We start from the raw sequence: 50,556 nt of genomic DNA on the forward strand, positions 1-50,556 counted from the left end.
ATTGGCCTGCGGCCAATGATGAAGCATCCCTGCTTCATGTATTAACCCGCCGGGTTAATAGCGCGACTTGCTTCGCATAGTAACAAACTCTTCGGCCGCCGTCGGGTGAATGCCGATCGTGCTGTCGAATATCGCCTTGGTGGCGCCCGCTTTTAGCGCTATAGCGACACCCTGGATAATCTCACCGGCGTCCGGCCCCACCATATGAACGCCCACCACTTTATCGCTAACCGGTTCGACCAGCAGCTTCATGAAGGTACGTTCATCACTGCCACTGAGCGTATGCTTGAGCGCCCGAAAGCTGGAGCTGTAAACATCAACTTCGCCATTGCGCTCACGGGCCCGTTCCTCGGTCAGGCCGACAGTGCCGATATTTGGCTGACAAAATACCGCCGTGGGTATCAGCTCATAATCCACAACCATAGGTTGTCCCTCGTAAAGGTGCCGCACCAGCGCCATACCTTCAGCCAGAGCCACGGGCGTCAGTTGCACACGGTCAGTGACATCACCGATGGCATAGATCGAGGGCTCGCCGGTCTGCATCTGCTCGTTGACGATAATGGCGCCGTTTTCGCGCTGTCGCACCGCAACATTTTCCAGTCCCAGCCCGGTGACATTGGGCACCCGGCCGGTGGCATAGAGAATACAATCGGCCTCCAGCGTCTCGCCGGTGTTAAGCCGGGCCAGCAAACTCCCATCAGGTTGTTTCTCGATGCATTCAATGTCCGTGCTAAAGCGCAGATCCACCCGTTTCTTGCGCATCTCGTCGGCAACGCACTGGCGCACCTCACCATCAAAGCCGCGCAGGAAGAGTTCCCCCCGATAGAGCTGATGCGTTTTGGCTCCCAGACCTGCGAATATGCCGGCAAACTCGACTGCAATATAACCCCCACCGACAACAATCATGCGCTGCGGGAAAGTATCAAGGTCAAATACCTCGTTTGACGATATCACGTGCTCGTGACCTGGAAACTGGGGCACGTAGGGCCAGCCGCCGGTTGCAATCAGGATGCGTTCAGCGCTGTAGTGCTGCTCCCCGACCGCCACCGTATGGGCATCAACAACACGCGCACGCCCATCGAGCAGCGAACAGCCCGCCTGGTTCAGCATGTTGCGGTAGATGCCATTGAGGCGCGTAATCTCATGGCTCTTGTTATCCCGCAGGGTCGGCCAATCAAAGGTCGCCGCGCCGGCCTGCCAGCCAAAGCCGCGCGCCTGCTCGAAATCATCGGCATAATGAGAGGCATAGACATAGAGCTTCTTCGGCACACAACCGACATTGACGCAGGTACCGCCCAGGTAGCGGTCTTCTGCCATCCCCACCCGTTTCCCCATACCCGCGGCCATCCGGCCAGCCCGCACACCGCCTGAACCGGCACCTATCACGAACAGATCAAAATCAAATTCTGCCACTACATCCTCCTGTGGTCTGGATAGAAATGGCTGCCAGAAACACGACCTGCGCTATACCGAACATTCGGCAAAGTCCCTGCGGGTAGTCTCGACGTCTGCGACCGCCCGCCCAAGTGAGGGCAGACCACTTTTAACGGCCTGTATCAAGGCCCCATTGGATGGCGCCGTGGTCCCATCCGGAAGATGCAGATTGTTCTCGAAGCCTACGCGCACGTGCCCACCAAACCCGGCCGCAACCACGGCACATGCGGCCTCCTGACGCCCAAACGCACACATCGACCAGGGCAGCTTTCCCTTGTTGACGACAAGGAACGGCAACAGGTCAGCCGGCTCCGATAGTCCGTCAAGGCTGTAGCGACCGAGTACAAAAAGTACCTGTGGGCGCTTGAATGGCACAATGCCGCGCTCAATCAGCTCATTGAACCAAATCAACTCCTTCGCAGAATACAGAATGAACTGCGGGAAACTGCCGGTGGTACGCAGCCAGGACAGAAACTCGGCGGCCGCGCTTTCATGCGATGCGTCGGGGATGATTTCCCGGGGGGAGATGCTGACCGCTTCAGGCTGCAGGGCGTAAATCGCGGCCATCTGCTCGTGCGCCTTATAACATCCGGCCGCTTCACTGGTTACCTGTAAAACCAGCCTGTCACCCACGGCCTTGCGTACCGCACCCAAGGCCGCGCGGTAGGCGTCTACATCAAGTGAATGCCGCCCATTCGCATCGCGTACATGCAGGTGAATCAGGCTCGCACCCTGCTCCGCGCACTCGCTCGCGGTACGCGCCAGCTCTGCCGGGGTTATGGGCAACGCGGGATGATCTTTCTGACTGCGCCTGGCACCGTTTGGCGCAACAGAGATAATCATCGGTTGATCGTGAAGCGTGGCTCTGTCATTCATTTTTCATGTCTCCGACTCATGTTAAACGGTCGTGTCTTTGGTCATTGCGAGATCCCACAAAACTTCATGTACAGCCGCGGTATCCTGCCCGCCGTGCCCTTGCGAAAGCGCGGCAAAGTACAACTGGGTACTCGTAGAAAAGAGCGGCGTCGGACACGCCAGTTCGCTCGCGAAGGCGCCAATCAGATCCATATCTTTCTTGAATACCTCGATCTTCATTGCTGGAGGGTCATATTTGCGGTCGACCATCATAGGGCCCCGCACCTCGAGCATCCGGGAAGTCCCTGCGCTGTCACACAGGACCTCATACAGCATTGCGGCATCCAGGCCGGCTTTGTGCCCAAGTACCATGGCTTCTGCAGCCGCCACGTTATGAATCTGAACCAGTAAATTGGTTATCATCTTCATGCTGGTACCTTTGCCAAAGTCCCCGAGGTAACGCTGCCGGTTCGCAAACCCCTGCAGGACACCCAGCCTGCTTTCATAGGCCTCATGGCTACCACTGGCAAGCACAAGCAGGTCTCGGTTCACCGCCTGGGCACCCGTACCACTCAAAGGACAGTCCAGCATCGTCACCTCGATGGTAGCCAGAGCCTCGCAGGCACGCTGTTTATCGCAAAGCGGGAGAGTGCTGCATTCGATAATGACCTGACCAGGCCTTGGCCTTTCTGTTAAACCACCTTTCCCGGACACAACATTTTCAAGTGCAGCACTGGTCGGTAGAAGGCAGATAATGGTATCCGCCGGTATATCTTTTGGGGCAGTAACTGCTACCCCTCCCTTAGCGCTCAACTGCTCACGTCTGCTTTGGTTTCGATCGCAGCCATAAACCTTAAAGCCCTGTTCAAGAAGGTTATGCGCCACCGCTGAACCCATGATGCCCAAACCAATAATGCCTACAGCCGTTTCTTCATTACCCATTTATAATCCCCCAACCCAATGTAGGCCGCCAGGTTAAGATCCAGCCACCGCGAAAACTTAGATGTTCATAAACCTATGTTATTTGACCGGATCTAATGAGCCACGAAAAACAGCCATTACTCCGTTGATCTGTTAATGGCTATTTTCTTTTATCTTTCACAGCCCGCCATAATACTGTGGCGTAATCGGTATTATTAAGTTAAAGGCTGCATTACATATTTTCGGAAGGCTTCCCGTTCCGCAAGGCGCTGATACCAGACATGCAAATGCGGGAAATCTTCGCTGCTAGCTCCCATGGCAAACCATCGATAAGCCAGAATACCCAGTGCCATATCCGCCAGGGTAAACTGTGCACCGCAGATGTATGGGCTAGCCACCAGGCGCTCTTCTACCATTTTCCATAGATCGGACGTTTTGCTCCATGCGGTCTGAATCGCGTCAACATCCCGCTCGGCCTCTGGTGTACGCACCAGACCAAGGAAAACTGTACGCATGGTCGGCCATACGGTGCCCAACTGCCAATCCAGCCACCGGTCGATATCAGCACGAGTCTGCAGGTCGCTGGGATAGAGCGTCTCTGCGCCCATCTTGCCGGCCAAATAGCGCACGATCGAATTCGACTCCCAGAGCAGGAAGTCACCATCTTCAATGAGCGGCACCAGACCATTTGGATTCTTTTCCAGAAACTCAGGCTGCTTGTTGACCCCAAACTGGCCACCCGCATCAATTTGCGTCCACGGGCAATCAATCTCATCGCACAGCCACAGGAGTTTCTGCACATTAAAAGAATTCTTGCGTCCCCAAATTGTGATCATGATATCTCCTTTTTTTAAAATTCGTCTGGGCGACACTGTATCAATACAAGTAAAACGACTATTTAGTCGCGACAAGTAACGATGTTATGCAGCCAAAAATACTTTCGAGCATTATTATTATCGACGGATACTCACATAAAAAAGAGTGCGTCTACCTAAGGATTATGCAGGCGCGGCCTGTTCAATAAAAACTCAGCCGTTTTCACATAACAATCAGAATATCCGCACCAAAACGCCTATTTCTCAATTAAAAACCTGATAGGGAAACCACTAACAATAGCGTAACCCTTATTTACAGAAGCAAAGACTAAGAGGCCAGACTTCCTGAAACGAACGGGGAATAGGAAAAATCTCATTCACCCGTCTGAATAACAATCAGTCAACCGTATAAGCGACTGGATAAGAATATCCTTCTAGCTCCACCGCTTCGATATAATCCTTAATCACCTTGCTCCCTGGCATCTTGCGCGTATTCGCTTCTGTTGCCATCTCGTTGGGGAAATTGCTAAGCGCATTAGCCCAATCAGTCCGTAGCTTGTCGCCAACGGGCGTGACCCTGGATCCCAATTCCTCCAAAGACGCCAAGTCACTCTTCTGACGCTGATTCAGCAGGGTGCCGGACAGGCTTTCGTATTCCCGGCCGACCTCAGCAATGATGGCTCTTACATCTTCCGGCAGCTTTTCCCAGGTTCTATTGTTTATGGTCAGTACATTGGTTGCCATGGCACCAAACCCGATCAGTGAAAAGCGGGGCGCCGCTTCATACAGCTTGAATCCCAGCCATGCAGAAGGGAACATGATCCAGCCGTCGTAAACACCCGTTTGCATCGCAAGATATGCATCCGGCAACGAGGACTGCACAGGAACGGCGCCAACAAACTCAAGCCAGGGCAGATTTGGACCCGCGCCTGCAATCTTGACGCCCTCGAGGTCGCTGACCTCATCCCAGTCCATGGTCGTACCCAGGTGGTAGTTGTCATAACCACTGAGCCCAAGCAGCTTCTGTTTATAGCTACTCTCGAGAACATCTGTCAGCTCGGGGTTCTGATCATAGACCCGCCGCGCCGCATGGATGGCCTGCTCTGCATCTCCGGTAGAAAAGGGGACAAAATACGGGAAGTTGTGCAAAAACAGCTTCGACATCTCAAAGCACGTGCAGTAGCCACCAATGTCCAGTATGCCGGACTCGATAGCTTCTAGAGTACCGTCGACACCCGCTATGGTTCCACCGTAACCCTCAATGAAACGCACCTCGTGCTCGGTCTCCTCGTTCACACGCCGGATAACTTCAGGCTGAAAAAAGTGCTGCATGGCTGCGGTATAGACTGAGGACCCGCCTTCCAGCGAGACGCCACCAGCATGTCCGGCACCTATACGCAGCGTGTACTGCTCCGCCATCGCTGACGTGGCCACACCGATTCCCAGTGCGACGACAACGGCAGAAGTAAATAGCTTTTTATAAGTGTACATATATTTATTCTCACTTTTACAGGCTTTCACTTGGTTACGCTGTTTGGTTTACTCAGCATACACCAGAACACTTTTTGTCTGGCAATCCAGAGTTCAGTCGGATTTTTCAACCAAAGCAGCATCCCTTAAGCTGACACCCCGTCGACTACTACTGACCCGCAGCCGACAGTCATGCCCGGGAGCTATTTGCCTGGCCGCTGCGCTCATATGAACAACACGACCGGCATCTTAGCTCGCGTTTGCTTAAGTGTTACAGGCAGCGAAAATAATCATGGTTTGGACCATTGCCGTACTGCTCGCCGGCAATATTCTTGCTGCGCTAATGCCAGCAGGGCAGTGGCGATCAAGAGCGTCGCCACAGGAAGTGTTCTATTGGACATTATTCTCTCCCATATTTTATTAGTCTTAGAGTGGTATGAGTTTATCCCTCAGGCCTCAGCTCTCAGCGTGATCGAAGTAAAAAACGACCCTCTGGATTGGCTGAACCGGCATCCCTTTCGTCTGACGGATGGTTCCATCTTTGCGGTCATGCGGCAGAACGGCTAAATCATGTTCTGTCCTTCTGGGTTATTATGCACAACTTGTTGCTGTATCCTCATTAGAATTAATGTTTGTCACCATCAGGAAAAATTCTGGTAGCCCTGCCTGAGTATAAAAGCCGCAGTACCCGCCTGGGCGATGCAGCATTGAGGATATTCACTGAAAAATACTGCGGGACGACACAGCGACAGGAAGCTATTGAGTTTTCAGCAGGCAGGATTTTTTCGTATTGAGCCAAAATCATGTGGAAAGCACAACGATAAAGCCCCTGCTTCAGTAATGGCGCGCGGGGCTCATAATAGAATACCGCCCTACAGCGGCAACGGATGGCAGTTGACCCCACCAGGGTGGTGTCTATCAGTAGAGCAATTCACACCGTTACGGCGTGAATGTGCTACCGAAAAGAATCGCGCAGGTTAATAAATCACTCAATTTGCGTCTGCTGCCACTGTGCTTCGAGTTCGCGGAGTTCTTCTTCCAGGATAACCAGAAAGGCTTCCGCCTCAGGCGACATTGCCTTGCTGGCGGGCTCGATAACAACCAGGTCCAGCCACATGGTGGGATTCACGATCGGGTTGAGCGTGAAATCATTGGTGCTCGTGTATGTGTTGTCAACGTCGGCCATCAGTACCGCAGGCAAGATGGCCGACCACTCAGTTTTTGTCACCAGGTCCAGAGCACCAAAGATTGAGTCGAGCTGAATCATGCGCTCGAGCTTGATGTCATTGGACGCGATGTAGGTATCCAGGGAATGTCGCCGTGTGTTCAGTTTACTCGGCATTACCAGCGAGAGCGGCTCCAGTTCTGATAGCTCAACAGGGCAGCGATGCGGCAATCCTGAGTCCGGGCCGGAAACGAGAATCTCCTGTGTACGCAGTAGCAGTCGCTGCTTCACGCCAGAAATATCCTCACAGGCCGGAACAACTGAAAAATCAAGTTCACCCGCCTGAACCTGCTGTGTCAGCAGACCACTGAAGCCCTCAACGACTCGCACAGTCGTGTTGGGGTGATCCGTCATGAAACGTGCAAGCGCCGGGGCCAGTGCACGCCGGGTCGCCATGGGCATCAGCCCAACAGTAATCTCTCCGGTGAGTCCATGGGTGTAGGCCGCGGCCGATTGCAGTGCACTTGAATGGGCCCGCAGGACTTCAATGCCGTGCTGATAGAAATCACTACCGGCTGGCGTGGGCGTCACGCGCCCCTTCTCGCGAAAGAACAGCTGAACGCCAAGGCGATCCTCAAGATTGCGAACATGTTGCGAAATACCAGACTGGGTCGCGTGCTCGCGAGCTGCCGCAGCCGTAAATGAGCGTTCTTCGTATGCGGCCACGAAAAGACTGATATCACGTAGCGTGGCTGACATTGCCATCTCCCATTTGTTTTTATGATCAAATACTAAGGAGTTTACCGTATACAGCATCAGAATCGGACTGTATCGACTCTGGATTTAGCGCAGGCAAGGTTGCGAGCAAGCCTGCAGTCACTTGATGCCAGGCTTAAGGTCCACAAAGGCGTCACGGCACCAGCTATAGAGAGCGAGTGTCGAAGATCTGCCCCAGATCGGGTGACAATCGCCAACACCCTGCTGCTGACCATTTGTCTCGATGGATTGGGCTGAGGTCTTCTGTCCTGGGCGCGGCTACCTGTCGAGTCCACCCAAACAAAAGCTCAGGGTGTCGGACGCCGTTGTTCGGCAATATTGGGCCCACCTTCAGGGTGGTGAGCCAGGACAACGAACAGAGCTGTTAGTCAAAGCTAGCTGAATGGCTATTAATTTTCATTTAAATCAATCAGTTAGAATTATTTATACAGTTACTAACCTTATTGAATAAGGTATAATCCCGGAGCTCGGAAAACCACTAATTATGATATCTGATACCGTTGTACAGTTATTTTAATGCACTATTGAGCCTCTATTTGTAGCGGAAGCAATAACTTTTTGGTTAATATTTACTTTACCGAATTTCGAGATTTTATAATAAGGATGTATCCCAAAAAACCCGATTCACACTACCCAAGATGGTAGTCTATTTTGATGAAACTGGATTTACTGGAGAAAATTCATGGCGGACATTAAAACAAGATCGATATTTGCCCCCTTCTTAAGATTTTTCCACATTATTGCTGCGCTTGGCGTATTAGGTTTGGCATTCCTTATTCTCGCCGATGTTATAGGACGATCTGTATTTGGTAGCCCGGTTCAGGGAATCCCCGAGCTCGTTAAAAATTTGATTGTAGGGATTCTGTTTATGCAGCTTCCATTTGCTATTTACTCAGGATCAATGCTGCGCACAACCTTTTTATCCGACTTGCTTCCTCTCCGTGCAGGCCTGGTTCTGAAAGGAATTTTGTATCTGTTGGGAGCATTGCTGTTTGGCTGCATAGCCTACGCATCCCTGGACCCTTTACTGACCAGCTGGGAAATTCTTGAATATGATGGTGAAGGGCTTGTGAAAATACCCGTTTATCCCATTAGGTTCATCATTTTCACCATGAGCATTTTGTCGGCAATCACATATTTGGTATTAATAAAAGATAGTTTCGCCCTCTTGTTCAACAACAATGTGGCGCAAACAAAATTGCGCAGCAAGTTGGCACCTGGCATCAGACCTTCAGTGCATTAGTGGCAGATAAACAGGAAACTGTAAACCATTTACCTTAAAGTCATATAAAAACTTAACAAAAGATCCGCGCAAAAATGACAAGTTAAAACAACTGTTATTCTGACAACAAAACAGTTTGTTTTAGAAATATAAATAAGAATAAGATACTGAGGAGTGGCAGAAATGATAGAAGCAGTATTACTAGCTCTCGGGGTAATGATCTTACTCATTGTGTTGGGCACGCATATCGCGGTTGGGCTTGGGCTCTCAGCAATGCTCGGCGTCTATTTAATGATGGAAAACTTTGACATAGTACTGGCACTCCTGGCCGACACTGCCTACGATGCCGTGCGAAACTACATCTTTGCTGTGATCCCCCTATTTATATTAATGGGAGACATCGTTAGTCGCTCCGGGCTGGCCGGAGATGTCTATCGACTGTGCAATCGGATGTTGATTTGGCTTCCTGGGCGCCTTGCCGTCTCAACGGTACTGGGCAACGCCATCTTTGCCGCCGTTAGCGGTGTTTCTGTTGCCGCGGCAGCTTCCTTTAGTCGAATTGCCTACCCTGAAATGGACAAGTATCAATACAACCGCAAGTTGGCGCTTGGATCCATCGCTGGCAGCTCTGTACTTGGAATGCTGATTCCACCCAGTATCCTGTTGATCGTTTGGGCAGTCATGACCGAAATGTCCATAGGCGCGCTTTTCGTCGCAGGCGTTGTCCCCGGCCTTGTGCTCGCCGCCATGTTCTGCGGTTACTGTGTTCTAAGGGCTTTGCGCTCTCCAGGAATGGCTCCTAACGTCCGACAGGACGAAGTAGCGAGTTCGCCTGATGAGTTACGCCGTGAACTTTCCGGTGGTGTTGGCGTTGTCGTGCTGGTGTCACTCGTCCTTGGGGGCCTATGGGGCGGTTTATTTACGCCGACTGAAGCCGCCGGCATTGGTGTGATGGGCGCCCTCGTCCTCGGTATCATCCGGGGCATGAAGATACCCGATATCTACCAGGCAGTGCTACATGCTGGCCAAACCGCGGCCCCGATCATGCTGCTGCTAGTCGCGGCGCAACTGTACTCCCGCATGCTGGCGATGGGGGGCGTGGTACCGGAACTTCAGCATTGGGTTACAGCGGCCGAACTCTCACCCTTTTTACTGATCCTGGCCATGATGGGTGTCTGGCTGGTGATGGGTATGTTTGTTGACTCAGTTTCAATCATTCTGCTAACCATACCGGTTTTCGCGCCCATGGCCCAAATTGCCGGCTTTGATGCGCTTGCCTTTGCGATCTTTGGGATTCTGGTCATTGAAGCTGGCCTTTTGACCCCGCCATTCGGCTTGGTCTGCTACACCGTTAAAGGGGCTATACCCGACCCCAGTGTAACCCTGCAGGAAATTTTCTCCGCCGTACTTCCCTATATTGCCATGGTTCTGGTCGTGGCGGCCCTGGTTTTGGTTATACCCGCACTTGCCACCTGGTTGCCCGCAGTGGCTTTCTAGTCTGATAAAGCCGCACAGAAAAATACCCATCGAAAACGTCTGCAAAGCCATGGTGCGCAATCGAGCGCACTGAGCTTAGCGGAACCCCGAAATTGACACTGTTTAACAGTCAATATCACACATCTGACGAGCCTATATAACAATACCAAGGAGGCAACATGATCCGTGCAGCAATAATAGGCCTGGGCTGGTGGGGCAAAATAATCACCAAGACCCTCGAGAAAAGCGAGAAGATTCGTGTCGTCGCCGCTGTTGAGCCGAATGAATCTGTCGGCCGCGCGTTTTGCATGGAATCCGGGCTGCTATACCTTCCAAGCTATACGGCCGCTCTGGAAGAAGACCTGGACGCAATCATTCTTACCACGCCTCACCGCTTCCATGAAGATCAAGTTATCCAGGCCGCCAACTCGAAAAAGCATGTCTTCTGTGAAAAACCACTTTCCCTGTCGCTGGAAAGTGCCACCCGTGCCGTAAAGGCCTGTGTGATGAACGACGTTGTTCTGGGCATCGGTCATGAGCGCCGCTTCGAGCCCCCAATGCAACTCGTTCGAAAACTGCTACAGGACGGTGCTCTGGGAGAGCTTCTGCAAATCGAAGGTAACTTCAGCCAGAACAAGCTGCTGAAGCTACCGCCTGACAACTGGCGGCTATCCCGCGCCGGAGCCGGCTGTGGCCCACTGACCGCAACAGGCATACACCTGCTCGACATGGCACTTAGCCTCGGTGGCGGCGCGCAGAGCATCTATGCAAGCAATAAAGCCCTGGCCACGTCCTTTGAGTCCGGAGATAGTTTCTCCTCACACATAACCCTCGCGAACGGTGCCGTAGCCAGTATCAACGCTCTCCTGGCGACGCCTTTCTACTCGAGGTTCGCGGTATTTGGATCTCGCGGCTGGATTGAAATTCGCGATAAGTCCCATGTGGAAGCTCCCACTGGATGGACTGTTCTTTCCTCCCTGGGTGAACAGGAACCGACGATGGTCGAGTACCCTGCAACCGATCCGGTACTTGCCAACCTTGAGGCCTTTGCCACAGCCGCCAGGCAGGGTTCGCAGCAGAGCTATCCGATCCCCATAGAGGAATTACTCAATACGGTTGACGCCTACGAGGCAGCCTACGAATCCACTCTCAACGGACAGATTGTCCATCTTGGATCTCGCCCGAAGCTGTTGTAAACCGACCACAACGTAAAATAAGGGGGCCATATCCTGGCCCCTACTTTGTACGCAGGGTGCAGATACTCGACTGCAACCGTTATCCACTGATGTTGCTTCGCTACTCCCCCTCCAAGCCCCGAGAGCCGGAGCTTTTTTCCTGTTAAGCAGAATATCGGCAGTGATATTTAGTCAAGCCGCTGCGGCAGGCCCCGCCTGAAATCTCCCGCCTACTGTCGCCATCGAACACCCAAACCCCGCCCCGAAACCCGTGCTCAGTCTTTGCCTATCAAGCACCTCGCCGGCTGGCCGACGGCTGTCACTGGTCCTCTGACCAGGCTTTTGCAGGTTTGATGCCAGGCGACACCAAAACACCCTTAAGGTCAATTCGGTTCAGGGTTCAAGGATGGGTTATGCAAGGTCTCAGGGAAAGGTCATTCGCCGCTGGAGTGCTGTTCGATGTCGCCCTGCAGCTAAGTGCCGGGGCCTATAAAGAGGTATGGATTGAAGCAGAAGTGAGTGACTACAAAACTAAAGGCGGGGGAACGCAAAAGCGACGACAAAGAAAACCCGGGTATGCTGCATCACTAACCTCAAGCCCGTGAAAACGCCATCAAAACCGGCAGGCCTGCGCATATGCGCCCATTCTTTTAGCTACAAAATGGTGGCGTGGCCGCAAACACGCGTCCATGCGTTTGCGGATACGATCGTCATGGATGGTGGGAATGCAGAAAATGCAGGAGTATTTCTCTGTCATACTTCCTGTACATAACAAAAAAATAATGAGGCAGGGCACCAGCTTGTCTGCCTGATTCAATTTAAATCGGCAATTTACATCTTCAGCAGAAATTTAACGCAACCGTAGGGATATATCATCCATTGGCTACGACCAATGTAGGTATTTGAGAATGAGAAGATTTTTGCCAAGCTTACAAAAGCGGCGATGAAGCAGGACCGGGAACCCTGTTTCATCGCCAGGTTTATACATGAAGCATGGGATACTTCATCATTGGCCGCAGGCCAATGCGACCATCAGGTTACTAGGAGGCTGTCCGACAATAATAGTCCGGCCCTCACAATAGAGGGCGACTCAATGCAGCGCTTGGTTATTGATCAATGAGCCCCCGCAAAACGTCTGTAAAGTTGCCTATCTGGGTGTCGCTGAAGCTATCAAAGGCTTCTTCGGCATGGGACTCTGCCAGTTGCCAGCACTGAAGGGCCTTCGCCTCTCCAAGAGGCGTAAGGGTATATCCATCGCCGTCGGTGACAATCATGCCGCGATCCGTCAGGTTAAGCAGCGCTTCGCGAACTTCAGGCAACGGGGCGCTCAGGTATGCCACGAATCCTTCGGCATTGACGCCCGTCAATTCGTTCATCATCACCAATGTACGCGATTCAATAAGGCTTAACTCCAGCGTCTCAAGTTTGGGGCGGTAGTGGTCCTGGTACGCCCGCACGGCCTGCAACATCAGGAAGAACTTGTGGTTGCCCATGCGACGTTCGGCCAGGCCTTTGACAGCGGGTTCACCTGCCCTGGGGGTAGTGCCCGGATGGCTGAAAACCATGGAATAAGATCCCTGGTGAAAACACAGAGGCGACCGGCCGAAATCGTCGAAGGCGATAACTTTGCCCACAAAGATCCAATGGTCACCGCCATCGAGCTTGTCGTAGGTCTCACACTGGAACCGGCCTGCGCAGTTGTCAAAAATCGGGGCACCACCAATCCCTTCCTCCCAGTCGATACCTGCAAACTTGTCTTCCTGTCGGCGAGCAAAGTGGTTCGACATATCCATTTGGTCTGAAGCCAGGATATTGACTGCAAAGTGGGATGCAGACTCGAAAATGGCACAACTTTTCGCGTCTTTCATACTGCTCCATAAAACGAGGGGCGGATCCATGGACAGCGAATTGAAACTGCTGGCAGTCACCCCAACCTTTTCACCTTCAGGACTGCGGGCCGTCACAATGGTAACGCCGGTCGCAAAGTTGCCCAGTGCCCTGCGAAATGCCTGCGGGCTGAATTCGGTTTCACTTGTTATTTTAGTCATCTGTGGTCCCCTGATTTGAGACATTGGAGCATTGCATTGGGTGCCGGTCGGCCAATCGGTACTCTGGTTCCTGCAACTTGCGGCAGCTCAAAGCCACATCGGAGCCTTAATGGGAGTACAACAAGAGTAAACGCCCTTTCGGCCAAAACTGGTGGTATATTTATGCCAGCGTACTCGGGAAAAAATATCTTATATCAATTTATTTTGTAAAAATGGTGCGTCTTATTATTTACAGATACGACGTCTGGCAGCTGTAAATAATTATTATATTTTGAAGTTTCCATCATGACCGAGTTCCTCAATTCATGGGCTATTTCTGGTAACAGGTCAGTATTGATACGGTATCACCCACCGAAAAAAATCTGAAATGAGATAACCTTTTAATATCGATCAGTATTCTTGATAGGTTAAGCCCTTGCCAACCAGGACTCAGCGCTAACTCAGCCCGCTGTCGGTCGGGTGGGCTCGTGGACGCGGCCCTGAGCTTTGGCGAGCAAACTGCAGCCATCTGATGCACTGTGGCGTCGAAAAGGAATATTCTGTGTGACCATGATGGGTGGAGACTGGCGAGCATGAGGCACATAGAGGCGAAGCCATCTGGGGCTCAGAAGGAGCCAACGCGCATCAGAAACGCAGGGGCATGGCGGCAATTGAGGAGACAGCGCCACATTGTGGATAGCGCTAAGCGGGTTGCTATTGTTGAGGACGGCCCGCCAGGTGGCGAACCGCCCCTCTCTTGCTTAAACCGTTTCGTTCACCGCTGCCGTCAGCTCCATGATGGCTTTCTTGCCATCGCCAAACAGCATCAGGCAGTTATCCCTGGCAAACAGCGGGTTAGGCAGGCCTGCAAAGCCCGGACTCAGGCTGCGCTTGACCACCACCACGGTGCGCGCCTTGTCGACGTTCAGGATCGGCATGCCGTAGATTGGGCTACCCTTGTCCTCCCGTGCCATGGGATTGGTAACGTCATTGGCACCGATCACTATGGCCACATCCGTCTGTTCGAACAGCGCATTAACCTCCTCCATTGGCTGCATCTTGTCGTAGGGCACCTCGGCTTCGGCCAGCAGTACATTCATGTGACCGGGCATGCGCCCCGCCACCGGATGCAAACCGTAGATCACCTCGACGCCACGACGCTCAAGCGAGTCGGCAAGGTCGCGCACCGCGTGCTGCGCCTGGGCCATGGCCAGGCCAAAGCCCGGCACTATGACCACCCGGCGGGCGCTCTCTAACAGCATGCTCACTTCCTCCGGCGAAGACGACTTAACCTTGCCGGCATAGACTTCATCGGCATCCATCACAGGTCCGCCGGCCTCCCCCATGGAGCCAAACAGCACACCACTGAGCGAACGGTTCATGGCCACGCACATGATGCGGGTCAGGATGATACCTGAAGCCCCCACCAGAGCACCGGACACCACCAGCACGCTGTTGCCCATAATGAAACCGGCTGCCGCCGCCGCCAGCCCCGAATAAGAGTTCAGCAACGCAATAACGACCGGCATATCGGCACCGCCAATGGGTATCACCAGGGTCACCCCCAGCACCAGCGCCAGTATCGTCAACAGGATCAGCGTGTTGCTGTCACCGCTGCCGCTGACCAGTGAGCCCGCCAGCGCCAGTACGGCGGCAAAAAGCGCCAGATTAAAGCCACGGATGCCCCGGAATCCCAGTGGCCGGCCCGGCAGCAGTTCCTGCAACTTGGCAAAGGCCACTGCACTGCCGGTCAGGGTCACGGCACCGATAAGCAGCGTTACGCAGATGGCCACCAGCGTTACCAGCCCCTGGGGGCTATCGGCTCCCGTCAGGCCCAGAAAACTCGCCGCCGCCACGCAGAGGGAGGCACCGCCGCCAAAGCCATTGAGCAGCGCCACCATCTGCGGCATCGCCGTCATCTGGATACGGGTCGCCAACACTGTGCCGATAAGCGAGCCCAGTACCACGCCGCCCAGTATCCACTCATAGGACAGGATCGACTTGTCCAGCAGGGTGACGACCACCGCCACCAGCATGCCGATGGCGGCCATCTGGTTGCCGCGCACGGCGGTACGCGGCCGGGTCAGCCCCTTGATGCCGCCGACGAACAGCATGGCCGCCAGTAGATAGAAACCATCAACCAGGAACAGATTCATGACTCACACCTCCCTTGGCTGCGGTGAGAGTGGCGGCTTTGCGCGGCTGGAACATGCGCAGCATACGGTTAGTCACAAGGAACCCGCCCACGACGTTAATCGTCGCCAGGGTCACGGCGATAACCCCAAGCACAGGGACCCAAAGACCGTTGCCATCGCCTGAGCCCGCTGCCAGCAGCGCACCCACCAGGGTGATACCGGAAATGGCATTGCTGCCGGACATCAAGGGCGTGTGCAAGGTCGCCGGCACTTTGGTGATGAGCTCGACGCCCAGAAACACCGCCAGCACGAAGAGTGAAATTTGCAGTATCAGGATTTCCATCAGGCCACCTCCTCCAGCACCCGTACACTCAGGCCCAGGCGCTCACGAATGCGCCCGGCACAGATCTCGCCCCGGTGAGTCACCAGGGTGTCGGCAACGATTTCATCGTCAAAATCCAGCTGCAGGCGCGCATCCTTGTCCAGCAGGTGCAGCAACAAATTTTCGATATTGCGGCCGTGCATCTGGCTGGCATGCATGGGCACGCTGGCCGCCAGGTTCAGCGGTCCCATCAGGGTGACACCATGCACTTGCTGTGTTTCACCGGCCCGGGTCAGCTCGCAATTGCCACCGCGCTCCGCCGCCAGATCCACGATCACGGCGCCTGGTTTCATGGCCGCCACCATTTCTGCACTGATCAGCACAGGTGCACGGCTGCCAGGAATTGCGGCCGTGGTAATGACGATGTCCTGCTGTGCCAGTACGGCGGTCATCTGCTCGCGCTGGCGCGCCAGGAAGTCTGCCCCCTGTTCGGCGGCATAACCGCCCTGGCCTTCGGCCGCCTCGGTGGGCAGATCCAGCTCTATGGGCCGCGCACCGACGGAAATAATCTGCTCCCGTGCCGCCGGGCGTACATCATAGGCTTCCACCACGGCGCCCAGGCGCTTGGCGGTGGCGGCGGCCTGCAGGCCGGCAACACCGGCGCCCATAATAAAGACGCGGGCCGGATTCAGGGTGCCGGCAGCGGTCATCATCATCGGGAAGATGCGCGGGGCCGCTCCGGCTGCCATCAATACGGCCTTGTAGCCCGCGATGGTGGCGATGGACGACAGTACATCCATGCTCTGGGCGCGACTAATGCGCGGCACCAGCTCCAGCGCCAGCAACGACAGTCCGCGCTCGGCCAGGGCTTCGAAACGCGCCGTATCGCTCAGCGGATCCATCAGCGCAATACACAGCTGATCGGCACTGAGGCCATCGAGATCCTCGTTGCGACTGGCATTCACGCACAGCAGTACTTCACTGCCGGCGATCGCCTCGCCCCGTGACGCCACTATAACCGCACCTGCATCCTCATAAAGGACATCGGCAAAGCCGGCCAATATGCCAGCGCCAGACTCAACCCTAAGCTCACAGCCGCGGACACAGAGCGCCGCAACATTGGCCGGCGTCAGCGCAACGCGCCGCTCACCGGGGTACAGATCCTTGAGTACAGATAATTTCATTATTTTTTTCTCCTGTACGATGTAATAAATAAACAATCAAACAGCGAACGCCATTTAATTTATTTACAGAGTTCTAAATTAGTTAATAATTAGACTATAGATTGAGTAAAATCGCGCAGCCATATATCCAACACTTATTATTATGGGCGCGCTGCGAGTTACCCACCCTACATTTACGACTATTTAATTTACATCTAACAGCATTAACTCAGCGAAACCTACCAGGCTCCCAATACAATCAGAATATTGCTGAAACTTTTTATTATAAAATCAAACCGAGATCTTATTTTGAGAAGGAACTTTTCCGTTTTTCTCTTCTAACTTCTAGCTTTCACCTCGCACCTCGCACCTCGCACCTCGCACCTCGCACCTCGCACCTTTAACCTCGCACCTTTAACCTAGCCCCTTTCACCTCGCCCCTCGTTCCTCGTCCCTTTAACCTGTATTCAAAATAGAAAACCCGACACCTTCATGCCGGGTTATGACAGGAAAGGAATCAGTCGTTGGCGCGCTCCAGTACCGCCTGCAGCAGTACGTTGCAGCCGGCGGCCAGATCTTCCGCCTTGGCATTTTCCGCCTCGTTATGGCTGATACCGTTTTCGCAGGGCACGAAAACCATCGAGGTCGGCGCCACACGGGAGATATAGCAGGCATCGTGGCCGGCACCGCTGACGATATCGCGGTGGCTGTAGCCGAACTCTTCGGCGGCCTGACGCACAGAGTTTACACAGGCGGTATCGAAGGGCACCGGCGGCGAGTACCAGATCTGCTCAAACTTCATTTCAAGTCCCAGCTCGCCGGACACCCGATCCGCGATTTCGCGCAGCTCCTGATCCATCTTGGCCAGTACCTTGGCATCCGGGTGACGGAAGTCCACGGTAAAAAATACCTGGCCCGGAATCACGTTGCGCGAGTTCGGGAACACCTGCACCAGGCCGACGGTGGCGCAGGCATTGGGCTGGTGATCCATACCGATGCGGTTCACCGTATCGATCAGGCGTGCAGCCCCCACCAGGGCGTCACGGCGCCTTGTCATTGGGGTGGGACCAGCGTGGGATTCCTGCCCGGTAAGGGTGATTTCATACCAGCGCTGCCCCTGGGCATCGGTCACTACGCCGATCTGTTTGTCTTCATCCTCCAGAATCGGACCCTGTTCAATATGGGCCTCGAAGAAGGCCTTGAAAGGACGACCACCCACTTCATCGGGGCCAGAATAACCAATGCGCTCCAGTTCCTCACCCATGGTCTTGCCATCCAGATCCGCCCGGCTAAGGCCATACTCCAGATCGAAGACACCGGCGAAAACGCCCGATGCCACCATGGCCGGCGGGAAGCGCGAACCTTCCTCGTTGGTCCAGACAGAGGCCTCGATGGGCGCGCGGGTTTCGATACCCTGATCATTCAGGCTGCGGATCACTTCCAACCCCGACAGTACACCGTAGATACCATCGAACTTGCCGCCCGTGGGCTGGGTATCCAGGTGGCTGCCCATAACTACCGGCGGCAGGGAGTCGTCCTGGCCTGGCCTGCGGGCGAAGATATTGCCCATTTTGTCGATACGGATACTGCAGCCGGCGTCCTTGCACCAGCTGACAAAAAGGTCTCGCCCCTGCTTGTCCAGATCCGTCAGCGCCAGACGGCAGACGCCGCCTTTTTCGGTGCCGCCGATCTCGCCCATCTGCATCAGGCTGTCCCAGAGGCGCTGCTGATTAACGGTAATCTTCTGCATGATTAGACTCTCTCACTCAGCTCTGTCAATTCCGAACGTTCCACACCCGCAAGGCTCAGCGAATGCAGCGAAAATGGGGACAGCGTACTGCCCCTTTAGCGATATAAAAGATCGTGTTTGTTACAAACCAAACGATTTATTAACAAGGATTTTCTGCGACCTTTTATCAGCCAGTTTTAACCCTTGAAATGCGGGATAATATGTTCGCCGTACTGGGCAATAATATTTTCCTCGTCTCCATTGTCCAGGTAGATATTGAACTGAGTCGTACCGGCTTCCTTCAAATGGTTTAGCTTGGCGATATGCTGCTCGGCCTCACCCAGCACGCAGAAACTTTCAACGATTTCCGGCGTGATGAAATCCAGGTATGGGTTATCACTCTGGCCATGCTTGGAGTAGTCGTAGCCTTTGCGTTTCTCGATATAGTCGGTCAGGCTCTTGGGCACCAGGCCACTGTCGGTACCGTACTTCTCAACGATATCGGCCACATGGTTACCCACCATGGCCGGGAACCACTTGGTGGACTCAACACAGCTGGCCCTGTCGCCAAAATAAGCCGGCGCTGCAGCTATAACCTTGAAGTTCGACATATCACGCCCTGCCTCGACACCGGCGGCGATGGCCTGATCCGCCAGCCACTTGATCAGCGCGGGTTCGCCGATCTGCAGAATCACGCCATCACCCACCTCCCCTGCGGTTTTCAGCGCCATGGGGCCGTAGGCACCTATATAGACCGGCAGCTCGTAGCCTTCAGCCCAGGGAAACTGCACCGGCTCCGGGCATTCGCCGTACATCACTTCCTCACCACGTACCATGGCTTTCACCTTGGTGGTGAACTCGGCCACGCGGGCCAGAGTCGCGGGCTTCTTGCCCATCACGCGCACCGAGCTATCGCCGCGCCCCAGGCCTACTTCAAAGCGGCCACCGCTCTGCTTGGCCAGGCTGCCGAACAGGCTGGCCGCCAGCGACCAGTCACGGGCATTGGGATTGGTTACGCAGGGGGCGAACTTGATGCGCGAGGTATGCTCCATGCACATGGCGATAGCCGGGTAGCATTCACGCCACAGGATATGGGAGTCGTAGAACCAGCAGTAGTCAAAGCCGGCGTCCTCGGCCTGTTTCACCAGTGTGCGGGCACGGTCGTGGCTGACAAAACCTTTAAAGCAGATACCAAATTCCATAGTCACTCTCCTGAGTCTTTGTTTTTATCGAGGATGAAAATTAATGCGCATCCGGGGGGCAGATGCGAATACCGGCGTGGGTAAAAGGCACTTTCTTGGAGATATTCAAACGGATAAGAATGGGTGTGATGGCCTCGATGCAACGGGCACTCTCGGCCGGGCCGCAGTTGTAGGCGGCCACATCCAGCTTGCGAATCAGCTCGATCACCTTTTCCTTGGCCGCCAGATCATTACCGCACACCAGCACATCGCAATTGATGCTGTGGTCCAGATCGTTCAGTACCGTGGCCGATACGTTATGCAGCGCGCCCACCACCGGGATGCTCTCGCCCAGCAGCGCCTGGGCCGCTTCAGTGGCGGAACCCGCCGCCGGCATGGCCACGCGCTTGGGATCGCCCTGGGCCAGAGGCACGGCGATATCGATCAGTACCTTGCCCACCAGCAGATCCTTGATGGACTCAAGCGTGGCATCATGGGCGCTGTAAGGCACCGCCAGAATCACCAGTTCATCGGCCTGCGCCACCGCTGCGCGAATATCATGACCGCTGATCGCAGCTGCCGCAGGGTTCAGCAGAGCGCCAAGCTCCGTGGCCGCATCTGCCGCACGGGCCGCCTCACGCGAGCCAATTGCGACCTCTATACCCGCACGGGCAAAGCGCAGTGCCAGACCCCGGCCCTGAGGACCCGTACCACCCAGAATTGAGATTTTCATCGATACCCTTCCTCTTGTTCTTTTTGTTCACATTGATGTCGGTTGAGTTTTTTCGTTTCAAACTGCAATCATTGCGACCCCGTGGGGTTTAGCGAAACAGGTCTTCCTGCTGCGGGCGCACCAGGTCACGCGCCGAGCTGTTGTCCGGTGTCCAGTCTATGCCGCGGAACAGAATCGCCGGGGTCTTGCCATCCTTGCTCATCAAGAGACCCGAGGCCGCCGCGAGCTCATCGGCAAGCGCCGGTACCGTGACCGAAAGCTCGCGCCCGAAGGCATCACGCTCACCCACCAGATCGATCTGGCTCGGCACCTTGGCAAGGCCCACCGCCACATTCACCAGCCCCATGCGCCAGGGCCGGCCGAAGGTATCGGTAATCACCACGCCCAGACGCACACCACTGGCACGTTCCAGCAGCGCGCAGATTTCCCGGGCGCTGCGATCCGGATCTTCCGGCAGCAGGATGACGGTTTCCTCGGCGCCGACATTGGATTCATCCACCGCGGCATTGGCGCAGATAAAGCCCAGCCGGTGCTCGGCGATCAGGGTGCCTTCGAGCTGGCCGGGGCGCTTGATGGCCCGCACCACACGGCTGGATTCCCCCAGAATTACTTCGACCTTGCGCGGATCCTTGTTCAGCTCCAGGCCAAGCTGACGTGCCTTCTCCCCCGGTACCACATCGGCCAGGCGCGTGATCCGGCCTTCGGCCTTGGAGACCACCTTGTGGGCGATCACCAGGATGTCGCCGTCCTGCAGACTGAGCGCCGCCCGTTCGATGGATTCGAGCAGCAGCGCGGCCAGATCATCCCCCGGCGCTATGTCCGGAATACCCGGCAGCACCTGCATGGCAATGCTCGTACTGGCCGCAGGGCGGACCGCTCTGGCGGCACGGTGCACCACAGCGGGATCAGTCGGGGCGCTGCTGAATGCCATGCCTTGTGCTGCGTTGTTCTGTATTAAAGATTCCATAGGGTCACCAGTTCCCGCGGCAGATCGCCGCTGTGTTGATGCATCAGGCTGTGAAGGTCATCCGGGGTATCAAGATCGAAGCGCATATGATCAAAGTGCAGCAGCTCACAGGGCACCGAACGTTTGAGCGCGGCCCTCTGGTGCGCGTCGCTGGAATTCGGGCCAAAGCAAAAGGGCACCACATCCGGCGGTGTGGTCAGCAGCGCATTAGTGCCGGCGTCGCTGGCCGGGCAGATCAGCACCGAGGGTGCAGGTCTTGGCTGGCACAGCAGAGTGCGAAACTCGTCGGCATCGAGGCGTGCTATATCCGCCGGTACCAGCAGCTGAGAATCAAAGCCATGTTTTTTACTCCAGTGCGCCGCCAGTGCCGCCGCCCCCGACAGTCCCGCCGGGCGCAGCTCGCGCAGCACAGCAGCACCATAGCCGCGGGCCAGGTCGCCGATGGCGGCAGAAGCCGTGACCACCAGCAGTGGATAATCCGGAAAATGCGTGCAAAAAAAGCTCAGGGTGCGTTCGCACAGGCGCCGGGCCAACTGGCTGCGGTCTGTATCGCCGAGCACCGGACGCAGGCGCGACTTGGCACTGGCGAAATCCTTCACCGGGATCACGATCAGGGTTTTCAGACTCATGCCGACACCCGCTCAGACTGATCCGGTTGCGACGCCAGCCCAGCTCCAGCCAATCCAGCCACGGCCAGCACTTCACGGGCCAGGCATGCCTTGTCGGCATCGCTGCTCATCAATGTCTGGGTCACCAGCGTCTTGAGCCCGCGCGCCTGCAGGGCCGCCACATCAGCGCTGTCACTGACATCAATGACCAGGCTATCGATCAGCCCCCGGTAACAGTCGGCCACGCCCAGGTTGCTGCAGCTGTAACCCGCCGCCTTGAGCATGCGGTTCGCAGGCCCCTTCACCGTCTGGCCGCCGATCAGTGGCGATACCGCGATCTTGGGGCACCTGGCCGCTTCAAAGGCACTGCGGATACCCGGCAGCGCCAGAATCGGGCCTATGCTCACCAGCGGATTGCTGGGCGCAAGAATTAGCAGGTCGGCATCACGGATGGCCGCCAGCGCCTCTTCAGTCGGGCGCGCCTCCTCCAGCCCCTGAATTCGCAGCTCCAGTACCTCGGGGCGGCACTGTTCACGCACAAAGTATTCCTGGAACGACAGCCAGCCACGGGCGGTTTTGACCTCGGTCTGCATGCGGTCGTCACTGGGCAGCAGTATATTGGCCGTTACCCCCAGCGCCCGGGCGATGGTCTGGGCGATGGCGCTCGGACGCACACCCTGGCGGCGCAGTTCGGTGCGATAGATATGGGTGGCGAAATCCTGGTCCCCCAGGTACATCCAGTCATCGGACCCCAGGCGTGCCAGGCCTTCCAGGGTACGGCTGGTTTCATTCGCCAGTCCCCAGCCCTTGTTGCGATCGATCAGCCCGGCCAGGCTGTAGGTGATGGTATCTATATCCGGCGAGACCCAGAGGCCATGGAATTCCTGATCATCCGCCACGTTGCCGATGATCGAGAGCTGGCCGGGCTGCAGTATCGCGGCAAGCCCCATGGCCAGTTTGGCACCACCGCCACCGCCGGCCAGCAGGGTGATTTTCGGCGCCTGGGCACTCATGCCATGCCTCCGGCCAGCAGCGACTGGGGCAGTGCTTCGAACGCAGCATCAGATGCAGCTGCACGGTCGAAAACTTGCAGCGGGCGATAGAGAGTATTGCGGCGCACCGGTTCACGTCCCATGGCACGCATCATGCCGATCAGCTCTTCTGGCTGCATTTCCTGGCCATGCTCGCCACCGGCGGCACGGGAGATGCTTTCGTTCATCAGGGTGCCACCCAGGTCATTGACTCCTGCGGCCAGCATCTGCTGCGCAAGGTCGGTGCCGAGCTTGACCCAGGAGGCCTGGATATTATCGATCCAGCCATTAAGCATCAGTCGTGCCACGGCGTGCATGCGGATATGCTCGTGTCGCGTAGGGCCGGGGCGCACGCCCGCCACTTCCAGATAGAGCGGCGTCTTGTAGTGGATAAAGCCCAGTGGCACGAACTCGGTAAAACCGCCGGTCTTCTGCTGGATGGTACGCAACAGCGCCAGATGTGCCGCCCAGTGCTCGGGGCCGTCTATATGGCCGTACATGATGGTGGCGGTGGTCGGCAGACCCAGGCGATGGGCGGTCTGGATAATCTCGACCCACTGTTCGGTGGTGAGTTTGTCCTTCGTCAGCCGCTTACGGATATCCGTATCCAGGATCTCGGCGGCGGTACCCGGCATCGAGCCCAAACCGTGATCCATCAGATCCTGAATAAAATCGGCGTAGGACATCTTGCTCTTGCGGGCACCAAACCAGATTTCAAACGGCGAGAACGCATGAATATGCATGCCCGGCAGCACACTCTTGATGGCCTTGAGCATGTCGCGGTAGAAATGCACCGGCAGATCCGGGTGCAACCCGCCCTGGATACACACCTCGGTGGCGCCCCTGTCCCAGGCTTCCTGCGCGCGGCGAACGATTTCATCCAGATCGAAGAACTCGGCCTCGGGGTCATCCTTGCGCTTGGCAAAGTTGCAGAACTTGCAGCCCATGTAGCAAACATTGGTGTAATTGATATTGCGGGTGACCACGAAGGTGGCGCGATCGCCAACACGCTGCTGCCGCACGGCATCGGCGGTGGCGGTGAGCGCATCCAGCTCGGCGCCTTCGGTGCCAAAGAGCACCACGCCTTGCGCTTCGCTCAACTCCTCACCGTCCAGGGCCCGCTGCAAAATGGCACGAACTTCTGTGCTCACAGCCGGGTTGAAAAGCTCCTGCGGCACCCTCGGTGCCAGCGCGATCTTGTGGGGGACAGCGGCATTCATGGCTTTTCTCCTGTTCAATGACATTGCGCCAGCGCCAGACCATCGCCACGGGCGATGCCAGCCAGGCGGGCGGCGATGGGGCCGGCGAAAAAGCGATCCGGGTATTGCTGATAGTGCGGGTACACCGCCAGACGCTCCTGCAGGCCGTAACCGCAGTCAGCGGTCGAGCTGCGCAGGGATTCAATCTGCGGCCAGGCACGTTCCGGGTTGATGTGATCAAGCGTGAGCGGTGAAATGCCGCCCCAGTCATTGATGCCCGCGGCTATATAGGCGCCAAAGCGCTGCTGCAGATTAGGCGGCGCCTGTATGCTGATGCTCGGATCCAGCAGCAGACGGGCCAGCACCAGGGTGCGCACCATATCGTTCAGATCCGGTTCCGGGTGATTCGCCATGGCGGTACCGGGCTTGGCACGGAAGTTCTGTACTATAACTTCCTGAATATGGCCGTAGCGGCGGTGCAGATTATTGATGGTGATAAGGCTGTCGACCCGCTCGGACCAGGTCTCGCCTATACCGATCAGAATGCCGGTGGTGAAAGGCACACCCTGCTCGCCGGCCCTCTCCAAAGTACGGATACGCTGTACCGGCACCTTGTCGGGACAGGCATAGTGGGCCTCGCCACGCTGAATCAGCCGGCGGCTGACGTTCTCGAGCATCATGCCCATGCTGGCGCTGACGGGCTTGAGCTTGTGGATATCCTCATCCGACAGGGTGCCGGCATTCACATGGGGCAGCAGGCTGGATTCTGCCAGCACGCGTTCACACATCTGCGCCAGGTAATCCACCATGCTGCTGTGTCCCAGCTGCGCCAGCGCTTCCCGGGCCTGTGGATAACGCAACTCGGGCTTCTCGCCGAGGCTAAAGAGCACTTCCTTGCAGCCCAGACGCTCACCTTCATGCACCACGGCCATGACTTCATCGGGCGTCATTACACGGGCATTGGGGGAACCGGGTTTCTGCACAAAGGTGCAGTAGCCGCAGTCGTCGCGGCACATATTGGTCAGCGGTACGAAGACCTTGCGTGAATAAGTCAGAGTGCGGCCCCAGTGCATATCACGCACGGCGGCGGCCTGCAGACCTAGTGTCTTGAATTCTGCGCCGCTCGCCTGTTCCAGCGCCAGCGCCTGTGTGCGGGTCAGCATCATGATCACAGCCTCCGTTATTGTTTTTGGTGGGGCCTGGAGCCTGTCGGACTTAGCACTGGTCTACTGCGGAAAAGTCGATTTTGGTCATTTTTCGCACTCTTTCTTGTTAAATAGCCCCGCTATTCGCCTCAAAAGAGTTCAAAAACTGCCTCAAAACGGCCTTTCCCTCGCTACAACCGGCTAAGCCCGAAAGGCTCCTAACATTGTTCTGGTGAAAGGTCGCCGTGCCTGCACAACAACTTTTTACCAAACGGTAAATTTAACTTACATCAAATTTTGCCAACTGGTCAAATATTTTTTTACAGGTGGCGCAAATGCGAGGTGCGAGGTGCGAGGTGCGAGGTGCGAGGTGCGAGGTGCGAGGTGCGAGGTGCGAGACAGAGTGTGGCGCTCGCAGGCCAGCGCGGTGCTATTTTTTCTGATGACCGACATGCCTTGTGACCCAACAAGCACTGTCTGCAAGAGAAAACGCAAAGGATGTGCGGCCAAGAAGCCCTGCGCCAGCTTATAAAGGGCTTGGAAAGGCAACTGAAACCCGCGGCAGTAATCAGAAATTTAATTATTTGCTCTACGCCTGTAACCCCGATAGCACTCTACAGCCACGCAACTAATTACAGGCATACACTGATAATATCGGGAGGTATATGGGCGACTCCCTAAAATTAGTTAATCAATTTTCAGTGGCGAACAGTGAAAAAGTTACCTAATATCAAAAAACAAAGGTGTCCCCGCTATTGGACACTGTGTAGAACTCTTAACCTAAACCTCCATGAAACTTTCAAAAGGGGTTAAATGTTAATCATCTGTTTTATTAACAGAAGCACAATGCTGTTAGTATCCGTGCAAGCTCAGACATAGTCGGGCTACCCTACAAATAAACCCTTTTTTCCGGCGTTAACGGTATCGCATATGAGAATCGTAAATTGGAATTGTAACGACGTATTGAGAAAAAAGCTGGACGAAGTCAACAGTTTTGACGCCGACGTACTAGTTATCCAAGAGTGTGAGAACCCAGAAAAGTCCAACCCTGAGTATAGAAACTGGGCTGGTGAATACCTTTGGATAGGAGAATCTAAAAATAGAGGAATTGGTGTATTTCCCAAAAAAGGTAACACGATTAAACGCCTCAATTGGCAAGGGGATTTTAAGCTCACTGAGTTAGAAAGCAGCAGCGCGGCACTTCAATGGAGCACAGATGAATTAAAACTATTCTTACCATTTACGATCAACGATCATCTTACAGTTTTGGCAGTCTGGACAAAAGGTAGTAATGAACAAGCTTTCGGATATATGGGACAGTTCTGGAAATACTTGCAGATCCATCGAAAAGAATTATCAGGAATGAGAACAATAATTATTGGTGACTTCAATAGCAATGTTATATGGGATAAACCTGACAGGTGGTGGAACCATTCTGATGTCTTATCGGAGCTTGATGCAATAGGTGTTCGAAGCCTTTACCACAAACAGTTTAATGAGGCACAGGGAAAGGAAAGCAGGCCAACGTTTTTTCTCCACCGAAATACTGAAAAGGCTTATCACATAGATTATGTTTTCACGTCAGAAGACACTTCCGGAATCAGCAACCTTGAGATAGGTAACCACAATGACTGGATAAAGGTTAGTGATCACGTGCCTTTGGTTTTGAATATAAGTAGTTCATCCGCTAGCTAAGGAAATTATCGGCATTGAATTTCATAATCTATAACTGCTGGCGGAAAAGGTGAAGTTGGCAGCCGCCCCCTTATGAAGCCGGCGAGCACTGAGGTCAGGCGGCGAATTGGCCCTAAGGGGCGCAACAGGGACTATTGCGCCTCCGATGAGGTACATGGATGAACCGACTCTTCACCTTGAGGGCAGGTCGCCCGCACTATTACGTCAGAGCGCTGCGAAAAGGCTTCATCGGAGGCGCATTCTTCAAGGTAAAAAGCCTTGGTTACTTTATTTGCGCGTGCAAAGAAAGTAACGCGCCAGCAAGGCGCAACACAAACCATCAAACTGCTCCGATATCCCAGCCTGCACAGGCTCCAACACAATCACCTTAATCTCATTCAACCATCTAAACCATCTAAACCAGATCAAATTAGCAGCGAGCGCCACACGATGCAATTCACAGGCTCATTAGCACCCGACAAAAGCCGCTGATTCCGTACCAGGGCATAACATAGGACGCATTCTTTAAGATAACCCAGGTTACTTCCCTTGCGCATGCAAATAAAGTAGTCCGCCAGAGATTAAATAAAACAGCTTACTCGCCTTCAAACGCCTTAATAAACGCCCTGATACGCGCCGCATTCACACCCCTGTCACCGCGCCCTATGCGCGACACACTGCGAATATCAACACGGCTGGCGCTGTCTACGGGAGTCACCACAACAACGACATCATCCATAAAACCATATACAGATGTTCTGGCGGTCGCTTCAAGGCGCATTTCACTCGGGTCTTGTGCAACAATCTCCCAACCCATCGCCTTGGCGACACGCAATGCCTCAGCAAAGGCTTCGGATGCAGGCTTGCTGGACTGAATTGGCGCAATATCAGGATAGGCCTTTCTCTGCTCTGCCGCGATCTCAGGACCACCGTAGACTAAGGAGTTTCTGGCGCCTGCCCGGCTATCATCCAGCACCCTAAACACCGGTGGATGACTTGTATCAGTCGTAATATCGTGGATGGGCGGAAACTGTTTCGCTGGCTGAATAGATCCGTAAATCATAGGAGCCAGTAAACCGACCCCGATCAGGCTTGCGGCAGCAGCCTTGACGGCACCTGCACTATTACGCGTTACAAGTTGATAGACTAATCCGAGCGCGCCCAGGCTGATCACACCGTAGCCAACAGGGTTCAGATAGGTGCGGATAAGACCAAAGCCAACGATAGGCTCCCATAAGCCAAAACGAGCACCAAACATTGTCAGCACGACCCCTAGAAGGGCGAAAATAGCGATAAACAGCAAGACAGACCCAAAACGAGATGAGCTATTAACCATTATTTACTTTCCAGTTTAATTAGGAATATTTTAACAAAACAAGTGATACGCCGATCACCTAAAATCAGACAATAGATTCAGGATTCAGGATTCAGTGGCATCACCTTTGAAGTTATTTTTATTTTAGAGCGGATATGACATCGATACATGCAAGTTTACCCGCTGAAATACCCGACCGTCTCTCAGCTTCAGCGCATCAAGATTTCAACCCTATTCCCTTCAATATAATATGGGTCAAAAAATCCCCCGCCCGCGTAAAATCATCCGCCTCCAGACTCTCTTTGCCCAGCGACAACTCAATCTGCGCCGAAAAATCCGCATAGGTCTGGGTGGATGCCCAGATGGTAAAAAACAGATGTTCAGGCTCGATGGGATCAACAATCCCATCGGCAATCCAGCCCCGTACCAGCGCAAGATCTGCTTCGAGCTGGGGCAACAGCCGCTCACGCAGATACTCCTTCAGATGCGGCGCGCCATTGATGATCTCGTTGGCAAACACCTTGGAGCCGTTAGGATGGGTGCGGGAGATTTCGAACTTGCCCCTAATATAGTTTTCCAGCATGGCGGCGGGGTCTTCACCGGCCTGCGCCAGCAGCGTCATTTTCTCGAGCCACATGTCGAGAATCGTCTTCAGTACCTGATGGTAGAGAATTTCCTTGGATGAAAAATAATAAAGCATGTTCTGCTTTGACATGCCGGCCCGCTCGGCGATGGCTTCAACCGAAGCGCCGTTATAGCCAAACTGTGCAAACACGTCTTCCGCCGCCACCAGTATGCGGGTTTCATGGCCCTCCCTGATGCGCGAGCGCCGCTTGGGTTTAATTTCTTCGACCACTGAGGTGCTGTTCCCTGTCATTCACTCTGTTCCACTGCTGTTACTCAAAAGACTGGGGGAATTTTACCACATGGTCCAGGCAGGCGCTGAAGCGCCTGCGCCACTAACGCAGCAGCGCTCCCAGGCTGCCCTGGGGGAGCTGCTCCACGGGCAGGGTCCGCAGGCGTTTAAGCAACATCTGCCGTGCCTGCATATCGCCCTTCATCGACAGAGTGGCGGCCAGGTGCAGATACCTATCCACCATGCGCAGGCGCTCATCGCGCCTTGTTTCGGTATCACGACCGGACTCCAGAAACAGCTGGGCGAGATTGAGCAGCGCCGCCGCATTGGCGGGGTCGTATTCGATGGCCATGCCGAAGTAGCGCAGTGCCTGGGGAACCTTGCCGACGCGGTAATGCTTCACGCCCAGACGGTTGACCTTCAGACTCATGGCCGGATCGCGCTTCCCGGTATCTGGCGGCACCAGCGCCAACATTGGCGTTTCGGGCTCCAGCAGCGGCACCTTGTCGGCACTCACCCGCAGCTGTTCGCGCTTGAGATCCAGCGGTGCTTCGAGCGTCCGGTTAACCATCTCGGCTTCGCGCTCCATGCGTTCGGCTTCGGCGGCCTCCCCCAGGTCCTCGAACAACTGGCGGCGCAGCAATGCCACCTGGATTTTGCAACGACTGTCCCGTGGAAACTGGAACAGCGCCTGATTGAGAGACTGGTCAAAGGCATCTCGCAGCTGTCCCGCCTGGCGCGCATCGGCATCAGCCAGCGCAAGGCGCTGAATATTGGCCAGTTTCAGAAAAGGCTCGGGGGAACGGAAGACACTGTGGCGCCCCAGCACAATGGACTTGCGATAGGCTGTCTCGGCGCTGTCCAGATTGCGGGTCTGGGTCGAGACCCGACCCAGCTCCATCTGCCGCGGAATACCCATCGGGCTGCGCGTGGTGGCATCCACCAGTGCCTCACGGGCGGCGGGCAGCTCACCCAGACGCTCATGTACGATGGCCAGCAGATCATAGGCGCCGATCAGCAACGGATAATGCTCGATCAAACCCTCCAGTACGCCCACCGCATCACGCAATTGACCCAGTCCCGCCAGGGCTTCGGCCAGGTGCAACCCGGCTTCCTTGTCCTGACTCTGCCAGTAGCGGGCCTCAGACAGCACCCGTGCTTCCTGAAACCGGCGCGCCTGGATCAGCAACTTGCCCTTAACCTGCTGCACAAAATCAAACAGCGGATCATGCTTAGGTACCCGCTCATCACAGGCCTCTATGGCGCGGGGCAAATCTCCCATTTCCAGCGCCATATCCACCGGACGCAGTACCGCCTTGCGACACACCAGGCTATCTAGGCGCAGTTTGAGTTCGTCAATACTGAAGGGCTTGGTGAGCAGAACATCGGGACGGCTGTCGATAGCATGCAGCACCATCTCCTGGCTGGCGTCGCTGGTCATGAAAACCCAGCCTGCGCTTGGTTTCATATAGCCACGGTAGCGGGCCTCTTCCAGAATCTGGATACCGGAAACCGCATCGCTGCCGTTGTGACCGAGCAGAATCAGATCGAAGCCGCCCTCGGAGATCAGGCTGAACACACGGTCATTAATGCTCACCGCCTGAATATTGTGCACACCCAGGCGACGCAGCATATGGAAGATCGCCGAGCGGACATTGCCGCTGCTATCAATCAGCAACACCCGCTTGTCTGAATAGTCGACCTTCCTGTTCGTCACCGAGGGCGGATTCCTTAATACTGCCGTTGCAATAGCCGAGTATAAGAGGCCGGCGTGAATCAAGAAAGGCGTACTGCGACCCGAAACACAAATAGGTCGCCATATTGGCTTATACCTATAGCTAGCAGCCAGCGGCGCAACGATTCGCTACACTCAGGTACTTAACTCAGGCATTGAGCCTCGCACTACAGAGCCAGACCACGCCCAAAGCACCATAGCCGCACCCATAAAAATGATAACGACAAGAGTACGCCTGCATGACCACCGCATTCATCTCCCACGCTGACTGCAGCCTGCATAATATGGGGCCGGAGCATCCCGAAAGCCCGCTGCGCCTGCTGGCCATCCGCAAGGTGCTCGAACGCACCGGTCTGATGCAGGATCTGGCAGAATACAGCGCCATCCCGGCCAGTACCTTGCAGATAGAGCAGGCTCATAGCCGCCAGCACCGCACCGGGCTTGAACGGCAGCAGCCCGAAGAAGGCATTTTCCATGCCGATGACGATACCGCGCTCTGCCCCGATACCCTGAATGCGGCCACTCTGGCCGCGGGCGCCAGCATCCAGGCCACCGATTTGGTACTCAGCGGCGCCAGCCAGAACGCCTTTTGCTCCATACGCCCACCCGGACACCACGCCGAACAGAACCTCGCCATGGGATTCTGCTTCTACAACAACGTGGCCATAGGTGCCCTGCATGCGCTGCAGCAGCCCTCGGTACAGCGGGTCGCCATCGTCGACTTCGACGTGCACCACGGCAACGGCACTGTGGATATCTTCAAGGACAGGCCCGAAGTGCTGGTGTGCTCGACCTTCCAGCACCCCTATTATCCCGAGCGCTACCAGGATATTCAGCGCGACAATATTCTCAACTGCCCACTGCCGGCCTACAGCAAACCGGCGCTGTTTCGCCATGCGCTGGAAGACCGCTGGCTACCTGCACTGCAGACCCACAAACCCGATATCATCTTTATCTCCGCAGGCTTTGATGCTCACGCGGAAGACCCCATGGCGGACCTGGAACTGACCGAAGAGGATTACCGCTGGGCCACCGAACTGCTCACCGATGTGGCACGCCAATGCTGTAACGGCCGTATAGTGTCGGTGCTGGAGGGCGGCTACAACCCGGTGGCACTGGGCTTTTCAGTGCAGGCACATCTGGAAGTGCTGGCGGGGTGCTGAAAGGAAACCGGGCCCATTGCTGCACCACTACGGGAGTACCTAAGTACCATTGTGAAGCTGGCAAGCATCCCTAGACTGGACTCTTCAGCCTCAATCCTGCATTGAGAGCCTGGCCTGAAGAGGAAATGAATGATGAGACTCGCCACGCTTGCCCGCCATGCCGCAGCCGTTACCCTGCTGCTGTGGCAAATGCCAATTGCCTCAGCGGCCTCCCTGCCGCTCGGCGACCGCAGTATCTACCTGCTAGATAATCAGGGCAGCGAACACAGGATCGGCCGTGTCGAGCTGCAACAGCAGGCCGGCAGCGATCTGGTGGCGTATCAGCTGGAGGTGGATACGGGCCGCTTCGCCGACCACTTCCTGTCAATGAAGGAAATGAAGTGCCTCGAAGGCCCGGAGCACATGTGCTTTCTCCCCTACCCCTACGACAACCCTCACACACTGAGCGAAACTGACCTGCGCTGGCTCGAACACGATCTGCTATTCATGTTCAAACCCCCAAGCCAGTTTGGCGCCAACTTCTGGAATGGCGTCTATTACCGGATGACGGTCACAGACGGTGGTATTGAAGGCGAGGCACGGGCCGTAGATCTAAACCAGCTTGCAGCCCCGCCCGATGACTTGACCCAACCGCCCTTTGGCATCCACGACATCAACGAAACCGAGCTGGAACAGCGCTGGCTGCCCCGTCTTATCATTCGCTGATGGCCGCCAGAGCAAGTTCCCCTGCAACTTTGAAGCTTGTGGATAAAATAATGCCAGCCACAAAAAAGGGGCCGTCATCGACGGCCCCTTTTTATCCAGCAGTCTGTCGCTTAACCGACAAACTTGATCATCACACCGGCTGCCACCGCAGAGCCGATAACGCCAGCGACGTTCGGGCCCATGGCGTGCATCAGCAGGAAGTTCTGCGCGTTGGACTCCAGTCCCAGCTTGTTGGATACGCGGGCCGCCATCGGCACGGCCGAGACGCCGGCGGAGCCGATCAGCGGGTTGATTGAATTGCCTCCGGCCATCTTGTTCATGACCTTGGCCATCAGTACGCCACAAGCGGTACCTATACCGAAGGCAATGATACCCAGCACCAGGATACCCAGCGTCTGCACGTCCAGGAACTTGTCGGCGGACAGCTTGGAACCGACCGACAGACCCAGGAAGATGGTGACGATGTTGATCAGGGCGTTCTGAGCGGTATCGCTCAGGCGGTCCACCACACCACATTCGCGCATCAGGTTACCGAAGCAGAACATGCCCAGCAGCGGTGCGGCATCCGGCAGCAGCAGAGCGACCAGAATCAGCAACGAAATCGGGAACAGGATCTTCTCCAGCTTGGTCACGTGACGCAGCTGACTCATCTTGATCTTGCGCTCTGCCTCAGTAGTGAGTGCACGCATGATCGGCGGCTGAATCAGTGGCACCAGCGCCATGTAGGAGTAGGCAGCAACTGCAATCGCACCCAGCAGCTGGGGTGCCAGCAGCGTGGTGACGTAGATGGCGGTCGGGCCGTCGGCACCACCGATGATACCAATGGCTGCCGCGTCCTGAATGCTGAAATCCATCACACCCAGGGTCGTCAGGCCTATGGCTCCGAGCACAGTGGCGAAGATGCCGAACTGTGCCGCCGCGCCCAGGAACAGAGTCTTAGGGTTGGCCAGCAGAGGACCGAAGTCGGTCATGGCGCCCACGCCCATAAAGATCAGCAGGGGTGCAGCACCTGAGGCAATGGCCACCAGATAGAAGTTGTACAGCATGCCGTTGCTGTAACCGCCATCCTGGGCGACCAGGGAAGCTGTCGCATGCACCGAAGGCGCCGAGACATGGTAGGCGTGCAGGATTTCATCGGGGTCAGTGCCGACAACATTCAGCACCGACGCCAAGGCCTGCATCAGCTCCGGCTTGGCGAAATGTACGGCGTTCTCAACCGCAGAAAAGGCCAGACCCGCTTCTGGAATGTTGGCCATGATGCCACCGAAGCCAATCGGCACCAGCAGCAGCGGCTCAAAGTTTTTGTTGATCGCCAGGTACAGCAGCAAAAGGCCGACCACGATCATCACAAACTGGCCGCCGGAGATATTGTATATCCCCGAGGCAGTCAGCAGAGTTATCAGCTTATCCATTTGGATCCTTCCCCGATTACGCCAGGCTCAGGAGGGCATCACCCACCTGAACTGCGTCGCCTTCCTTAACGTCGACGGCAACCACAGTACCTGCGCGGGCGGCGCGGACTTCGGTTTCCATCTTCATGGCTTCGAGGATCACCAGTACGTCACCTTCCTGCACGGCCTGACCCACTTCCACTTCCACTTTCCAGATGTTGCCAGCCAGCGGTGCTGGTACATCTTCACCCTCTGCAGCAGCCGGTGCGGCAGCGGCAGTGGCGGCTGCAGGCGCAGCAGCCTTGGAGATTGCGGAGATATCACCACCTTCAGCGACCTGAACCACGTAGTTCTGGCCGTTAACGGTGATAGTGTAAACTTCAGGGCCGGATTTCTTCGGTGCAGCCATGGTCTGAGCGTCCTCTAGAGTCGGTGCAGGTTCAAATGCGTCGGGGTTGCCGCGATTTTCCAGGAATTTAAGCCCAATTTGCGGGAACAGGGCGTAGGTCAGAACATCATCAATCTCATTGTCACCCGTTTCCAGGCTGATGCCTTTTTCCTGGGCCTGCTTGCGCAGTTCAATGGTCAATTTTTCCAGCTCGGGCTCAAGCATGTCGGCCGGACGGCAGGTAATGGGTTCCTTGCCATCCAGTACACGTGCCTGCAGTTCGGCGTTGTAAGGCGCAGGAGCAGCGCCGTATTCACCTTTCAGGATCGCCTGCACTTCCTTGGAGATGCTCTTGTAACGCTCACCCATCAGGACATTGATAACCGCCTGGGTGCCCACTATCTGGGAGGTGGGCGTTACCAGCGGGATCAGACCCAGATCTGCGCGTACGCGGGGGATTTCGGCCAGCACTTCGTCAAACTTGTCGGCTGCGCCCTGTTCGCGCAGCTGGCCTTCCATGTTGGTCAGCATGCCGCCTGGCACCTGAGCAATCAGAATGCGCGAATCAGTACCGCGCAGGGAGCCTTCAAACTTGGCGTATTTTTTGCGGACGTCGCGGAAGTAGGCCGCTATTTCTTCCAGCAGCTCCAGGTTCAGACCGGTATCACGGTCAGTACCGTCCAGGGTGGCAACCACAGTTTCAGTCGCGGTGTGGCCATAGGTCATGGACATGGAGGAAATGGAGGTATCGACGCGGTCGATGCCCGCTTCGATGGCCTTGAGCAGCGTCATGTCTGCCAGACCTGAAGTGGCATGGGACTGCAGCTGAACTTCCAGCTGAGTCTGGTTCTTCAGACGGGATACCAGGTCAAACGCCTCGTAGGGCTTGAGGATGCCGGACATATCCTTGATACAGATGGACTCCGCACCCATGTCTTCCAGGGTCTTGGCGTAATCCACCCAGTTGTCCAGGGTGTGAACAGAACTGGTGGTATAGGAGATGGTGCCCTGGGCATGCTTGCCAGTCGCCTTGACGGCCTTGATGGCGGCGGCCAGGTTACGCGGATCGTTCATCGCATCAAAGATGCGGAATACGTCGACGCCATTGTTGGCAGCACGATCCACAAAGCGGGCAACCACATCGTCAGCGTAGTGACGGTAGCCCAGCAAATTCTGGCCGCGCAGCAGCATCTGCTGGCGGGTATTCGGCATGGCCTTTTTCAGTTCGCGGATACGGTCCCACGGGTCTTCGCCAATGTAGCGAATGCAGGAGTCAAAGGTTGCACCACCCCAGCTTTCCGTGGACCAGTAACCGACCTGATCGAGCTTGTCGGCAATCGGGAGCATGTCGTCCAGGCGCATGCGGGTAGCCAGCAGAGACTGGTGACCATCACGCAGTACCAGTTCGGTAATGCCTAGCGGTTTCTTTGCATCAGACATGTTTAAAGGGCCTTTAGTCGAATGAATGCATTTATTCTTTTCATTAGCACTGCCGTCAGTTTGAGCGGAACTTGTGTACCGCTGCACTGATCACGGCGACCAGCTCGTCATTGTCGGCGGCTGGAGCACTGGCAGAAGCCGACGCAGAGGCCGGTTTACGCTTTTTAGCCTGTTTTATTTCAGGCGCGGGGCCGTATTTCATAACAAGCTTGGACATAAGACCGGTAACGAATACCAGCAACGTCAGGAAAACGAACACGAATCCCATGCCGAACACCATCAGTTCGAGGCCTTCGGAGAGCAGACTATCCATCGTTGGATGCTCCTTGTGTTAATCCAGTCGCTATCTAATTCGCTTAAAGTTCTTTTGTTTTTCAAGAACTTAACAACAAATAGATCGAATTTTATAAGAATTAATCGGATTCAATTTAGCCGAAAACGCCTGATCCCGGCAACATAAGCGCACCTAGTTTAGTCAAATTAGGGGGAACAGTGGAGACGCCAGGCGACTGCATAATTTATGGCAGGCATTTAAGAAAACTTATAGCTGACCCTATTTCGATTAAACTCAGCTATTAAATGGTACAAAAAAGACGCCCAAGAGGCGCCCTTTTGCGGTAGCTTAGCCCGACCTTCAGGCGCTTTCGGGACGGAAGACCTTGACGTTGCCAAAGCCCTTTTCCTGCAGGTGGTGCGCCTGCATCTGACTCATCACGCCCTTTTCGCAGTACAGCAGGTACTCGCGGTCAGCATCGAAATTTTCCACTTCAGCACCAAGCTTGAAAAACGGGATGGTCAGGATTTCGCAGCCGGGCATGTTGAGCGGCTTCTTTTCCTGCTCGTGGCTGGCACGGATATCCACAATCACCTGGTTGGCACCGACCCGAGTCAGGGCTTCAACCGCGGCATGGGCGTTTACGTTCTCGACGATCTCGTCGATGGGTATCACCTGCACTTTCTTCAGCGCCTGTTCCAGCACTTCAAAATCGAAGTTAGCCTCTTCTTCCAGCACCCGCTCCATCTTGCCTCGGGTGGTCGGGCGATCCGAAATCACGCCGCAATATTCTGGCATGCTTCTGGCAAATTCAAAGGCACCGATCTCCTTCGACAGATCGATGATGTCCTGCTTGTCGGAGGTCACCAGCGGCCGCAGCACCAGCTTGTCGGTCGCCTTGTCGATCAGTGCCAGGTTGGTCAGGGTCTGGCTCGACACCTGGGCCACGCTTTCCCCAGTCACCAGGGCATCGATCTTCATGAAATCGGCCGCCCGTTCTGCTGCCCGCAGCATCATGCGCTTGAGAATGACCCCCATGTAGGAATGGTGCACGTTCTGCAGCAGCTCGCCGATGACCTCCTCGAAGGGCACGGTTACAAACTTGACCCGCGCGCTGGAGCCGTAACGCTGCCACAGATGCAAGGCGACCTGCTTGACGCCGATCTCGTGGGCATGACCGCCGAGATTGAAGAAGATGAAATGGGTTTTGCAGCCGCGACGCATGGTCATGTACGAGGCCACCACCGAATCGAAGCCACCGGAGATCAGCGACAGTACCGGCTCCTGGGTTCCCAGCGGGAAGCCGCCCAGACCCTTATGGCGCTCGGTCACGATAAACATGCGATCGTCCACGATTTCAAGATCGACCCACACCTGCGGCGTGCGCACATCGACGCCGGCCGCTTCCGTATGCTGATTCAGACCGCCGCCGATATAGCGCTCCATGTCCACGGAAGTGAAATCATGGTTGCGACCGGTACGCTTGACCCGCACCTTGAAGGTTTTGCCACGCAGAAGTTCGGCGTAGGCGTCCCGTGTGCGCTCGTAAGCGTCATGGAAGTCGACCAGAGGAAATTCCCTCACTTCAAGAAAGGCATGCACACCGGGCGTGCGAGACAGCACAGTGACGACTTCGTCACGCAGATGCTCAGTGCCTGGGCCGCACACGACATCAATCTTGTCCCAGTTGTTGCGCACCTTGATCTGTTCATCGACACGACGCAGCGTGACTTCCAGATTGGTCCCCAGGCGCTGAATCATGCGCTTGCGCACGGGGCGGCTCTTGATGGTGATTTCGGGAAATAGCTTGACGATAAATTTCATGTCGCGGACCAGGAAAGCAGAACAGGGAAAACGGAGGGTCACGATTATACCGGATCACACGCCCAGAGTCAGAACCTTGTCCAGGCTTCAGGGCGAGGTGCGAGGGGCGAGGTGCGAGGTTCGAGGTTCGAGGTTCGAGGTTCGAGGTTCGAGGTTCGAGGTTCGAAGGCTCAAGGGGCTAGAGGCTAGGGGCTAGAGACAAGACAAGCCAGTACCTAGCGAGTGCCAGGAAAACAGACTGAGAATGTAGAACAGGGTTTTGATGAAACTAGAGAAAAAGCTGAGAGCTGAGAGCTGAGAGCTGAGAGCTGAGATATTGCCCTGGTGGCTGCTGCCGGTTCAGGACTCTCTCGGAATAATCTGCTTTAAAACACTACGTTGTTCTGTAGTGGTGCGCCCGGCACGAGTGGAGCCTGTGACCGTCTGGTGGCGCCTGCGGCGACCGAATAGCCCAAGTACTCTTTCTGGAGTGATATCCGCTTTGAGATTGGGTTCGTCGTCAGACTGAGATTTTACTGGGGTATGGAAAGCTGCTTTAAAACACTACGTTGTTCTGTAGTGGTGCGCCCGGCACGATTGGAGCCTGTGACCGTCTGGTGGCGCCTGCGGCGACTGAATAGCCCAAGTACTCTATCCGACCAAGGGCAGACAGCGAGGTGCGAGGTTCGAGGTTCGAAGGGGCTAGGGGCTAGGGGCTAGGGGCTAGCAAGGCAGAATGCCAATTGCAGCTATCTAACATGAGCTAGTAAAACAGATTGGAAACGCAAAAGAGGAGGAACAGGGTATTGATGAAGCTAGAGGTAGAACTGAGAAGTAAGATCAGAATAATACTTGCTTCAAAAAATCTGCTTTAGAGACACTACATTCTTTCGTAGTGGTGCGCCCGGCACGATTGGAGCCTGTGACCGTCTGGTGGCGCCTGCGGCGACTGAATAGCCCAAGTACTCTTTCTGGAGTGATATCCGCTTTGAGATTGGGTTCGTCGTCAGACTGCGATTTTACTGGGGTATGGAAATCTGCTTTAAAACACTACGTTGTTCTGTAGTGGTGCGCCCGGCACGAGTGGAGCCTGTGACCGTCTGGTGGCGCCTGCGGCGACCGAATAGCCCAAGTACTCTTTCTGGAGTGATATCCGCTTTGAGATTGGGTTCGTCGTCAGACTGAGATTTTACTGGGGTATGGAAAGCTGCTTTAAAACACTACGTTGTTCTGTAGTGGTGCGCCCGGCACGATTCGAACGTGCGACCGCCTGGTTCGTAGCCAGGTACTCTATCCAGCTGAGCTACGGGCGCTAAAGCAGTGAGGTTGTTACAGGAGTGGTGCGCCCGGCACGATTCGAACGTGCGACCGCCTGGTTCGTAGCCAAGTACTCTATCCAGCTGAGCTACGGGCGCTTCCTGTATATCCCCTCAAAGGGACAAACTTGTTGACGTATTTTTTTAAGTGGTGCGCCCGGCACGATTCGAACGTGCGACCGCCTGGTTCGTAGCCAAGTACTCTATCCAGCTGAGCTACGGGCGCTTACCTAAAAAAATGGCGGTGAGAGAGGGATTCGAACCCTCGATACCTTGCGATATACACCCTTAGCAGGGGTGCGCCTTCAGCCACTCGGCCATCTCACCTCGACAACGGGGCGTACTATACGAGTTTGATTTTCAAAAGAAAAGGGTTTTTTTAAGTTTTATTCCTGATCTTCCTGATCGCCGGATTTTTCGCGCTGAATACGCTGATAAATCTCTTCGCGATGCACAGAAACATCCTTAGGCGCATTGACACCGATGCGAACCTGGTTACCTTTGACGCCCAGCACGGTCACGGTGACGTCATCACCTATCATCAGTGTTTCGCCCACGCGGCGGGTAAGAATCAACATCTATTGGATCTCCTTAAGCTTTCCTAGAATACTGCAGGCCTGAGGGAGCATTAGCCAGCGTTCTGGCGAACCGCCCGTATTCCCTATTCCCATCGAACCACAGCCTTACAGGCGGTGCTCAACCCGATTAACGCAGCCTCAGATAGTACAGTAAGTCCCTGTAAACTGATGCAATAACCGGGTCCAGCACAGGCCGAATTAACTATAGCCTACTTCAACACAGCTACTATTCGCTAACCGTATCTGCCTTGTCCAACTCGAAGGCAGAATGCAGTCCGCGCACGGCCAGTTCAAGGTACTTCTCTGCGATGACCACAGATACCTTGATTTCAGAGGTCGAGATCATCTGAATGTTGATGTTGTCCTGCGCCAGGGCATCGAACATTTTTGTCGCCACACCCGCGTGTGAGCGCATGCCGACCCCGACAATGGAGACCTTGGCGATCTTGTTGTTGCCGGCCACTTCACGGGCACCCAGCTCCGCACAAACCTGACGCAAAATAGCCTCAGCTTTGGCGAAGTCATTGCGATGCACAGTGAAGGTAAAGTCGGTCGTTTTGTCGGCGGCCACGTTCTGCACGATCATGTCGACTTCAATATTGGCGCGACTGATCGGCCCCAGAATACGCGACGCCACGCCCGGAATATCAGGCACGCCAATCACGGTCAGTTTGGCTTCGTCGCGGTTGAAAGCGATACCGGAGATAACTGGTTTTTCCACTGTATCCTCATCCTCTATGGTAATCAGGGTGCCGGGACCATCCACAAAGCTGGATAGCACTCGCAGCGGCACTTTGTACTTGCCGGCGAATTCGACCGAACGAATCTGCAATATCTTTGAACCCAGGCTGGCCATTTCCAGCATTTCTTCAAAGGTAATCTTGTCCAGGCGGGTCGCACCCTCAACCACCCTGGGGTCGGTGGTGTAGACGCCATCCACATCAGTATAGATCTGGCACTCATCGGCCTTGAGGGCTGCTGCCAAAGCCACACCGGTGGTATCCGAACCGCCACGCCCCAGGGTGGTAATGTTGCCTGCGGCATCCATACCCTGGAAGCCAGCTACCACCACCACTCGACCGGCAGACAGGTCTGCCCGCATGCCGTCGACTTCGATATCCTGAATGCGTGCCTTGGTGTGGGCACTGTCCGTAAGAATGCGCACCTGACCACCGGTATAGGAGCGCGCGCTGACACCGCGTTTCTCCAGCGCCATGCACAACAGCGCTATGGTCACCTGCTCACCGGTGGACACCAGTACGTCCATTTCCCGCGGGCTGGGTTCGTCCTGTATGGCCGTGGCCAGCCCAATCAGGCGATTGGTCTCGCCACTCATTGCGGACAATACAACTACCAGGTCATGTCCCTCGTCGCGAAAGCGCTTTACCTTGTCCGCCACCGCTTCGATTCGTTCTACAGTGCCCACGGACGTCCCGCCGTATTTCTGTACGAATAGAGCCATCTTCTGTCTGATCCTTTCACCGCCAGCACGGCGGCCCCTAGTGTCTAGTAATTACAAAACAGAACGCGAGGATCATCAGCCGGTGATGCTGCTCGCACTCTGCCTGCTACCTTTTAAAGCGTGGATTCCAGCAATGCCGCTACCGAGGCCAGAGCCGCCGGCAGTGCTGCCACATCGTTACCCCCACCCTGGGCCATATCCGGGCGGCCACCGCCCTTGCCGCCGACCTTGGCAGACAGGTCACGAATCAGATCCCCGGCCTTGACGCGCCCAGTCAGATCCTTGGTGACACCCGCCACCAGACTGACTTTATCGTCCTGAGCTACGGCCAGTACAACGACACCGCTACCCAGTTTGTTTTTCAGCTGATCCAGCGTATCGCGCAGCGCCTTGGGTTCAATGCCGCTCAGTTGCTCTACCAGCACCTTCACGCCCTTGATCTCAATTGCCTTGTCAAGCAGCTCGCCGCCCTGCAGGCTGGCGAGTTTGCCCTTGAGCTGTTCCAGCTCCTTTTCCAGCGTACGGTTGCGATCCACCAGACCGCGAACCTTGTCGGTCAGGTTGTCGCGCCCGCCCTTGGTCAGGCTGGCTATGGTGCTGCAGGTCGCATCCAGCGACTCGACCCAGGCCAGAGCTCCGGCACCGGTTACGGCTTCGATGCGACGCACGCCCGAGGCGATGCCGCTTTCGGCCACGATTTTCAGCAGGCCCAGGTCACCGGTACGCTGCACATGGGTGCCGCCACACAGCTCGGTGGAGAAGCCTTCAGTACCCATGCTCAGCACACGTACCTGAGCATCATACTTTTCTCCGAACAGCGCCATGGCACCACGGGCCTTGGCCGCGTCTATATCCATGATTTCAGTATTTACGCCACTGTTGGCACGGATCTGGTCGTTGACCATGTCTTCCACTGTCTTGAGCTGCTCAGGCGTCATGGCTTCAAAGTGGGCAAAGTCAAAGCGCAGGCGCTCGGCATTAACCAGCGAGCCCTTCTGCTGCACATGTTCCCCAAGCACCCGGCGCAGGGCTTCGTGCAGCAAATGCGTGCCTGAGTGGTTCAGCGCAGTCGCCTGACGGTTTGCTGCATCCACTTCAGTGGTGACTGTATCGCCCAGCGTCAGCACGCCTTCGCTGACCTGACCCTGATGCAGATGATTCTTGCCTTCCTTGCTGCAATCGGTCACATCGAACAAACCACGATCCCAGCGCAGTGCGCCGCGATCACCCGCCTGGCCACCAGACTCGGCGTAAAAAGATGTATTTTCCAGTACCACAACGCCGGTCTCGCCTGCCGACAGTTGCTGCACGGCTTCGCCTTCCCGGAACAGCGCCACAACTTTGGAGCTGTCCTGCAGTGCGCTGTAGCCACTGAAGACGGTTTCGCCATCCAGGTCCAGCTTGTCGTTGTAGTCTACCGAGAAGGAGCCTGTGGCACGGGCGCGTTCGCGCTGCTGTGTCATGGCATCTTCAAAACCCTGCATGTCGACACTCAGGCCTGACTCACGGGCAACGTCGGCGGTCAGATCCACCGGAAAACCGAAGGTGTCGTAGAGGCGGAACAGGGTTTCGCCCGGAATTACAGTACCCTCGAGATCATCGATAGCCTGTTGCAACAAACGCATGCCATTGTCCAGGGTGCGGGCAAACTGCTGCTCTTCTTTCAGCAGCACGCGCTCGACCTGATCCTGCTGTGCCACCAGTTCCGGATAGGCCGCGCCCATCTCGGCCACCAGCGCCGCCACCAGGGTGTGGAAGAACGGCTCGGTGGCGCCCAGCTTGTTGCCGTGACGAACGGCGCGGCGAATGATTCGACGCAACACATAGCCACTGCCTTCATTGGAGGGCAAGACGCCATCTGTAATCAGGAAAGAACAGGAACGGATATGATCGGCAATCACGCACAGTGACTTGTGCATCAGATCATCACTGCCCACCGCCTTGGCAGCGGCCTTGAGCAGGCTCTGGAACAGGTCAATTTCGTAGTTGCTATGCACGCCCTGCAGTACCGCAGCGATACGCTCCAGGCCCATGCCGGTATCCACGGACGGGCGCGGCAGCGGCACCATGGCACCATCGGCAGAACGGTTGTACTGCATGAAGACCACGTTCCAGATTTCGATGTAACGGTCGCCATCTTCATCCGGACTGCCCGGCGGGCCACCCGCTACATCGGGGCCGTGATCAAAGAAAATTTCGGTGCAGGGACCGCAGGGCCCGGTATCGCCCATAGCCCAGAAGTTGTCTTCATCCAGCTTGGAAAAACGCTCGGGATCAATGCCGATCTCGTCTTTCCAGATGCGCTCGGCTTCATCATCGCTGTGGTGCACGGTAACCCACAGGCGCTCTTTTGGCAGACCAAAAACTTCGGTCAGCAACGTCCAGGCAAAACCTATGGCTTCGCGTTTGAAGTAGTCGCCGAAGCTGAAGTTGCCCAGCATTTCGAAGAAGGTGTGATGACGCGCGGTATAACCCACGTTATCGAGGTCATTGTGCTTGCCGCCGGCGCGCACGCAGCGTTGTGAAGTAGTGGCACGGTTATAGCTGCGCTTGTCGCTGCCAAGGAAGACATCCTTGAACTGCACCATGCCCGCGTTGGTGAACAACAGGGTCGGGTCATTAGCGGGAATCAGCGAACTGGTGGGAACAATTTCATGCCCCTGCTGATTAAAGTAATCCAGGAAGGCCTGGCGAATTTCGGCACTCTTCATGTATTTCATTAGCACGAACCGCTACAGATGATTGGTTGCTCAACAGGAATCAACGTGGCGCTGTATTTCCGGCTCAAAACCCGATCAAAATACCACGCAAAAATGGCGAAGCAGTATATAACGTGAGTAAAAATTGTACGAACTTTTTCCGAAAAGCCCCGTGCCCGCGCTATTCGTCATCGGCCTGCTGCAGCGCGTAGCGGGCCTGATCCAGATTGTAGCCACGCCCCAGCAGATAACGCATGCACTTGGCGTAGTGCTTGCGATCTTCCTGCGTCACAGTGCCAAAGCGTCGTTGCGCCAGATCACGCGCCTGCTCGAACCAGTCGATCCCTTGCTCTTCCAGGCTTTGCTGCCAGAGCTCAGCCCCGATACCCTTGCGCCCCATGTCGCCACGGATGCGCATGGGGCCGAACCCCAGCGCCGCCTTGCTGCGCAGGTAGACCGCGGCAAACCGGGCATCGCTCAGGTAGCCGTCTGCCTCCAGCGCATCCAGCGCTTGGGCCAGCAATTCAGGCTCTACACGTGGGCCTATTTTCTGCTCCAGCTCCATGCGGCTGTGCTCGCGTCGTGCCAGCAGCCGCACTGCGGCGCCTTTTACTTCGCCCAGGGTCTCGAGCATCTTTGTGTTCGTCTTGTCAGCGCGCAAAATTCACGTCTCCTATTCACCTCGCCGCTTCGCCCTGCAACCCGACGTATCAATGCACCGCGTCGGCTCAAGCCCATGGATCAGTCCCTCATTCAGGGCTGCATGGTAGAACCTCAAATGCGTCAGCACCAGCGTGCAACCCACGGCTTGAATGCAACTGCTACTATTATTGTTTCTGTGCCATAACTGACGTGCCGGAGATCGCATGAGCCTCACCGCCTCCACCATGATGCCACTGGGCACGCCCGCGCCGGATTTCAGCCTGCTGAATGTGAGCAGCGGCCAGCTGAGCACGTTGCAGGATTGCACAGGCGCACAGGGAATCCTGATCGCCTTTATCTGCAATCACTGCCCCTATGTACACCATATTGAAGATGAACTGATTGAGCTGGCCTGGGACTATCAGGCCCGCGGCATCGCGGTGGTGGCCATTTCGGCCAACGATATTGAGAGCTCGCCCGAAGACGGGCCTGCAGGAATGCAGGATCGCGCATCGGCCAAGGGGTATCCATTTCCCTACCTCTATGACGAAACTCAGGAAATCGCCAGAGCCTATAACGCCGCCTGCACTCCGGACCTGTTTCTGTTCGACGGCCAACTGAAATGTGTCTATCGCGGCCAGTTCGATGCATCCCGCCCCGACAACGACATTGAGGTCACGGGCAAAGACCTGCGCCGCGCCTGCGATGCACTTTTCACCGGTGAACCTATAGATCCGAATCAGACGCCGAGCGTTGGCTGCAATATCAAGTGGAAAGCTGGCACCTGATCAATCCCGAACAGCTGCCGCTTTACCACCTGATAGTTAAAATCAGCCCGTCTGCGCCAGATTCAGGCCGCCGCCACTATGGTCGACACCAGATAACCGGTGTAGATCAGATAGGCCGCCAGCAATATTCCACCTTCATAGCGATTAATACGCCCCTGCTTTTTGCCAAAGCGGTAACCCATCAGGAAGAGCGCCAGCGTCAGCCCCATGGTCAGGCCCCAATCGCGATACAGCACCACCGACTCCACTTCCAGCGGGTGAATCGCCGCAGCAATACCAACCACCGCCAGGGTGTTGAACAGGTTGGAGCCAATCACGTTGCCCAGCGCCAGGTCATGCTCACCCTTGCGCATGGCAGCGATGGACGATGCCAATTCGGGCAAGGATGTACCAATAGCCACCACGGTCAGACCGATAATCAGATCACTCACGCCCAGCGTCTGAGCGATGGACACCGCCCCCCACACCAGTACGCGGGAACTCACAATCAGCAGCACCAGGCCGATGAGCAGCCAGATAATAGCGGGTTTGAGTGCCATGGTCTTGGCGTCCATTTCCGCATCCATATCAGTTCCCAGGGTGTCACCACGCTGACGCATGCCCTGAAAAATCGACCAGCCCATAATGGCAAAAAAGGCCAGCAACAGAATCAGCGCATCCATGCGATTGAGCTGCCCATTGATCAGCAACAGGCCGCTGAGCAGAGTGACGACCGCCAGTATTGGCAGCTCCTTGCGCAGAATTTGCGAATGCACCGCGATCGGGCTGAACACCGCCACCAGACCCAGAATAAGGGCGATGTTGGTAATATTGGAGCCGTAGGCATTACCCAGCGCAAGGCCCGGATTACCGTCCATCGCCGCCAGAGCGGACACCACCATTTCCGGTGCAGAGGTACCAAAACCTATAATCACCATGCCAATCAGCAGCGGCGGCATGCCAGCGTGACCGGCGGTTGCAGCAGCGCCATCGACGAAACGATCGGCACTCCAAACCAGTAGCACCAGACCCAGAATGACCGCAATAATCGGCAACATCATAGTCCTGTCTCCAGACCACAAGGCTCGACAAAGGCGATAAGAGGCGCACTGACCAGGCGCACAGCGGGTGTAAATAGTTGATAGTAATGATTCATGGCTTGACTGTCGGGGGCCGGCGCTGGACACAGAGATATACCAAAAGAGCCGGCCCCGGTGCTTTCGATTTATCTCAGGTCTCATCAGCCCGAATTCGGACATGATCGCCACGGGTCATGAGGACCCGGAGATTGTTGACGACCATCCTGGCTGGCAGCGTGCAGGGCTGCAAGGGCCAGGAGACTACTCCCCTAAGTGGGCTGGAGAATAGCAGAGTCGCGGGGAAAAATGAATCGACCGCGCGCCGCTGTTTCCCAGGCGACAGCTCAAAAAAAGCTGCCCGCAAACGACAACAGGGCCCCTGGGGGGCCCTGTTGTTTTCAGCGCAGAAGAACCCGCGTTATCAGTATTCCACCACCACATCGCCCTGGGGCACACTGCAGCAGGACAGTATATAGCCCTCAGCCACATCTTCATCGGTGATGCCGCCGTTGTGGGACATTTCCACATCCCCCGACACCTTCATGACCTTGCAAGTACCGCAGATACCCATGCCGCAAGCCTTGGGTATATGCAGCCCCAGTTTTGCCGCCGCCGCATGCACGGTTTCCCCTGGTACGATCTGGACACTCTTGCCGGTGCTGGAGAAGTCGACGCGCAGCATGTCCGAAGCCATGATGGCCTCGGCATCTTCCAGTGCCTGCTCGGCGAATTCGGCCACCTCGACCTTGACGTCCACCGGCGTCGCACCGAAGGACTCTTCATGGTAGCGTTTCATATCGAAGCCGAGGTTTTCCAGCATGTTTTTCACGGCTCGCATATAGGGCGTTGGGCCGCAGCAGAAAATTTCGCGCTCCATAAAGTCCGGCGCCATCATTTCCAGCATGGCGTGGTTGAAGAAGCCACGATAGCCACCCCAGCTCTGGCCGGATTCCTGCTTTTCACACACCAAATTCAGCTTGAAGTTGGAAATGCGCGCCGCCATGTTCTCCAGCTCGCGCTGAAAGATGATATCCCGCGGCGTGCGAGCGCTGTGTACAAACACCATATCCACATCGGCGTTGGTGTCGAAAAACCAGCGCGCCATGGACATCACCGGCGTAATACCGACACCGCCTGACAGCATCAGCATTTTTTCATTGGGGAAGTCGATGCAGTTAAACTGCCCCACCGGGCCATGCACCGCCAGTTCCACACCTACATCCATGTGTTCATGCAACCAGTTGGACACCACCCCACCCGGTACGCGTTTGACGGTGATCGAGAAGCTGTAAGGCACCGAAGGCGCACTGGAAATGGTATAGGAGCGGAAAATTTGCTCACCGTTGATTTCCAGCTCCAGGGTCACGAACTGCCCGGGCTTGAAAAAGAACATGACCGGCTGTTCGGCCATAAAGCAGAACGTCAGCACATCCGGGGTTTCCCGAATCGCATTGACGCAACGCACTACATGACGGCCATTGGCCCAAGTCTGGGTTGTTACCGGATTAAGTGCATCGGTATTCACCATGCTCACATTGGGATAATTCATGAGGCTTCTCTCGTGTTGTCCGCAGACTTGGGGGCAAGTATTATGGCGCCATTGTCATCCCGTCCGGGTGTCGCCGTTTAGCTATTTGCGACAAAAAATTACCTGAACACACCATTCCTGCCACCCCCATGTAACCCGACGTCGAAAAGACAGCGTTTACGTGTCGCAAACAGATAAATAGTGATGGCTGCCTTGGCGCACTATGCTCACCATGGAAGCCTGTATTTATGGCCCATTTGCGGGACAGCGAACAGACCTAAACAAGATTCTCACAGGACGGCCCATTGGGGGCTGCGCCGGTGACTGAGGATTAGCACCAGATGAACCAGCACGACCTTCTTAACATCACCTACGCCAACGCCGAAACCGCTCGCGTAGAGATGGACCGCCTGCTCAAGGGCCGCAAACGCAACTACTCGCTGCCGCGCCCGCTGTATAACGACCCGCACATGTTCCGCATCGAGATGGAAGAGATCTTCCAGAAGGAATGGCTGTTCGTGGGCATGACCAGCGAGGTGCCGAAAAAAGGTGATTACTTCACCCTCGAAGTGGGTCAGAACCCGGTTCTGATCATTCGTGATGGTGACGGCCAGGTGCGGGCTTTTCACAACACCTGCCGCCACCGCGGATCACGTCTGTGCAGCGCCGAACGCGGCAAGGTCGCCAACCTGGTGTGCCCCTACCACCAGTGGACCTACGACCTGAAAGGCAACCTGCTGTTTGCAGGCTCCGACATGGGCACCACCTTCGACAAGTCCGAGCATGGCCTTAACCCGGCCCACTGCCGCACCGCCGGCGGTTTTATTTTCGTCTGCCTGGGTGAGGAAGCTCCTGATGACATGGATCCACTACTCGCCACCCTGGACGAGTACATGGAACCCTACGACATGGAAAACACCAAGCTGGCGGCGGAAACCCATATCGTTGAGGACACCAACTGGAAGCTGGTGATCGAGAACAACCGTGAGTGCTACCACTGTGCCGGCAGCCACCCGGAACTGCTGAACACCCTGCTGGAATGGGACGATACCCACGATCCCCGTGCCGACGCTGAATTCCTCGCCCACTACAAGCGCCAGTCCGCCGAGTGGGACGCCGAGGGTATTCCCCACGAGCACCGCAGCCACGGCCTGCGCAACCGCATCGTACGCATGCCGCTGCGTGAAGGCACCGAGGTCATGACCCTGGATGGCTCCACCGGCTGCAACAAGCTGATGGGACGCATCAAGAACCGTCAGCTTGGCTCAATGCGCATCCTGCACCTGCCCAACTCCTGGAATCACATGCAGAGCGATCACGTCATAGTGTTCCGCGTGCTGCCGATTTCCGCCCAGCAGACCCTGGTAACTACCAAGTGGTTCGTGCACAAGGATGCAGTGGAAGGCGTAGATTACGATGTCGCCAAGCTGCGCAAGGTCTGGGATGCTACCAACGAGCAGGACAAGCGCCTGGCGGAAGAAAACCAGCGCGGCATCAACTCAATGGCGTATCAGCCAGGCCCCTACTCCGAGACCTACGAGTTCGGCGTAATCAACTTCATCGACTGGTACAGCGATAAACTGCAGGAACACCTGGCCGAACCAGCACCAGCGAAAGCTGAAAGCTGAAAGCTGAAAGCTGAAAGCTGAAAGCTGAAAGCTGAAAGCTGAAAGCTGAACATTATTGAAAAGCCCGCAGGTATTAAGCCTGCGGGCTTTTTTGTGACAATGATTGTCTGCCACTCCCGGTTTCGCCCTCTTGGGCGACTCACTTTTCTTCGAACGGCCGAAGTAGCGCAACCAAGGTAAAGAGCGCAAAAGAAGGCCGCCCGCAGAAGCCTTTTCACTGCGCGCTGGACCGAAGGGGCGCACTCTTCAAGGTAAAAAGCCTTGGTTACTTTATTTGCGCGAGCAAAGAAAGTAACGCGCCAGCAAGGCGCAACACAAACCATCAAACCCCTCCGATGCCTCAGCCTGCACAGGCTTCAACACAACCTCCATAATCTCGTCTCACCATCGTAACCAGCTAAACCAGAACAAATTAGCAGCGAGCGCCACACGATGCAATTCACAGACTCATTAGCACCCGACAAAAGCCGCTGATTCCGTACCAGGGCATAACATCTATCTCTTATACACAGCTGACGCTGCCGACGAAACCCTAAGGATAAATATCGCAACACGAGGGAACA

41 protein-coding genes and 4 tRNA genes are annotated in these 50,556 nt (G+C 55.7%); 10 read left to right on the top strand and 35 right to left on the bottom strand.

What is annotated here, in order from left to right; all coding sequences use genetic code 11:
- Positions 1–54 precede the first annotated feature (54 nt).
- From gor to MPRO_RS05140, 5 genes are all read right to left on the bottom strand, one after another.
- Positions 55–1,413 carry a glutathione-disulfide reductase gene (gene gor, locus MPRO_RS05120; protein WP_067288284.1) on the bottom strand — a complete coding sequence of 453 codons (1,359 nt, stop codon included), beginning with the start codon at positions 1,411–1,413 and terminating at the stop codon, positions 55–57.
- A gap of 51 nt (positions 1,414–1,464) precedes the next feature.
- The gene (locus tag MPRO_RS05125) at positions 1,465–2,310 is read right to left on the bottom strand and encodes a beta-keto acid cleavage family enzyme (RefSeq protein WP_067288287.1); all 846 of its coding nucleotides are present in this window, start codon (positions 2,308–2,310) and stop codon (positions 1,465–1,467) included.
- Positions 2,311–2,331: 21 nt separating this feature from the next.
- On the bottom strand, positions 2,332–3,231 hold the full coding sequence (locus MPRO_RS05130) for an NAD(P)-dependent oxidoreductase (protein ID WP_067288288.1): 900 nt from the start codon (positions 3,229–3,231) through the stop codon (positions 2,332–2,334).
- A 194-nt stretch (positions 3,232–3,425) separates the two neighbouring features.
- Positions 3,426–4,046 carry a glutathione S-transferase family protein gene (locus MPRO_RS05135; RefSeq protein WP_067288290.1) on the bottom strand — a complete coding sequence of 207 codons (621 nt, stop codon included), beginning with the start codon at positions 4,044–4,046 and terminating at the stop codon, positions 3,426–3,428.
- Positions 4,047–4,421: 375 nt separating this feature from the next.
- Positions 4,422–5,516: a C4-dicarboxylate TRAP transporter substrate-binding protein gene (locus MPRO_RS05140; RefSeq protein ID WP_067288291.1), complete on the bottom strand. Its 1,095-nt coding sequence runs from the start codon at positions 5,514–5,516 to the stop codon at positions 4,422–4,424.
- Between the two features lie 207 nt (positions 5,517–5,723).
- Between MPRO_RS05140 and MPRO_RS25710 the strand changes: the two genes are divergently transcribed.
- Positions 5,724–6,062: a hypothetical protein gene (locus MPRO_RS25710; RefSeq protein WP_158651756.1), complete on the top strand. Its 339-nt coding sequence runs from the start codon at positions 5,724–5,726 to the stop codon at positions 6,060–6,062.
- 418 nt (positions 6,063–6,480) lie between these two features.
- Here MPRO_RS25710 and MPRO_RS05145 read toward each other — a convergent pair whose 3' ends face one another.
- Positions 6,481–7,419 carry a LysR family transcriptional regulator gene (locus MPRO_RS05145; RefSeq protein ID WP_067288396.1) on the bottom strand — a complete coding sequence of 313 codons (939 nt, stop codon included), beginning with the start codon at positions 7,417–7,419 and terminating at the stop codon, positions 6,481–6,483.
- 700 nt (positions 7,420–8,119) lie between these two features.
- Here MPRO_RS05145 and MPRO_RS05150 point away from each other — a divergent pair.
- The 3 genes from MPRO_RS05150 (at position 8,120) to MPRO_RS05160 (ending at position 11,331) form a co-directional block, all read left to right on the top strand.
- Positions 8,120–8,680, top strand: coding sequence for a TRAP transporter small permease subunit (locus tag MPRO_RS05150; RefSeq protein WP_067288296.1), 561 nt, complete (start codon positions 8,120–8,122; stop codon positions 8,678–8,680).
- 162 nt (positions 8,681–8,842) lie between these two features.
- The gene (locus MPRO_RS05155) at positions 8,843–10,156 is read left to right on the top strand and encodes a TRAP transporter large permease (RefSeq protein WP_067288299.1); all 1,314 of its coding nucleotides are present in this window, start codon (positions 8,843–8,845) and stop codon (positions 10,154–10,156) included.
- Positions 10,157–10,314: 158 nt separating this feature from the next.
- Positions 10,315–11,331 carry a Gfo/Idh/MocA family protein gene (locus tag MPRO_RS05160; RefSeq protein WP_067288303.1) on the top strand — a complete coding sequence of 339 codons (1,017 nt, stop codon included), beginning with the start codon at positions 10,315–10,317 and terminating at the stop codon, positions 11,329–11,331.
- Positions 11,332–12,416: 1,085 nt separating this feature from the next.
- Here the strand turns inward: MPRO_RS05160 and MPRO_RS05170 are convergent.
- From MPRO_RS05170 to cofG, 12 genes are all read right to left on the bottom strand, one after another.
- Positions 12,417–13,382, bottom strand: coding sequence for a p-hydroxyphenylacetate 3-hydroxylase reductase component (locus MPRO_RS05170; RefSeq protein ID WP_216821245.1), 966 nt, complete (start codon positions 13,380–13,382; stop codon positions 12,417–12,419).
- A 716-nt stretch (positions 13,383–14,098) separates the two neighbouring features.
- A complete protein-coding gene (locus tag MPRO_RS05175; RefSeq protein ID WP_067288308.1) occupies positions 14,099–15,493 on the bottom strand; it encodes an NAD(P)(+) transhydrogenase (Re/Si-specific) subunit beta in 1,395 nt (464 codons plus the stop codon).
- A complete protein-coding gene (locus tag MPRO_RS05180; protein ID WP_067288310.1) occupies positions 15,474–15,815 on the bottom strand; it encodes an NAD(P) transhydrogenase subunit alpha part 2 in 342 nt (113 codons plus the stop codon). The genes MPRO_RS05175 and MPRO_RS05180 overlap by 20 nt, the downstream gene beginning before the upstream one ends.
- Positions 15,815–16,978 carry an NAD(P) transhydrogenase subunit alpha gene (locus tag MPRO_RS05185; RefSeq protein ID WP_067288314.1) on the bottom strand — a complete coding sequence of 388 codons (1,164 nt, stop codon included), beginning with the start codon at positions 16,976–16,978 and terminating at the stop codon, positions 15,815–15,817. Before MPRO_RS05185 ends, MPRO_RS05180 begins: the two co-directional genes overlap by 1 nt.
- Before the next feature lie 496 nt (positions 16,979–17,474).
- A complete protein-coding gene (locus tag MPRO_RS05190; RefSeq protein ID WP_067288318.1) occupies positions 17,475–18,707 on the bottom strand; it encodes a Zn-dependent hydrolase in 1,233 nt (410 codons plus the stop codon).
- 176 nt (positions 18,708–18,883) lie between these two features.
- Positions 18,884–19,888 carry a TIGR03842 family LLM class F420-dependent oxidoreductase gene (locus tag MPRO_RS05195; RefSeq protein WP_067288320.1) on the bottom strand — a complete coding sequence of 335 codons (1,005 nt, stop codon included), beginning with the start codon at positions 19,886–19,888 and terminating at the stop codon, positions 18,884–18,886.
- A gap of 40 nt (positions 19,889–19,928) precedes the next feature.
- Complete coding sequence (npdG, locus tag MPRO_RS05200; protein ID WP_067288323.1) at positions 19,929–20,600, bottom strand: NADPH-dependent F420 reductase; 672 nt, start codon at positions 20,598–20,600, stop codon at positions 19,929–19,931.
- Positions 20,601–20,688: 88 nt separating this feature from the next.
- Positions 20,689–21,567, bottom strand: coding sequence for a coenzyme F420-0:L-glutamate ligase (gene cofE / locus MPRO_RS05205; protein WP_245635033.1), 879 nt, complete (start codon positions 21,565–21,567; stop codon positions 20,689–20,691).
- Complete coding sequence (cofC, locus tag MPRO_RS05210; RefSeq protein WP_067288325.1) at positions 21,555–22,196, bottom strand: 2-phospho-L-lactate guanylyltransferase; 642 nt, start codon at positions 22,194–22,196, stop codon at positions 21,555–21,557. Before cofC ends, cofE begins: the two co-directional genes overlap by 13 nt.
- On the bottom strand, positions 22,193–23,188 hold the full coding sequence (cofD, locus tag MPRO_RS05215; RefSeq protein WP_067288327.1) for a 2-phospho-L-lactate transferase: 996 nt from the start codon (positions 23,186–23,188) through the stop codon (positions 22,193–22,195). Before cofD ends, cofC begins: the two co-directional genes overlap by 4 nt.
- Positions 23,185–24,426: a 5-amino-6-(D-ribitylamino)uracil--L-tyrosine 4-hydroxyphenyl transferase CofH gene (cofH, locus tag MPRO_RS05220; RefSeq protein WP_082708458.1), complete on the bottom strand. Its 1,242-nt coding sequence runs from the start codon at positions 24,424–24,426 to the stop codon at positions 23,185–23,187. Before cofH ends, cofD begins: the two co-directional genes overlap by 4 nt.
- Positions 24,427–24,440: 14 nt before the next feature.
- On the bottom strand, positions 24,441–25,571 hold the full coding sequence (cofG, locus tag MPRO_RS05225; RefSeq protein WP_245635034.1) for a 7,8-didemethyl-8-hydroxy-5-deazariboflavin synthase CofG: 1,131 nt from the start codon (positions 25,569–25,571) through the stop codon (positions 24,441–24,443).
- Between cofG and MPRO_RS25715 the strand changes: the two genes are divergently transcribed.
- On the top strand, positions 25,570–25,755 hold the full coding sequence (locus MPRO_RS25715; RefSeq protein ID WP_158651757.1) for a hypothetical protein: 186 nt from the start codon (positions 25,570–25,572) through the stop codon (positions 25,753–25,755). The two genes, cofG and MPRO_RS25715, sit on opposite strands and share 2 nt — an antisense overlap.
- A gap of 725 nt (positions 25,756–26,480) precedes the next feature.
- The gene (locus tag MPRO_RS05230) at positions 26,481–27,245 is read left to right on the top strand and encodes an endonuclease/exonuclease/phosphatase family protein (protein ID WP_082708459.1); all 765 of its coding nucleotides are present in this window, start codon (positions 26,481–26,483) and stop codon (positions 27,243–27,245) included.
- Between the two features lie 574 nt (positions 27,246–27,819).
- On the opposite strand, the gene MPRO_RS05235 is transcribed toward MPRO_RS05230, so the two are convergent.
- The 3 genes from MPRO_RS05235 to MPRO_RS05245 form a co-directional block, all read right to left on the bottom strand.
- Positions 27,820–28,560: a DUF1499 domain-containing protein gene (locus MPRO_RS05235; RefSeq protein ID WP_067288329.1), complete on the bottom strand. Its 741-nt coding sequence runs from the start codon at positions 28,558–28,560 to the stop codon at positions 27,820–27,822.
- Between the two features lie 196 nt (positions 28,561–28,756).
- Positions 28,757–29,416, bottom strand: a complete 660-nt coding sequence (locus tag MPRO_RS05240) for a TetR/AcrR family transcriptional regulator (RefSeq protein WP_067288332.1) — start codon at positions 29,414–29,416, stop codon at positions 28,757–28,759.
- Between the two features lie 82 nt (positions 29,417–29,498).
- Positions 29,499–31,112 (bottom strand): tetratricopeptide repeat protein, encoded by a 1,614-nt coding sequence (locus tag MPRO_RS05245; RefSeq protein WP_067288335.1) that lies wholly within the window; start codon positions 31,110–31,112, stop codon positions 29,499–29,501.
- 257 nt (positions 31,113–31,369) lie between these two features.
- Between MPRO_RS05245 and MPRO_RS05250 the strand changes: the two genes are divergently transcribed.
- Together MPRO_RS05250 and MPRO_RS05255 are read left to right on the top strand one after the other, a co-directional pair.
- Positions 31,370–32,293, top strand: a complete 924-nt coding sequence (locus MPRO_RS05250; protein WP_067288357.1) for a histone deacetylase family protein — start codon at positions 31,370–31,372, stop codon at positions 32,291–32,293.
- 129 nt (positions 32,294–32,422) lie between these two features.
- The gene (locus MPRO_RS05255) at positions 32,423–32,998 is read left to right on the top strand and encodes a hypothetical protein (protein ID WP_216821246.1); all 576 of its coding nucleotides are present in this window, start codon (positions 32,423–32,425) and stop codon (positions 32,996–32,998) included.
- Between the two features lie 110 nt (positions 32,999–33,108).
- Here MPRO_RS05255 and MPRO_RS05260 read toward each other — a convergent pair whose 3' ends face one another.
- The 12 genes from MPRO_RS05260 to MPRO_RS05315 form a co-directional block, all read right to left on the bottom strand.
- Positions 33,109–34,410, bottom strand: a complete 1,302-nt coding sequence (locus tag MPRO_RS05260; protein ID WP_067288362.1) for a sodium ion-translocating decarboxylase subunit beta — start codon at positions 34,408–34,410, stop codon at positions 33,109–33,111.
- A gap of 16 nt (positions 34,411–34,426) precedes the next feature.
- Positions 34,427–36,217, bottom strand: coding sequence for a sodium-extruding oxaloacetate decarboxylase subunit alpha (gene oadA, locus MPRO_RS05265; RefSeq protein ID WP_067288364.1), 1,791 nt, complete (start codon positions 36,215–36,217; stop codon positions 34,427–34,429).
- Positions 36,218–36,272: 55 nt separating this feature from the next.
- Positions 36,273–36,530, bottom strand: coding sequence for an OadG family protein (locus MPRO_RS05270; RefSeq protein ID WP_067288366.1), 258 nt, complete (start codon positions 36,528–36,530; stop codon positions 36,273–36,275).
- Positions 36,531–36,851: 321 nt separating this feature from the next.
- The gene (gene thiI / locus MPRO_RS05275; protein WP_067288374.1) at positions 36,852–38,315 is read right to left on the bottom strand and encodes a tRNA uracil 4-sulfurtransferase ThiI; all 1,464 of its coding nucleotides are present in this window, start codon (positions 38,313–38,315) and stop codon (positions 36,852–36,854) included.
- A gap of 1,215 nt (positions 38,316–39,530) precedes the next feature.
- Positions 39,531–39,607, bottom strand: a tRNA-Arg gene (locus MPRO_RS05280).
- A gap of 25 nt (positions 39,608–39,632) precedes the next feature.
- A tRNA-Arg gene (locus MPRO_RS05285) sits at positions 39,633–39,709 on the bottom strand.
- 50 nt (positions 39,710–39,759) lie between these two features.
- Positions 39,760–39,836 (bottom strand) — tRNA-Arg (locus MPRO_RS05290).
- A gap of 13 nt (positions 39,837–39,849) precedes the next feature.
- A tRNA-Ser gene (locus tag MPRO_RS05295) sits at positions 39,850–39,937 on the bottom strand.
- Positions 39,938–39,996: 59 nt separating this feature from the next.
- Positions 39,997–40,188 (bottom strand): carbon storage regulator CsrA, encoded by a 192-nt coding sequence (csrA, locus tag MPRO_RS05300; protein WP_067288377.1) that lies wholly within the window; start codon positions 40,186–40,188, stop codon positions 39,997–39,999.
- Positions 40,189–40,414: 226 nt separating this feature from the next.
- Entirely contained in the window at positions 40,415–41,650 is a 1,236-nt protein-coding gene (locus tag MPRO_RS05305) for an aspartate kinase (RefSeq protein WP_067288380.1), read from the bottom strand.
- 113 nt (positions 41,651–41,763) lie between these two features.
- The gene (alaS, locus tag MPRO_RS05310; protein ID WP_067288383.1) at positions 41,764–44,361 is read right to left on the bottom strand and encodes an alanine--tRNA ligase; all 2,598 of its coding nucleotides are present in this window, start codon (positions 44,359–44,361) and stop codon (positions 41,764–41,766) included.
- A 169-nt stretch (positions 44,362–44,530) separates the two neighbouring features.
- A complete protein-coding gene (locus MPRO_RS05315) occupies positions 44,531–44,983 on the bottom strand; it encodes a regulatory protein RecX (protein WP_067288388.1) in 453 nt (150 codons plus the stop codon).
- A 232-nt stretch (positions 44,984–45,215) separates the two neighbouring features.
- On the opposite strand from MPRO_RS05315, the gene MPRO_RS05320 reads away from it, so the two are divergent.
- Positions 45,216–45,779, top strand: a complete 564-nt coding sequence (locus tag MPRO_RS05320; RefSeq protein ID WP_067288391.1) for a thioredoxin family protein — start codon at positions 45,216–45,218, stop codon at positions 45,777–45,779.
- Positions 45,780–45,841: 62 nt separating this feature from the next.
- Here the strand turns inward: MPRO_RS05320 and MPRO_RS05325 are convergent, their stop codons facing one another.
- Entirely contained in the window at positions 45,842–46,819 is a 978-nt protein-coding gene (locus MPRO_RS05325) for a calcium/sodium antiporter (protein WP_067288394.1), read from the bottom strand.
- Positions 46,820–47,258: 439 nt separating this feature from the next.
- The gene (gene gbcB, locus MPRO_RS05330) at positions 47,259–48,362 is read right to left on the bottom strand and encodes a glycine betaine monooxygenase reductase subunit (protein WP_067288417.1); all 1,104 of its coding nucleotides are present in this window, start codon (positions 48,360–48,362) and stop codon (positions 47,259–47,261) included.
- Between the two features lie 344 nt (positions 48,363–48,706).
- Between gbcB and gbca the strand changes: the two genes are divergently transcribed.
- Positions 48,707–49,993: a glycine betaine monooxygenase oxygenase subunit gene (gene gbca / locus MPRO_RS05335; RefSeq protein WP_067288395.1), complete on the top strand. Its 1,287-nt coding sequence runs from the start codon at positions 48,707–48,709 to the stop codon at positions 49,991–49,993.
- Positions 49,994–50,556 lie beyond the last annotated feature (563 nt).

The sequence above is a fragment of the Marinobacterium profundum genome, assembly GCF_001528745.1.
GTDB lineage: Bacteria > Pseudomonadota > Gammaproteobacteria > Pseudomonadales > Balneatricaceae > Marinobacterium_A > Marinobacterium_A profundum.

What these genes read in the sequence shown, in the direction of transcription:
- MPRO_RS05325 (WP_067288394.1), bottom strand. Translation starts at nt 46,819, where the DNA reads ATGATGTTGCCGATTATTGCGGTCATTCTGGGTCTGGTGCTACTGGTT.
- MPRO_RS05145 (WP_067288396.1), bottom strand. Translation starts at nt 7,419, where the DNA reads ATGTCAGCCACGCTACGTGATATCAGTCTTTTCGTGGCCGCATACGAA.
- csrA (WP_067288377.1), bottom strand. Translation starts at nt 40,188, where the DNA reads ATGTTGATTCTTACCCGCCGCGTGGGCGAAACACTGATGATAGGTGAT.
- MPRO_RS05125 (WP_067288287.1), bottom strand. Translation starts at nt 2,310, where the DNA reads ATGAATGACAGAGCCACGCTTCACGATCAACCGATGATTATCTCTGTT.
- thiI (WP_067288374.1), bottom strand. Translation starts at nt 38,315, where the DNA reads ATGAAATTTATCGTCAAGCTATTTCCCGAAATCACCATCAAGAGCCGC.
- oadA (WP_067288364.1), bottom strand. Translation starts at nt 36,217, where the DNA reads ATGTCTGATGCAAAGAAACCGCTAGGCATTACCGAACTGGTACTGCGT.
- npdG (WP_067288323.1), bottom strand. Translation starts at nt 20,600, where the DNA reads ATGAAAATCTCAATTCTGGGTGGTACGGGTCCTCAGGGCCGGGGTCTG.
- MPRO_RS05130 (WP_067288288.1), bottom strand. Translation starts at nt 3,231, where the DNA reads ATGGGTAATGAAGAAACGGCTGTAGGCATTATTGGTTTGGGCATCATG.
- MPRO_RS05135 (WP_067288290.1), bottom strand. Translation starts at nt 4,046, where the DNA reads ATGATCACAATTTGGGGACGCAAGAATTCTTTTAATGTGCAGAAACTC.
- MPRO_RS05270 (WP_067288366.1), bottom strand. Translation starts at nt 36,530, where the DNA reads ATGGATAGTCTGCTCTCCGAAGGCCTCGAACTGATGGTGTTCGGCATG.
- cofC (WP_067288325.1), bottom strand. Translation starts at nt 22,196, where the DNA reads ATGAGTCTGAAAACCCTGATCGTGATCCCGGTGAAGGATTTCGCCAGT.
- MPRO_RS05140 (WP_067288291.1), bottom strand. Translation starts at nt 5,516, where the DNA reads ATGTACACTTATAAAAAGCTATTTACTTCTGCCGTTGTCGTCGCACTG.
- MPRO_RS05195 (WP_067288320.1), bottom strand. Translation starts at nt 19,888, where the DNA reads ATGGAATTTGGTATCTGCTTTAAAGGTTTTGTCAGCCACGACCGTGCC.
- MPRO_RS05185 (WP_067288314.1), bottom strand. Translation starts at nt 16,978, where the DNA reads ATGAAATTATCTGTACTCAAGGATCTGTACCCCGGTGAGCGGCGCGTT.
- MPRO_RS05255 (WP_216821246.1), top strand. Translation starts at nt 32,423, where the DNA reads ATGATGAGACTCGCCACGCTTGCCCGCCATGCCGCAGCCGTTACCCTG.
- MPRO_RS05235 (WP_067288329.1), bottom strand. Translation starts at nt 28,560, where the DNA reads ATGGTTAATAGCTCATCTCGTTTTGGGTCTGTCTTGCTGTTTATCGCT.
- MPRO_RS05250 (WP_067288357.1), top strand. Translation starts at nt 31,370, where the DNA reads ATGACCACCGCATTCATCTCCCACGCTGACTGCAGCCTGCATAATATG.
- cofH (WP_082708458.1), bottom strand. Translation starts at nt 24,426, where the DNA reads ATGAATGCCGCTGTCCCCCACAAGATCGCGCTGGCACCGAGGGTGCCG.
- MPRO_RS05305 (WP_067288380.1), bottom strand. Translation starts at nt 41,650, where the DNA reads ATGGCTCTATTCGTACAGAAATACGGCGGGACGTCCGTGGGCACTGTA.
- MPRO_RS05170 (WP_216821245.1), bottom strand. Translation starts at nt 13,382, where the DNA reads ATGTCTCAAATCAGGGGACCACAGATGACTAAAATAACAAGTGAAACC.
- cofG (WP_245635034.1), bottom strand. Translation starts at nt 25,571, where the DNA reads ATGATGCTGACCCGCACACAGGCGCTGGCGCTGGAACAGGCGAGCGGC.
- MPRO_RS05150 (WP_067288296.1), top strand. Translation starts at nt 8,120, where the DNA reads ATGGCGGACATTAAAACAAGATCGATATTTGCCCCCTTCTTAAGATTT.
- MPRO_RS05320 (WP_067288391.1), top strand. Translation starts at nt 45,216, where the DNA reads ATGAGCCTCACCGCCTCCACCATGATGCCACTGGGCACGCCCGCGCCG.
- MPRO_RS05260 (WP_067288362.1), bottom strand. Translation starts at nt 34,410, where the DNA reads ATGGATAAGCTGATAACTCTGCTGACTGCCTCGGGGATATACAATATC.
- gbca (WP_067288395.1), top strand. Translation starts at nt 48,707, where the DNA reads ATGAACCAGCACGACCTTCTTAACATCACCTACGCCAACGCCGAAACC.
- cofD (WP_067288327.1), bottom strand. Translation starts at nt 23,188, where the DNA reads ATGAGTGCCCAGGCGCCGAAAATCACCCTGCTGGCCGGCGGTGGCGGT.
- MPRO_RS25715 (WP_158651757.1), top strand. Translation starts at nt 25,570, where the DNA reads ATGATCACAGCCTCCGTTATTGTTTTTGGTGGGGCCTGGAGCCTGTCG.
- MPRO_RS05160 (WP_067288303.1), top strand. Translation starts at nt 10,315, where the DNA reads ATGATCCGTGCAGCAATAATAGGCCTGGGCTGGTGGGGCAAAATAATC.
- cofE (WP_245635033.1), bottom strand. Translation starts at nt 21,567, where the DNA reads ATGGAATCTTTAATACAGAACAACGCAGCACAAGGCATGGCATTCAGC.
- MPRO_RS05315 (WP_067288388.1), bottom strand. Translation starts at nt 44,983, where the DNA reads ATGCTCGAGACCCTGGGCGAAGTAAAAGGCGCCGCAGTGCGGCTGCTG.
- MPRO_RS05155 (WP_067288299.1), top strand. Translation starts at nt 8,843, where the DNA reads ATGATAGAAGCAGTATTACTAGCTCTCGGGGTAATGATCTTACTCATT.
- MPRO_RS05190 (WP_067288318.1), bottom strand. Translation starts at nt 18,707, where the DNA reads ATGCAGAAGATTACCGTTAATCAGCAGCGCCTCTGGGACAGCCTGATG.
- MPRO_RS25710 (WP_158651756.1), top strand. Translation starts at nt 5,724, where the DNA reads ATGAACAACACGACCGGCATCTTAGCTCGCGTTTGCTTAAGTGTTACA.
- MPRO_RS05230 (WP_082708459.1), top strand. Translation starts at nt 26,481, where the DNA reads ATGAGAATCGTAAATTGGAATTGTAACGACGTATTGAGAAAAAAGCTG.
- MPRO_RS05240 (WP_067288332.1), bottom strand. Translation starts at nt 29,416, where the DNA reads ATGACAGGGAACAGCACCTCAGTGGTCGAAGAAATTAAACCCAAGCGG.
- alaS (WP_067288383.1), bottom strand. Translation starts at nt 44,361, where the DNA reads ATGAAGAGTGCCGAAATTCGCCAGGCCTTCCTGGATTACTTTAATCAG.
- MPRO_RS05180 (WP_067288310.1), bottom strand. Translation starts at nt 15,815, where the DNA reads ATGGAAATCCTGATACTGCAAATTTCACTCTTCGTGCTGGCGGTGTTT.
- MPRO_RS05175 (WP_067288308.1), bottom strand. Translation starts at nt 15,493, where the DNA reads ATGAATCTGTTCCTGGTTGATGGTTTCTATCTACTGGCGGCCATGCTG.